This window comes from Bradyrhizobium sp. CCBAU 45394, from assembly GCF_028128655.1.
In the GTDB taxonomy this organism is placed as follows: Bacteria; Pseudomonadota; Alphaproteobacteria; order Rhizobiales; family Xanthobacteraceae; genus Bradyrhizobium; species Bradyrhizobium diazoefficiens.
In genome coordinates this window covers 261441-316228 of the sequence record NZ_LBIX01000008.1, presented here as the reverse complement: position 1 = coordinate 316228, position 54788 = coordinate 261441, and the positions used below count along the sequence as shown (strand labels likewise).

At 59.9% G+C, this 54788-nt stretch carries 61 protein-coding genes and 8 pseudogenes (2 of these 69 cut by a window edge); 42 read left to right on the top strand and 27 right to left on the bottom strand.

Going from position 1 to position 54788, the window contains the following annotated elements:
* Both WN73_RS05865 and WN73_RS05860 read left to right on the top strand, forming a co-directional pair.
* A protein-coding gene (locus WN73_RS05865; RefSeq protein WP_028176058.1) for an NAD(P)/FAD-dependent oxidoreductase crosses the window boundary here: on the top strand, positions 1–383 show its final stretch. Its footprint begins 1414 nt before the window's first position; the window shows 383 of its 1797 coding nt (coding positions 1415–1797); the start codon falls outside the window, past its left edge; the stop codon is at positions 381–383.
* 473 nt (positions 384–856) lie between these two features.
* Positions 857–1102 (top strand): hypothetical protein, encoded by a 246-nt coding sequence (locus tag WN73_RS05860; RefSeq protein WP_039184876.1) that lies wholly within the window; start codon positions 857–859, stop codon positions 1100–1102.
* A gap of 1234 nt (positions 1103–2336) precedes the next feature.
* On the opposite strand, the gene WN73_RS05850 is transcribed toward WN73_RS05860, so the two are convergent.
* From WN73_RS05850 to WN73_RS05840, 3 genes are all read right to left on the bottom strand, one after another.
* Positions 2337–2654, bottom strand: a complete 318-nt coding sequence (locus WN73_RS05850) for a PilZ domain-containing protein (RefSeq protein ID WP_011090412.1) — start codon at positions 2652–2654, stop codon at positions 2337–2339.
* 20 nt (positions 2655–2674) lie between these two features.
* Positions 2675–2884, bottom strand: coding sequence for a hypothetical protein (locus WN73_RS05845; RefSeq protein ID WP_162185855.1), 210 nt, complete (start codon positions 2882–2884; stop codon positions 2675–2677).
* A 492-nt stretch (positions 2885–3376) separates the two neighbouring features.
* Positions 3377–3577: a hypothetical protein gene (locus WN73_RS05840; RefSeq protein WP_011090410.1), complete on the bottom strand. Its 201-nt coding sequence runs from the start codon at positions 3575–3577 to the stop codon at positions 3377–3379.
* Positions 3578–3708: 131 nt separating this feature from the next.
* On the opposite strand from WN73_RS05840, the gene WN73_RS05835 reads away from it, so the two are divergent.
* Positions 3709–3903 carry a hypothetical protein gene (locus WN73_RS05835; protein WP_271552046.1) on the top strand — a complete coding sequence of 65 codons (195 nt, stop codon included), beginning with the start codon at positions 3709–3711 and terminating at the stop codon, positions 3901–3903.
* Between the two features lie 6 nt (positions 3904–3909).
* On the opposite strand, the gene WN73_RS05830 is transcribed toward WN73_RS05835, so the two are convergent.
* From WN73_RS05830 to WN73_RS05800, 7 genes are all read right to left on the bottom strand, one after another.
* The gene (locus tag WN73_RS05830) at positions 3910–4497 is read right to left on the bottom strand and encodes a hypothetical protein (RefSeq protein ID WP_162185853.1); all 588 of its coding nucleotides are present in this window, start codon (positions 4495–4497) and stop codon (positions 3910–3912) included.
* Positions 4498–4965: 468 nt separating this feature from the next.
* Positions 4966–5421 (bottom strand): ribonuclease HII, encoded by a 456-nt coding sequence (locus WN73_RS05825; RefSeq protein WP_370140771.1) that lies wholly within the window; start codon positions 5419–5421, stop codon positions 4966–4968.
* A 373-nt stretch (positions 5422–5794) separates the two neighbouring features.
* Complete coding sequence (locus WN73_RS05820) at positions 5795–6436, bottom strand: HD domain-containing protein (RefSeq protein ID WP_011090406.1); 642 nt, start codon at positions 6434–6436, stop codon at positions 5795–5797.
* A 183-nt stretch (positions 6437–6619) separates the two neighbouring features.
* On the bottom strand, positions 6620–7594 hold the full coding sequence (locus WN73_RS05815) for a GlxA family transcriptional regulator (RefSeq protein WP_011090405.1): 975 nt from the start codon (positions 7592–7594) through the stop codon (positions 6620–6622).
* Positions 7595–7814: 220 nt separating this feature from the next.
* Positions 7815–8237, bottom strand: a complete 423-nt coding sequence (locus tag WN73_RS05810) for a cupin domain-containing protein (RefSeq protein WP_028175787.1) — start codon at positions 8235–8237, stop codon at positions 7815–7817.
* Positions 8238–8591: 354 nt separating this feature from the next.
* Positions 8592–9263 (bottom strand): HD domain-containing protein, encoded by a 672-nt coding sequence (locus tag WN73_RS05805; protein ID WP_011090403.1) that lies wholly within the window; start codon positions 9261–9263, stop codon positions 8592–8594.
* Between the two features lie 75 nt (positions 9264–9338).
* Positions 9339–10328 carry an NADP-dependent oxidoreductase gene (locus WN73_RS05800; protein ID WP_074076801.1) on the bottom strand — a complete coding sequence of 330 codons (990 nt, stop codon included), beginning with the start codon at positions 10326–10328 and terminating at the stop codon, positions 9339–9341.
* Positions 10329–11330: 1002 nt separating this feature from the next.
* Between WN73_RS05800 and WN73_RS05795 the strand changes: the two genes are divergently transcribed.
* The 7 genes from WN73_RS05795 (at position 11331) to WN73_RS05765 (ending at position 19688) form a co-directional block, all read left to right on the top strand.
* Positions 11331–12632 carry a calcium-binding protein gene (locus WN73_RS05795; protein ID WP_231166530.1) on the top strand — a complete coding sequence of 434 codons (1302 nt, stop codon included), beginning with the start codon at positions 11331–11333 and terminating at the stop codon, positions 12630–12632.
* A gap of 152 nt (positions 12633–12784) precedes the next feature.
* Entirely contained in the window at positions 12785–14470 is a 1686-nt protein-coding gene (locus WN73_RS05790; protein WP_039185318.1) for a type I secretion system permease/ATPase, read from the top strand.
* Positions 14467–15828 (top strand): HlyD family type I secretion periplasmic adaptor subunit, encoded by a 1362-nt coding sequence (locus WN73_RS05785; protein WP_011090398.1) that lies wholly within the window; start codon positions 14467–14469, stop codon positions 15826–15828. Before WN73_RS05790 ends, WN73_RS05785 begins: the two co-directional genes overlap by 4 nt.
* A gap of 178 nt (positions 15829–16006) precedes the next feature.
* Entirely contained in the window at positions 16007–17089 is a 1083-nt protein-coding gene (locus WN73_RS05780; RefSeq protein WP_162185852.1) for a helix-turn-helix transcriptional regulator, read from the top strand.
* Between the two features lie 17 nt (positions 17090–17106).
* The gene (locus WN73_RS05775) at positions 17107–18117 is read left to right on the top strand and encodes a M23 family metallopeptidase (RefSeq protein ID WP_231166528.1); all 1011 of its coding nucleotides are present in this window, start codon (positions 17107–17109) and stop codon (positions 18115–18117) included.
* 612 nt (positions 18118–18729) lie between these two features.
* The gene (locus WN73_RS05770) at positions 18730–19185 is read left to right on the top strand and encodes a hypothetical protein (RefSeq protein WP_162185851.1); all 456 of its coding nucleotides are present in this window, start codon (positions 18730–18732) and stop codon (positions 19183–19185) included.
* Between the two features lie 167 nt (positions 19186–19352).
* Complete coding sequence (locus WN73_RS05765; RefSeq protein ID WP_028175781.1) at positions 19353–19688, top strand: hypothetical protein; 336 nt, start codon at positions 19353–19355, stop codon at positions 19686–19688.
* A gap of 515 nt (positions 19689–20203) precedes the next feature.
* Here WN73_RS05765 and WN73_RS05760 read toward each other — a convergent pair.
* Positions 20204–21190: an AraC family transcriptional regulator gene (locus WN73_RS05760; protein ID WP_039185315.1), complete on the bottom strand. Its 987-nt coding sequence runs from the start codon at positions 21188–21190 to the stop codon at positions 20204–20206.
* Between the two features lie 236 nt (positions 21191–21426).
* Here WN73_RS05760 and WN73_RS05755 point away from each other — a divergent pair, with 236 nt between their 5' ends.
* On the top strand, positions 21427–21606 hold the full coding sequence (locus WN73_RS05755; RefSeq protein ID WP_028175779.1) for a hypothetical protein: 180 nt from the start codon (positions 21427–21429) through the stop codon (positions 21604–21606).
* 172 nt (positions 21607–21778) lie between these two features.
* Entirely contained in the window at positions 21779–22057 is a 279-nt protein-coding gene (locus tag WN73_RS05750) for a hypothetical protein (RefSeq protein ID WP_131234240.1), read from the top strand.
* Positions 22058–22318: 261 nt separating this feature from the next.
* Here the strand turns inward: WN73_RS05750 and WN73_RS05745 are convergent, their stop codons facing one another.
* Positions 22319–22984, bottom strand: a complete 666-nt coding sequence (locus WN73_RS05745) for a methyltransferase (RefSeq protein WP_231166527.1) — start codon at positions 22982–22984, stop codon at positions 22319–22321.
* An 86-nt stretch (positions 22985–23070) separates the two neighbouring features.
* A pseudogene (locus tag WN73_RS05740) lies at positions 23071–23268 on the bottom strand (methyltransferase family protein); the annotation flags it as partial.
* Between the two features lie 378 nt (positions 23269–23646).
* Between WN73_RS05740 and WN73_RS05735 the strand changes: the two are divergent.
* Both WN73_RS05735 and WN73_RS05730 read left to right on the top strand, forming a co-directional pair.
* On the top strand, positions 23647–25389 hold the full coding sequence (locus WN73_RS05735) for an adenylate/guanylate cyclase domain-containing protein (protein WP_028175778.1): 1743 nt from the start codon (positions 23647–23649) through the stop codon (positions 25387–25389).
* 956 nt (positions 25390–26345) lie between these two features.
* Entirely contained in the window at positions 26346–26582 is a 237-nt protein-coding gene (locus tag WN73_RS05730) for a hypothetical protein (protein ID WP_049832599.1), read from the top strand.
* A gap of 284 nt (positions 26583–26866) precedes the next feature.
* Here WN73_RS05730 and WN73_RS44490 read toward each other — a convergent pair whose 3' ends face one another.
* The gene (locus tag WN73_RS44490; RefSeq protein WP_249793285.1) at positions 26867–27334 is read right to left on the bottom strand and encodes a hypothetical protein; all 468 of its coding nucleotides are present in this window, start codon (positions 27332–27334) and stop codon (positions 26867–26869) included.
* A gap of 110 nt (positions 27335–27444) precedes the next feature.
* A complete protein-coding gene (locus tag WN73_RS05715) occupies positions 27445–27789 on the bottom strand; it encodes a hypothetical protein (protein ID WP_231166526.1) in 345 nt (114 codons plus the stop codon).
* A gap of 87 nt (positions 27790–27876) precedes the next feature.
* Between WN73_RS05715 and WN73_RS05710 the strand changes: the two genes are divergently transcribed.
* The 7 genes and pseudogenes from WN73_RS05710 (at position 27877) to WN73_RS05680 (ending at position 32429) form a co-directional block, all read left to right on the top strand.
* Positions 27877–28539 (top strand): phytochelatin synthase family protein, encoded by a 663-nt coding sequence (locus WN73_RS05710; RefSeq protein ID WP_011090390.1) that lies wholly within the window; start codon positions 27877–27879, stop codon positions 28537–28539.
* Between the two features lie 796 nt (positions 28540–29335).
* Positions 29336–29557 (top strand): hypothetical protein, encoded by a 222-nt coding sequence (locus tag WN73_RS05705; RefSeq protein ID WP_028175774.1) that lies wholly within the window; start codon positions 29336–29338, stop codon positions 29555–29557.
* A gap of 302 nt (positions 29558–29859) precedes the next feature.
* Entirely contained in the window at positions 29860–30000 is a 141-nt protein-coding gene (locus tag WN73_RS05700; RefSeq protein WP_166466004.1) for a hypothetical protein, read from the top strand.
* 723 nt (positions 30001–30723) lie between these two features.
* Positions 30724–30909: a hypothetical protein gene (locus WN73_RS05695; protein ID WP_231166525.1), complete on the top strand. Its 186-nt coding sequence runs from the start codon at positions 30724–30726 to the stop codon at positions 30907–30909.
* 70 nt (positions 30910–30979) lie between these two features.
* On the top strand, positions 30980–31147 hold the full coding sequence (locus tag WN73_RS05690; protein ID WP_236845275.1) for a DUF1259 domain-containing protein: 168 nt from the start codon (positions 30980–30982) through the stop codon (positions 31145–31147).
* Positions 31120–31271, top strand: a pseudogene (locus tag WN73_RS05685) (DUF1259 domain-containing protein); the annotation flags it as partial. The gene WN73_RS05690 and the pseudogene WN73_RS05685, both read left to right, overlap by 28 nt.
* Positions 31272–31853: 582 nt before the next feature.
* On the top strand, positions 31854–32429 hold the full coding sequence (locus WN73_RS05680; protein ID WP_028175772.1) for a hypothetical protein: 576 nt from the start codon (positions 31854–31856) through the stop codon (positions 32427–32429).
* A gap of 366 nt (positions 32430–32795) precedes the next feature.
* Here the strand turns inward: WN73_RS05680 and WN73_RS05675 are convergent, their stop codons facing one another.
* Entirely contained in the window at positions 32796–32984 is a 189-nt protein-coding gene (locus WN73_RS05675) for a hypothetical protein (protein ID WP_039184865.1), read from the bottom strand.
* A gap of 104 nt (positions 32985–33088) precedes the next feature.
* Here WN73_RS05675 and WN73_RS05670 point away from each other — a divergent pair.
* The 3 genes and pseudogenes from WN73_RS05670 to WN73_RS05660 all read left to right on the top strand — a co-directional run bounded on the left by WN73_RS05670 (position 33089) and on the right by WN73_RS05660 (position 34748).
* Positions 33089–33450 (top strand): annotated as a pseudogene (locus tag WN73_RS05670) (PRC-barrel domain-containing protein).
* 77 nt (positions 33451–33527) lie between these two features.
* Positions 33528–33905, top strand: a complete 378-nt coding sequence (locus WN73_RS05665; protein ID WP_011090385.1) for a response regulator — start codon at positions 33528–33530, stop codon at positions 33903–33905.
* Between the two features lie 165 nt (positions 33906–34070).
* Positions 34071–34748 (top strand): HAD family hydrolase, encoded by a 678-nt coding sequence (locus WN73_RS05660; RefSeq protein ID WP_038967335.1) that lies wholly within the window; start codon positions 34071–34073, stop codon positions 34746–34748.
* Positions 34749–34820: 72 nt separating this feature from the next.
* Here the strand turns inward: WN73_RS05660 and WN73_RS05655 are convergent.
* Positions 34821–35479: pseudogene (locus WN73_RS05655) on the bottom strand (SDR family NAD(P)-dependent oxidoreductase).
* Positions 35480–35674: 195 nt separating this feature from the next.
* Between WN73_RS05655 and WN73_RS05650 the strand changes: the two are divergent.
* Positions 35675–35998: pseudogene (locus WN73_RS05650) on the top strand (DJ-1/PfpI family protein); the annotation flags it as partial.
* Positions 35999–36142: 144 nt separating this feature from the next.
* Here the strand turns inward: WN73_RS05650 and WN73_RS05645 are convergent.
* The 5 genes from WN73_RS05645 to WN73_RS05625 all read right to left on the bottom strand — a co-directional run bounded on the left by WN73_RS05645 (position 36143) and on the right by WN73_RS05625 (position 41139).
* Positions 36143–36748, bottom strand: a complete 606-nt coding sequence (locus WN73_RS05645) for a hypothetical protein (protein WP_011090380.1) — start codon at positions 36746–36748, stop codon at positions 36143–36145.
* Positions 36738–37040: a hypothetical protein gene (locus WN73_RS05640; RefSeq protein ID WP_053815165.1), complete on the bottom strand. Its 303-nt coding sequence runs from the start codon at positions 37038–37040 to the stop codon at positions 36738–36740. The genes WN73_RS05645 and WN73_RS05640 overlap by 11 nt, the downstream gene beginning before the upstream one ends.
* A gap of 554 nt (positions 37041–37594) precedes the next feature.
* Entirely contained in the window at positions 37595–37951 is a 357-nt protein-coding gene (locus WN73_RS05635; protein WP_011090378.1) for a PRC-barrel domain-containing protein, read from the bottom strand.
* A gap of 393 nt (positions 37952–38344) precedes the next feature.
* Positions 38345–39715, bottom strand: a complete 1371-nt coding sequence (locus tag WN73_RS05630; protein ID WP_011090377.1) for an NAD(P)/FAD-dependent oxidoreductase — start codon at positions 39713–39715, stop codon at positions 38345–38347.
* Positions 39634–41139 (bottom strand): FAD-dependent oxidoreductase, encoded by a 1506-nt coding sequence (locus WN73_RS05625; RefSeq protein ID WP_028175740.1) that lies wholly within the window; start codon positions 41137–41139, stop codon positions 39634–39636. Before WN73_RS05625 ends, WN73_RS05630 begins: the two co-directional genes overlap by 82 nt.
* Positions 41140–41346: 207 nt before the next feature.
* Here WN73_RS05625 and WN73_RS05620 point away from each other — a divergent pair, with 207 nt between their 5' ends.
* Both WN73_RS05620 and WN73_RS05615 read left to right on the top strand, forming a co-directional pair.
* Positions 41347–41862, top strand: coding sequence for a YciE/YciF ferroxidase family protein (locus WN73_RS05620; RefSeq protein ID WP_011090375.1), 516 nt, complete (start codon positions 41347–41349; stop codon positions 41860–41862).
* 80 nt (positions 41863–41942) lie between these two features.
* Positions 41943–42458 carry an inorganic diphosphatase gene (locus WN73_RS05615; RefSeq protein ID WP_011090374.1) on the top strand — a complete coding sequence of 172 codons (516 nt, stop codon included), beginning with the start codon at positions 41943–41945 and terminating at the stop codon, positions 42456–42458.
* 1160 nt (positions 42459–43618) lie between these two features.
* Here the strand turns inward: WN73_RS05615 and WN73_RS05610 are convergent.
* Complete coding sequence (locus WN73_RS05610) at positions 43619–44029, bottom strand: hypothetical protein (RefSeq protein WP_028175741.1); 411 nt, start codon at positions 44027–44029, stop codon at positions 43619–43621.
* Between the two features lie 307 nt (positions 44030–44336).
* On the opposite strand from WN73_RS05610, the gene WN73_RS05605 reads away from it, so the two are divergent.
* The 5 genes from WN73_RS05605 to WN73_RS05585 all read left to right on the top strand — a co-directional run bounded on the left by WN73_RS05605 (position 44337) and on the right by WN73_RS05585 (position 47433).
* Complete coding sequence (locus WN73_RS05605) at positions 44337–44537, top strand: hypothetical protein (RefSeq protein WP_028175742.1); 201 nt, start codon at positions 44337–44339, stop codon at positions 44535–44537.
* Positions 44538–44554: 17 nt separating this feature from the next.
* Complete coding sequence (locus tag WN73_RS05600) at positions 44555–44959, top strand: hypothetical protein (RefSeq protein WP_038967338.1); 405 nt, start codon at positions 44555–44557, stop codon at positions 44957–44959.
* A gap of 106 nt (positions 44960–45065) precedes the next feature.
* Positions 45066–45275 (top strand): hypothetical protein, encoded by a 210-nt coding sequence (locus WN73_RS05595; protein ID WP_028175743.1) that lies wholly within the window; start codon positions 45066–45068, stop codon positions 45273–45275.
* A gap of 131 nt (positions 45276–45406) precedes the next feature.
* The gene (locus WN73_RS05590; RefSeq protein ID WP_028175744.1) at positions 45407–46540 is read left to right on the top strand and encodes a glycosyltransferase family 4 protein; all 1134 of its coding nucleotides are present in this window, start codon (positions 45407–45409) and stop codon (positions 46538–46540) included.
* A 383-nt stretch (positions 46541–46923) separates the two neighbouring features.
* The gene (locus WN73_RS05585; protein ID WP_011090371.1) at positions 46924–47433 is read left to right on the top strand and encodes a PRC-barrel domain-containing protein; all 510 of its coding nucleotides are present in this window, start codon (positions 46924–46926) and stop codon (positions 47431–47433) included.
* Positions 47434–47684: 251 nt separating this feature from the next.
* Here the strand turns inward: WN73_RS05585 and WN73_RS05580 are convergent, their stop codons facing one another.
* Positions 47685–47912 carry a hypothetical protein gene (locus WN73_RS05580; RefSeq protein WP_011090370.1) on the bottom strand — a complete coding sequence of 76 codons (228 nt, stop codon included), beginning with the start codon at positions 47910–47912 and terminating at the stop codon, positions 47685–47687.
* A 229-nt stretch (positions 47913–48141) separates the two neighbouring features.
* Between WN73_RS05580 and WN73_RS05575 the strand changes: the two genes are divergently transcribed.
* From WN73_RS05575 to WN73_RS05565, 3 genes are all read left to right on the top strand, one after another.
* A complete protein-coding gene (locus WN73_RS05575; RefSeq protein WP_049832594.1) occupies positions 48142–49230 on the top strand; it encodes a DUF1236 domain-containing protein in 1089 nt (362 codons plus the stop codon).
* A gap of 186 nt (positions 49231–49416) precedes the next feature.
* A complete protein-coding gene (locus WN73_RS05570) occupies positions 49417–49584 on the top strand; it encodes a hypothetical protein (protein ID WP_166466005.1) in 168 nt (55 codons plus the stop codon).
* A 325-nt stretch (positions 49585–49909) separates the two neighbouring features.
* Positions 49910–50137: a hypothetical protein gene (locus WN73_RS05565; protein WP_028175746.1), complete on the top strand. Its 228-nt coding sequence runs from the start codon at positions 49910–49912 to the stop codon at positions 50135–50137.
* Between the two features lie 69 nt (positions 50138–50206).
* On the opposite strand, the gene WN73_RS05560 is transcribed toward WN73_RS05565, so the two are convergent.
* On the bottom strand, positions 50207–50629 hold the full coding sequence (locus tag WN73_RS05560; protein ID WP_231166523.1) for a response regulator transcription factor: 423 nt from the start codon (positions 50627–50629) through the stop codon (positions 50207–50209).
* 500 nt (positions 50630–51129) lie between these two features.
* Between WN73_RS05560 and WN73_RS05555 the strand changes: the two genes are divergently transcribed.
* The 3 genes and pseudogenes from WN73_RS05555 to WN73_RS05545 all read left to right on the top strand — a co-directional run.
* Positions 51130–51594, top strand: a complete 465-nt coding sequence (locus WN73_RS05555) for a hypothetical protein (protein ID WP_028175747.1) — start codon at positions 51130–51132, stop codon at positions 51592–51594.
* A gap of 208 nt (positions 51595–51802) precedes the next feature.
* Complete coding sequence (locus tag WN73_RS05550; RefSeq protein ID WP_028175748.1) at positions 51803–52051, top strand: hypothetical protein; 249 nt, start codon at positions 51803–51805, stop codon at positions 52049–52051.
* Positions 52052–52075: 24 nt separating this feature from the next.
* Positions 52076–52324 (top strand): annotated as a pseudogene (locus WN73_RS05545) (cell envelope biogenesis protein TolA); the annotation flags it as partial.
* Between the two features lie 70 nt (positions 52325–52394).
* Here WN73_RS05545 and WN73_RS05540 read toward each other — a convergent pair.
* The gene (locus WN73_RS05540; protein WP_271551995.1) at positions 52395–52691 is read right to left on the bottom strand and encodes a SemiSWEET family sugar transporter; all 297 of its coding nucleotides are present in this window, start codon (positions 52689–52691) and stop codon (positions 52395–52397) included.
* Between the two features lie 51 nt (positions 52692–52742).
* Here WN73_RS05540 and WN73_RS05535 point away from each other — a divergent pair, with 51 nt between their 5' ends.
* The 4 genes and pseudogenes from WN73_RS05535 (at position 52743) to WN73_RS05520 (ending at position 54728) form a co-directional block, all read left to right on the top strand.
* Positions 52743–53318, top strand: coding sequence for a phosphatase PAP2 family protein (locus tag WN73_RS05535; protein ID WP_049832597.1), 576 nt, complete (start codon positions 52743–52745; stop codon positions 53316–53318).
* Positions 53305–53911: pseudogene (locus tag WN73_RS05530) on the top strand (cupin domain-containing protein). Before WN73_RS05535 ends, WN73_RS05530 begins: the two are co-directional and overlap by 14 nt.
* Positions 53908–54267, top strand: coding sequence for a DUF3147 family protein (locus WN73_RS05525; RefSeq protein WP_028175749.1), 360 nt, complete (start codon positions 53908–53910; stop codon positions 54265–54267). The pseudogene WN73_RS05530 and the gene WN73_RS05525 overlap by 4 nt, the downstream one beginning before the upstream one ends.
* Positions 54264–54728, top strand: a complete 465-nt coding sequence (locus tag WN73_RS05520; RefSeq protein ID WP_028175750.1) for a DUF3147 family protein — start codon at positions 54264–54266, stop codon at positions 54726–54728. The genes WN73_RS05525 and WN73_RS05520 overlap by 4 nt, the downstream gene beginning before the upstream one ends.
* An 18-nt stretch (positions 54729–54746) precedes the next feature.
* On the opposite strand, the pseudogene WN73_RS05515 reads toward WN73_RS05520, so the two are convergent.
* A pseudogene (locus WN73_RS05515) lies at positions 54747–54788 on the bottom strand (DUF892 family protein); its annotated part runs 149 nt beyond the window's last position; the annotation flags it as partial.

Sequence of the window (54788 nt, the reverse complement as noted above, 5' to 3'; positions counted from 1 at the left end):
TGGTCGCAGGCCAGGTCGAGGAAATCACGCCCAATGGTGTCAGACTCTACGACGGGAAGGAGCTGCCCGCCGATGTGATCGTCTACGCCACCGGCTACAGTTCGATGAACGGCTTTGTCGCCGACCTGATCAGCCGGGACATGGCCGACAAGGTCGGCAAGGTCTGGGGACTAGGCTCGAATACCACCAAGGATCCCGGCCCATGGGAAGGCGAACAGCGCAACATGTGGAAGCCGACGCAGCAGGAAGGGTTATGGTTCCACGGCGGTAACCTGCACCAGTCGCGTCACTACTCGCAATTCCTGTCCCTACAGTTGAAAGCTCGCTATGAGGGCGTTCCGACCCCGGTCTATGGCCTGCAGCCCGTTCATCACAAGGCATAAAGCTTCGTAGCACATGGTTGGGTTCGCGGTTTGACGTGGCCCATTGCCGCATGGGCCTGACAAGCTCGTGCGGACCCCGCATCGAAGACCCACTGGTCCGCTGCGCCAGCTTTAGCGCCTGTGTCGCGTCGACCGGTTGAGCCGGCAATGCAAGGCGGAGATCAAGATAGATTTCGGCCCGGTGTCTAGTTTGAGGTCGGTCTATGGCCGACTTCTTCCATAACAACTGATGTGCGCATTGTGGCTTATCTCGCCTTGTTTGCTTTGCGGGCTCCGGTGGTCCGAAAACCCAATTGTCACATAAAGATCGGATGGGTGAAGGCGCGGCTGTTTCTGTCGATACTCGGCTCGCAGCCGGCTTCTTTCGCTTTGCGTGTTCTACTTCCGAAGGCCTTTTGCGCCCGTCTGAAGGCCGGTATCGTTGCTGCGAAAGCCGTGTCCCTTAGGTCCCGGCAGCAGTCGCGGGGGAATAGATGCAAAAGAACGGCGCGGCGATCGTCTTCAGCGCAGGCGACTTGGTCGGGCACCTGAATTGTCGTTACCTCACGTACCTCGATCTCAAGGTCGCGCAAGGCGAGCTGGCGAGGCCAAGGGTCCGCGATGACCCAACTCTCGATGCGCTGACAGAGCGCGGCAAGATCCACGAGCGGGGCTTCGTCGACCATCTTGCCGAGCAGGGCGGCTCCGTCGCTAGGCGATGGTCCGCGGCGACGCAGTGATCGTCCAAGCGGCATTACAGGATGGACATTGGAGTGGTCGCGCCGATGTGCTGCGTCGGGTCGAGATACCAAGCGGCTTGGGCGCTTGGTCTTCCGTTGTGGAAGACAAGAAACAAGCGCTCGACCTCGTCGACAGAGTTCTGTCCAAAAACCCGGCAAGCGCGAGTGCCCATAGGACCAAGGGAGCCATTCTTCTATTTGGACACCCTGAGGAGGCAATGGCTGAATACGATGCAGCGCTCGAAATCGATCCAAATAATCCAGCTGTCTACGCTGCTAAAACAATTACACTTATCGTAACCGGGCGGGCGCGCGAAGCCTTCTCGCCGCTCCAGTTGGCTCACTGCTATGTCTGTTTTGGCCACTGCGCACGAGTTGCGGAGGCACGTTGTTCTATACGAACTCAAGGCGCGGGATTGAGACGCGTAGCCTTATTGGCGCGCTCCCGAACCTAGCTTGGGGAGTGCTTGAGGGTGTGCATGAGGCTCGGGGGGTATGAAGTGTCAGGTGCTATTGAGCTGATCGTGGAGGGTTACGTTTCCCTCAGAGACCAAGCCGCTCTTGATGAGCTTCGGACACAGCGCCGCAAACTTATCGCAGATCTCAATTCATGTACCGGGATCGACTGCACGAGCACTATTCGACAGATCGAGGAAGACATCGTCGTGATTGAGGCTGGGCTGGCGCGGTTGGATGGCGCAGCGACGAGATCGCCAACCAGTTGTTCCCGTTCAGCCCGCCGCCTTAACTTCCTTCTCCGCTCCACGCATCACAATCTTGAGCGCGCCATCCGGCAACGGCCGCTGTAACGCCTTCGCTCATCCCACGGCGCGCGCATCCAGACATCACGCTGCTCGTCTGCGCCGTCAGGATCACGGCATTGTCTTTGAATGAGACCGGCTCCAATCACGAAAACATTCGGCCTGGTCGACAGGAACCATAGACAAGGTGTGGTCCGGGGATTGGCTGCGTGTCTAAGTCGGGACGTAATGCCTCATACCCAAAATGATCCCGGCTCCTCTGAGGACTCATTTAGCCATAACAGAGCTTGTCGCGGCTCTAGAAACAAGACGCGTTCTTCCCTGGCCGATGCTAAATCACCGCTAGAAAGATAGAGGACGAAGCCTCTGCGATTGTCATGCAGTAACGCTTCTCTGGCGTGGCTCTCTGAGAGGGATTGAGTATCGATGAACGGAATAATTCGAGAGGAAATAAGCTGCACTTAAAGATCTTCCTATTGTGAACAAACACGTTGTTTCTCTGCGTTCGCTTTGCCCTTTGTCCGCGCGGTGACGAAATGAATTCCGACCTGAGATCCATCGACCCAAATCAGTTCGCATCGCCGAAATGCCAGACCTGTGGTGGATAGAACGAGGAAAAATTCTTGTGCCTTTAGAGGATCGGTTGAGCCTTCAACCTCAAGTTTGGCACCGCTTTCAGACGCGTCGAGAAGATGACACCTTCGCTGCCATGTCCCATCGGCTCCCATGATCCTAACGATATGTTTGTGGTCAAACCGAACGCGATTTGTCTTTCGATTATTTCCAATCATCTGAAATTCCAATGCTTCAATCAACTTTTCAGAATAGATGCGTCCCTGCGCGCGGCTCCAAGGCGCATATCGATCATCGCAGAATGAGCAAGTAGCGCCTTTCTGACCTCTTCATCCAAATTGGTCTGCCCGACGATCAGCCGGATGCAAGTATTCGCGAGTTCAAGAAGAAAAATGGCCTGGCGGGCGTCATCTGCTGTCTTAATTTTTAGAGCTTCAACCTGCGACAACAGAGCGGCGACGTTCGCTAAAACGTCGGGCAGTCTCTGGTCTGAGGGACTTGTCCCAGATTTCAATTTGCGAGGCCGCTGAAATCTAAGGACCGAAGACATTGTCGTAAATCTCTTTTGCGGTCGGCAATTACTGCCGCAATGACGTTGCTTTGTCGAAAGCGATCAAAAAAACGATGAAAAAAATATAGCTTCACGCGAGACAACGGTCGAACAGACCAACTCCGACTAGAGTTGCCGTGATAATCACGGCTGCCCGATACGCAGTAGAAATCCGTGTTTTAGTTTCACGCCTAAGTGGTTAACGAAAGTTTATCAGGTTGCGCGCGGTCGGTATTGAAGTATCCAAGTTGCAGAAAATAAGTGATCGAATTTCGGCAAGCATCGATTTACCGGATCATCCGGCACTACGCAGGCGCGGGGCATAGCAGTTGACCACGCGGTAGGGCGCGAGGATGGCGCTTGGTCGGGGGTGATGCTGACGCACTCGACCTACATCAATCCCTTATCGGTAACGCGCAAGCGGCGGACGTAATAGCCTTGGCTCTGAACGGCCAGCCTGATCTCGGCGCTGACTTTGAAAACTCTTTTTCTGCTCTTGCGCCACTTATGTGCAGAGTAAAGCACGGGTACGGCAGAGCCTGTACTTAGAACGAGCAAGTCGCGCTTGTCATTGCGATAGACATCAAACACCTTTTGTCCCCCGCTAATCTTATTGAATGAAATATGTTTTGGTCGTCTCAATCGACGAGCTTAGTATCTCAAATGACTGTGCGGGTTGTAAATGTGCAACTGTTAGCCGCGAATCATTGCCGGATCGAAGCGTGGGCCTGATGCCGTGGCAAAGTCTACGGTGCTATCCCACCTTGAGCGCGCTGGATCAGCCCTATGGCGATCCCGGTGCGAAGCGCGAAGGTGCCGAATTGGCGCTGCGCATGCAGCGTTGCGGTGTTTCGCGGTGGCATCCGGATCCCGTTGCCGCCTGCGAAGCCACCGAGGCAGGCCGCGAAGTGAAGTGAGGGCTCTTACGTCACACCCCTTATCGTGACGCGAATGACCTTAACGAACAGATCGAAGCTCGGAATAAGAAGCAGGCCGTATCCGCAGAATGCTAAAAGCAAGAAGCACGTAAGTGCCAACCGATGCTTGACGTCATTCCGGAAAAAATTCTCTATGAGGATCGACCGGAGCAGGCCTTCAAACTTACTCTTTGCTAGATTCCAGTTCCCGACATCGGGATTGTTCCGTCCTGTCGCAACATCGACGAAGCTGTCAAATTCCGCGTCATCATATTTCCCATGCAACGTGCGGTGACCTTCGTGTCTGATAACCCCGTTTAGATCGATGTAATTGTCCACGGTGAAATGAACCAGCGCTCGCTCCACGTAATCAAACTGATCGGTGCCGACCCGGAAAATATAAGGTCGCCGCAATCGGTAAAGGATGTTTGCTGAACCCAAAAAAATTAGGCCAAAGTATATCAGCTTCAGTCGCCCGGACGCCGTGAGGCTAAGCACCGACAGTTGATGTTCGCTTGCAAGATCATTGAACGATATGTGCTGGGAAACACCGTCGTTGAATAAAACTAGATAGCCAACGACGGGTACGGCCATCGCGCATTTCGCGATCCACCCATCCAAGAACCGAACCCAACGAGACCACCCAAGGTTATAGTGAAAGGTGGACCACTCCGTTCTCCAGTAGTCTATCCCGATCATGGATCGAGGCCCGACGCAGGAAGATCGCGACCGCGATCATAAACCGCTTTCCAAAGCGGCTCGGGATGCAGCGCGGAATCGCCCTTTGCGTCGGCAAGTATCTTAGCCACGGCGAAAGCAAAATCGCTGCCGTAGGGGGGGCTCTCGACGAATAGCTCTATAACCCGTCAGGGACTCTGACGTCGGAGCTGCCATGGCCAACCCGAGCCGCCTGCTTATGTTTGCCGCGAGTTGGTTTGCTTTGGCTGGAAGCATGCCGCCTTCGTCGCGCAGTATCTGAGAGATCATTCGTTCAGCCTTGTCAGCGTCAATTCGAATTTCCGCCATTGGGGGCTCGTTTTCCATTTGTGCGAATCAGAGTGGTCACGCTGGCACAATGCGGGGTGGCAACCGTAGCCCCCGGACCGCACGCTGCATAGCCTGGATGCCGGCCCAATAGATATTGATCGCGTCGATCTCCTCGACCTCGACGAACGCCACACACCAACTCTCCGCCTTTTCCTTGATCTCCTTCGCGAGTTCTTCGCGTGCCGCGGCATCGAGCTTTTTCGAGTCGTCGATCCCGACTATCCGCGTGCCAGGTTTCAGGATCACGGCGCCAGCGGAGACCGGCCCGGCGAGAGGGCTCATTCCGGCCTCGTCCACACCTGCCACGGCAGCATGGCCACTTTCCCAGAGGGAGGTCTCGAAGCGGAGCATCTTGCGGAGCCGCTGCCCTTCGGACCTATTCTCGAAGCGGCGTTTATCGATTGAAGCCAAGATCGCCCGCGCTCCCGCGCGGGTGTCTGCCCGCAAGATCTGCTCGACACTTGGCTTCAAGCGGTCTTTTCTCCACGACATAGCGCTGACGCAACACATCGAGTGAATACTGGGACATCGCGGCCTTCGTGGAGACTGACTGTCGGGGTCGTGTCAGTGAACTTTGTGGCGATTGTCTGAAATAGCTGTCCTGTCTCTTCTGTATGCAATGGCCTTTCGGAAGGAACCGGCCGGCTCCCATTTGAGGTCCGATTCTGCGCTGCCCCCCACATCGCGTCCGCCGACCTCAGAGGGAACCAACTGGTGTCTTCATCCCTTTAGAAAGAGCGGAACCTCGATCCCCCTGCGCAACGACATCTCACCGTGCCGATTTCGGTACCTTCAGGACCAGACATGCTCGTATGGGCTGGTATCGGCTGGGAGCAACGAGGGCTCAGTGCGGCCACGCTGAGCCAAGGATGATCGAGCAGAAGTTCTGACGGACGTAGTTCATGTCCTTCAGCGCGAGGACGTCGGCCTTCACGTTTCCGAACGTCGTCAGCGGCTTCTTGATAATTCCATTGGCGAAGTGATCGATGATGTTCTCCTTGAAATTTGCCTCACGCGGATGATGGACGCAGACATGGTCGCGCTGTTCATGCGTGAAGTCGTGATAGGCGATGCCGAGCACGTCCATCTCCACACCGGCGGTCACCAGCGCGATGGTCGGGCGCATGTGCTCGGGGATTCCGGGCGTGGTGTGGAGCGCGATGGCAGTCCAGACGTCCTCGATGTCACGCTCGGGCACGCCGTAGCTTTTCATGAATTTGCGGGCGGCATTGGCGCCGTCGACCTCGAAGCGCAGATCGGGGCTCGAATATTTCTCGGTGAGGCCCAGGTCGTGGAACATGGCGCCGAGGTAAAGCAGCTCCGGGTCGTATTTCAGCCCGCGGCGCTCGCCGGTGAGCGCGCCCCACAGGAAGACACGCCGACTATGGTTGTAGAGCAGGTCGTCTTCGGTATCGCGCACGAGCTGCGTGGCTGCGCGCGCGATGGCGCTGTCAGGCACGCGAATGCCGGCGATGATTTCGGACATGGAGTAATCTCCTCGGTTGGATAACGGGCTGGTTGCTTGTCGGGATTAGGCAACAGAGCTCTGCTCCGGACAACAAGCGGGATGCTACGGATCAGGACAGCCGTACGTCGTTTCCTGACAAAGGGCCGCTCGGAGCTTCAGGGCAGTAGGAGCCCGCAGTTTCGTCCTCGGATAGCTCGCGAACTATTGCGGTTCTGCTCGTCGGAAGCTGGCGCGATATTGGACAGGGGTCACGCCGAGACGGGTGCTGAAGACAATCCTCATCCGATCCGCAGATCCGAAGCCGCAATCGAAGGCAATGGCCTTCAGCGGTCGGTCGCTTGCTTCCAGCATCATGCGCGCGGCATCAATACGGGCGCGCTCGATGAACTCGTGCGGTGTGGTCCCGGTCACCTGCCCGAAATGCCGGGCCAGATTCCGGGGGCTCATGCCGACCACAGCGGCAAGCGACTCCAACGTGTGGCGATCCCCAATATTGGCCATGACATGGTCCTGGATGCGTGCGATTGGCGATTCCGGATCCGCAGGTGCCGTGAGGTAGGGACTGAACTGCGATTGTCCGCCCTGGCGCTGGGCAACTACAACCAGCCGCTTGGCGACCTTGAGCGCCGTTTCCGCGCCGTGTCGCTGCCCGACGAGCGCCAAGCCCAAATCTATCCCCGCAGTCACACCAGCCGCGGTGATCAACCGTCCATCGCGGACATAGATCAGATCCGGTTCGACTTTGGCCTTCGGAAACCTGGCCGCCAGCGCCTGTGCATCCTGCCAATGGGTTGTGACACGCCGATCGTCGAGGAGGCCGGCATAACCGAGCACAAAAGCCCCAGTGCAGATCGATCCATAGACGCTGGAGCGCCACGGTAGCTCCTTGACCCACTGAAGCAGGCACGGTTCGGGCTCCGCTTCCGGTGGCGTCGGAGTGCCGGCCACCAGAACGATGTCGAAGCCGCCCGCCGCCTCATCGAAAGTCAGGTCGGCGACCATGCGTATGCCGTTCGACGCGCGCAGCGGATTGCGGTGAGCAGCAACCAATACCGTTTCGTAGCGATACGCGCTGCCGAGAAACGTGTTCGCCTCGCTGAACACATCCATCGGCCCCGCCACGTCCAGGGCCTGGACCCCCTCACAGACGACGATCGCGACAGCCTGTACCGGCACCTGTTACAGCCTCTCCACTCGGAGCCTTATTATGCAGGTAGTCCGGCCCCCGCAAAAGGCCTGGGGCGATCCGAGAGGCAACAGAACGAACATCCGTGCATCCGGGATAAACCAGGGGCTATGGACCTCTATTGGTCGATTTTGCTCTCCCACCGGCCAATCAAGAGGCCCATGGAGGTCCAAAAAGATCGTCACGGCAACAGGCGAATTTGTCGCGCCATTATTGTGATCCCGGCGCCTTGTCCGGCGTCGTCAATGGCTCGTCCTTGGAATCCACAACGAAGACCGCCAGTAAGCTGGCGGACTCCTTGTCACTCGCGTTCTCACTGACCCTGTGATGCGAACCGGGCATTTCGTAAAAGCTTTCGCCTGCGTGATAGATCTTCGCGGGTTCGTCGCCGACTTGACTACGGATGGCCCCCGACAGCACGTAGGCGTAGATAAAAGCTGACGCTGCGTGGTGATGAGCGAGCGATTTGGCTCCGGGAGGATAAGTCACCGTCACAGCAACCAGCCTCTTTCCTTCGACATTCGGCAGTGCGTGCGCGAAGGCGACTTTCACCTGCTCCCGGTCCTGCGCGATCGCCGGGGAGGCTCCCAGGGCGATCGCTGCTGCTATCAGCGGGACGGCGGCCGTTCGCAGTGCTCTTCTCGCTGCTTTTGCCGACATACCTCGAGGGTCTGATACAGCACCAATCCGATAGGCAAATCCACTGATCGACATCATCGCACATCCTCTTCTAACGAGTTCACGCAACTGCTTGAAACCAGGACTCAGAGCCGAACCGATGGTCATGGTGAAGCTTCCGATGAGAAGCCATTGCCTCCGCCATCACCTTCGGCCTGATGTGCTGCTGCCGCTGAGCAGCACCGACAACAGAGAGCCCGGCGATCATGAACCCCTTCGCCAAGGGTTAACCAGATTGGGGAGGCCAGCGAGTCGGCGCTGGTAACTTGCGCGCGATCGGGCTTGAGCTCCTGGAGCACCGGATAGGTCCTAGTCATGATTGTGAGTCTTGTGCTGGGAATCCGGGAAGGGAGAAGCAGTGATCAGGTCGCAGGCGTTGGGACTCTTGAACCCCGGGATGAAACGCTCGCAAACGGCGGCGTTGACGGTGCCGTACGTGGTCGCTGGCTTGTGCGCAAAACCGGCGAAATACTCCTGAATGAAGCCTTCTCTGAAATTCGTGCGCGGGTACTTGGCGACGATTTCCTCGCGCAGCTCCGCAGGAAATTGCTCGAACCCCACTCCAATGACATCGAGAAGAACACCGGAATTGAGGAGCGCTACTTCAGGACCCATATACTTCGGGATGCCGGGAGTGGTGTGCAGCGCGATTGCTTCCCAGACGGTCTGCATCTGATCTTCAGCGATGTTATGGGTGCTAAGAAACTGCCGTGCGGCATTTGCGCCATCGACCTCGAAGCGCTCGTCTGGGCTCGAGAACTTCTTGATCAGGCCGAGATCGTGAAATGCGGCGGCGACGTACAGAAGCTCACGGTCGAAGCGCAGATTCCTCTGACGACCCTGCTCAGTCGCGAACAGGTAGACGCGGATCGAGTGATTGAACAGCAGATCGGTGGAATGTTCGCGCAGGATGTCTGTCGCCTCTTTCGCGAGCAAGGAATCGGGAATGACGAGAGCCTGGGCGAGATTTCGGGCTGTCATTGTTGCGTCCTTTCTAGGATTACTGTGGGGCTTGGCTGCGCATTGCGCGGGAGCGCAACTGCGACGTTATCCTGATCAACTCGCTCCGACGTCGAGCACGATCTTTCCTTTCGGCTGAGGCCGCACGCGTTCCAGCATCAAATGAGCCTCGCGCGCATCCGCGAGCGGTAAGACTGTCCCCACGTTTGTTCGTAGTTTTCCACCATCGATGAAGCGAGCGACCTTGGTCAGACATTCGCTCCTGACGTTGACCAGAAAGAAGGCGGCTTCAACACCGTAGCGCTTTGCAAGGTCCTGACCCGGGCGAGACACTGCCGAAATCAGCTTGCCGCCGCGACGAAGGACCTGGAATGAGCGTTCTTGAGTTTCGCCGCCGACCAGATCAATAACAGCGTCCGCGTCCTGTACTTCTTTCTCAAAGCGCTGGGTCCGGCAATCAATCACGGTGTTTGCGCCGAGGTCGCGCACGGCGGAAATATCCTCCGTCGATACGGATGCGATGGTTTGCACACCTGCCTGACGAGCCAGTTGAACCGCATAGGATCCTACGTTACCGGCCGCTCCCTGAATGACCACCGTTTGACCTGCTTTGAGTTGGGCGTGATCAAACAATGCCTGCCATGCGGTGACGGCAACGACAGGAACGGAGGCGGCTTCGACGTGGGTTAGCGAGGTTGGCTTAGTCGAAACCATCCCTGCGGAAGCGACAGCGTATTCGGCGTAGGCCCCGACAAACTGCGGGTTCGTAACACCGTACACCTGATCTCCCACAGCTAACTCGGCAACGTCATGGCCCATGGCGACGATTTCACCAGAAAGATCTGAACCCAAAGTGAGAGGAAGCGGTTGCGGCAAAGCGCTCTTGCCAGCCCTGATCCAGCCATCCCATGGTCCGACTCCAGCGGCTTTGACTTTGACCAGGACCTCGCCAGCGCCTGGCTCGGGCCGTGGAACGCGCTCGAACTTCATGATCTCTGGTGGCCCGAACTCGCGAACGCGCCAGGCCATCATTGTTGAAAGAGTTCGCTCTTCAGTAGCGTCACGAATCATGCTGCTCGGAATCATCTGAAACTCCTGGTGCTTAGCTGGCTTGTCCGCATGTGGCCACGGGACGCTGCTTTGAACAACAAACCCGATCCTACGGATCAGGACAGCCGCACGTCGTTTCCTGACAAGATCGGCGCGAACGGGCGCTCTTATCGGGTGCTATCGAGGGCCCTGACAAAGCGACTTGCAGAACCCCACCTTTAGAAGGTCAGGATCTCAAGGCCATGTCAGACTTTCTGTGCCGCGGAGATCTGCTGCAACTTCCGTTGTGAGCAATCTCTGGCCGCGTCGACATAGGGATCAGGCCGAAGCGAGAGTCGTGGGCACGCTCCCACGCTGGCATGTGGTCAGATCGGCAAGTCGTGCTGCGACTCTGCGTCGGCGACCGTCTGCAGCGAGGCAAGCGAGATTCCGGGCAGCCTAGATGCCGACCAGCCCATTTGGCGCGGCAGCTCGAGGTCGACTTTCTGGGCAAATAGGTCGTGCAGGGTTTGGAAAGCGCTGCAACCGGTCTCCGGGCTGATTTAACAGGATCGCAGACCCGGGGTTTGCACCACTGTAGCTGAGCTGATTGGAGGTGGCTCGACGCCAGAATTCATTAGTTTGAATGTACGTGCGTAAGGCTCCAGCGTTCATTCCTCGCCACTGGCACGATCCGAATGATTCCCGAGCAAGTGCGAAGAAGTTGAAGCCAGAGCCATCGAGCAGCACCTCTCGTAACAGCACCACCGTCATCTCCGCTCGCACGCCGACATCACCTTGACGGACTCATCGGTTGAACGAGTGAGGGTCGTTCGCGCCTGAGACGAAGACTGTGGCCGTCATTGGGTCCACCAGCTTGCCGTATTCTTTTGTCCCCAAATGGGGATTGCTGGATCGCTCTTCTTTCATCCAAGGTTGCTTGATCGGAGCCCACATCGATCGGTGATGGGCATCAAGCCAAACCCAAAATCTGCGACGTCCATGACGGGCCGCAATCCGACCCGCGTCGCGCATTTCCATGCAAAGGGAGCGGAGACCATGGCACTCATCAACGGAACAGCAGGCGACGATGTATTGCCCGGCACGGCTGCGGACGATCAGATCAATGGCCTGCAAGGTAACGACACCATCACGGGTCTCGACGGCAACGATACCGTAAGCGGCGGCCCGGGCAACGATAACATCGATGGGGGTGCCGGCAACGATACCCTGGATGGAAATGCCGGTATCGATACGATCGCCGGTGGCGATGGCGATGACACGATCAATGGCGGCGCGGGCGACGATACGCTGAACGGAAATGCCGGCGTGGACACCATCCATGGAAACGCGGGCATCGATACAATCGATGGTGGAACCGGCGACGATCACCTCTTTGGTGACGCCGGCGACGACAGCATCCATGGCGGGGACGGCAACGATGACGTCCATGGCGGCGCAGGCGCGGACACCCTGTGGGGCGACGCCGGCGACGATACGTTGAGCGGCGACGCCGGCAATGACGTATTGAACGGCGGCGACGGTAACGACGTACTTAACGGCGGCCTCGGGGATGACACTCTGAATGGCGACGCCGGTAACGACACGCTGAACGGCGGACTTGGCAATGATCTGCTGAATGGCGGTACGGGCGACGACATCCTGAACGGTGGTGCCGGCGCCGATACGCTGAACGGTGGCGACGGTATCGACACCATGCATGGCGATGCCGGCGATGATCTCATGGATGGCGGCGGCGGCAACGATGTGATGTTCGGCGATGCCGGAGACGACCTCATGGCCGGCGGTGCGGGCAACGACACCATGAGCGGCGGTAACGGCGATGACGAACTCAGCGGCGGAGCCGGCAACGACACGCTGAACGGCGACGCCGGAGACGACACGCTGGCCGGCGGCGACGGCGCCGATGTCCTGAACGGTGGAGACGGGGCCGACTCCCTATCGGGAGGGGCCGGCAACGACACCCTGAATGGCGATGCCGGCGATGACGAGTTGAGCGGCGGCAACGGCGCCGATGTCCTCAGCGGCGGGCTCGGCGACGATGTGCTGACGGGCGGCGGAGGTACCGATACGCACAATTTCGGTGACGGTACGGCAACCAATTTCGGCAATGATGAGGTCACCGACCTCAGTGCCGCTGATGGCGATGTCGTTCATGTCGATGCTCCGGCAGGCTTTGACCCGGCCACGGTCGTCGTGGACGACGACGGCACCAACACGGTGCTGGATTTCGGCTTCGGCACAATCCAGCTCGACGGCGTCTCGGGCGGCGCGACACCGTTCGAGTCGATCGATGATATCAACAATGCCGCCGGTTATACGGCGATCGAAGTTGTCTAGCGCCGACTAGTAGCGTGGCGGCTGTTAGGCCGCCCCGCCCTCATCTCAGTCAGTGATAGTGCTGGCAAGTTATGTATTCGCGTAACCGTGGTGCGATCCCAGCATCTGGTCAGAGATTGCTGGTGGCCTTAATTCCGGGACGATTCGCATTGGTGTGGATCGTGTGTTTCAGTGTGTCCGTAAACCTGCTGCTGCTGGTCGTACCTTTCTATTCCATCGAAGTGTTCGACCGCGTGCTCAGCAGCGGAAGCGTCGAGACGCTTGTCGGCCTGACCGTCATCGCCGTCGGCGCTCTCGCCTTCAGCGCCGCCTTCGACACGTTTCGTAACCGTCTGTTGAGCCGGTTCGCGGTCGGGTTCGAGCACTGCCTCGCTCCGATCATCCTTGAAGGTAGCATCACCGGCGCGGCGCCGGGCGACGGCCGGCAGCACGATCTCGTCAAGCTTCGCGAGTTGAGAAGTTTCCTGTCGAGCGGAACGGTCACATCGCTGATAGATGCTCCATTCCTCCCGGTGTTTATTCTCATCCTGTTCTTCCTGCACCCCTGGTATGGCGTCATAGCCCTGATCGGGGTTGGGGTCCTGCTGGCGATGGGTGTTGCAAGCCACTGGATCGCGCGCGGGGAAATTGCGCAGGCTTCGCAGGCCGCGTTGAAGACGCAGGCGTTGCTCGATGGAATCGTCCGGCACTCCAGCGTGGTGCGGGCGATGGGCTGGACCCGGGGCGCCATCCGCGCGTTCATGAGCCTCAATGACGAAGCCCTGTCTCCGGTGGTGCGGGCCAGCGAACGCATCTACACGATTAGCGCCGCCGCGCGAACGGTCAGGACCATCCTGCAGATTGCCGCGATCGGCTGTGGTGCCTGGCTCGTGCTCCAGAACGAGGTGCTGTCCGGCAGTCTGATCGCGAGCTCGATCCTGATAGCGCGCACATTGCAGCCCATGGAAGGGTTAGTCTCGGCCTGGCGCGCGCTGGTATCTGCGCAGGACGCCTGGACGCAAGTCTGCAACGCCGCGATGCCGGTGCTTGCGCGTCCGCGGAAGACGTTGCTTCCGCCGCCATCCGGCATCCTCCAGGTCGAACGGGTGACATTCCGGATTGGCGGGACGCAGCGTCCCATTCTCGCGGGCATATCCTTTCAATGCCGTCCGTCCGAACTTATCGTCGTGATCGGACCGACCGGTGCTGGAAAATCCACATTGCTGCGCTTGATGGCAGGCCTCGAGCGGCCGACCAGCGGTACGATCCGGTTGGACCACGCAGCACTCCATACCTGGGATCCCGACCAGCTTGGGCAATTCGTCGGCTATCTCCCCCAGGACGTGCAGCTCCTGGATGGAACGGTGGCCGAAGCCATTGCCGGGTTTGATGAATGCGCACGGGACGAGGCCATCGTCGCGGCGGCCATGCTCGCGCAGGCGCATGAGATGATCCTGTCTCTTCCGGCCGGCTACCAGACCGAGATCGGCCGCGACGGCTGCAGGCTATCCGGGGGCCAGCGTCAGCGCCTTGGTCTTGCACGCGCTTTCTTCGGCGATCGCAAATTGATCCTGCTGGATGAGCCCAATGCTAATCTCGACCCGGACGGCGAAGAAGCGTTGTGCTCCGCCATTCAATCGGCCAAAGCGCGCGGCGCAGCGTCGGTGATCGTCACCCACCGGCCGCGGCTGTTGACCATCGCCGATGCCGTGCTGCTGTTGCGGGACGGCAACCAGATCGCCTTCGGACCGCCATATGAGGTTCTTCGTACCCAGCGGCCGGCACCGGTACCGGGTTCGCCAGGGCCCCCTCGCAATGTCGAACCTCAGAGGCTGCCAGGCAGGAGGGTCATTCCATGACGCAGACCGGTCATGCCTCCGCGATGTCCGCGCCTGTTGCCGGCCGGTCGAAGACGTGGCCGACGGAGCAACCGCGATCCGACATGCGACGGATCATCGCCTGGGGTTGTGTATTGCTCGTCCTGCAATTTTGCGGCTTCGGATTGTGGGCAACCACGGTTCCGCTCCGCGGCGCCGTCGTGGCACCGGGATTCATCAAGGTCCATTCAAAGCGCAAGGCGGTGCAACATCTGGAAGGCGGAATCATCAAATCGATCTATGTCCGGGAGAACGATCACGTCGAAGCCGGTCAACTCATTGCACGGCTCGACACCGCGCAGATCGAAGCGACCCTTGGTTCCCTCGAAACGAAGTTCTTTGCCGACCTGGCGATGGAGGCCCGGCTGGCGGCGGAGCAAGACGCCGCCAAGTCAATCCGGTTTCCGGACGAATTGCGGGAAAGTGCGACCCGTCTCTCCGCACGTATCGCCATTCAAACCCAGGAGGCTGAATTTGCCGCGCGACTGGCCGCGATTGAAAACGAGCGCAAGGTGATCGATCAGCAGATGCTCCAAAACGCGGACGCCATCCGCGGCCTGGAGAGCAACACTCAAGGACTTGAACAGCAACTCAAACTTTTGCGAGAAGAGATAGCCGACACGAGCTATCTCCTCGCAAAGGGCCTCGCCCGGAAACCACGTGTGTTGGCGTTGCAACGCGCGGAAGCCGAGGCTGCCGGACAGGTCGATCGCAATGCCGCATCAATTTCGGAGATGCAGGGCAAGATCTCGGAGTTGCAGGACAGACGCCGGCAACTAGGGTTCAACCAAAATCAGGATATCGCCAAGCAGCGGCATGCGACGAGCGAGGAAATCGGTGACCTCAGACATCGAATTGCCGCGTTGCGTGCCCAGCTTGTCCGGTCCGAATTGCGTGCCCCGGAAAGTGGAAGGATCGTCGGCCTCAACAGCAGGGACCTCAATGCCGTGCTTGGACCTCGGGAAACCCTTTTGGAAATCGTTCCGACGCAAGATCGGCTTGTCATCGAGGCGACATTGAAGCCTGCCGATCGGGAAGAGGTCTATGTCGGACAGATGACGCGTGTGCGGGTTCACGCGCTGAACGTTCGTCGCCGGCCGATGCTCGAGGGAAGGGTCGTCGGCGTTGCGGCAGACGCGCTGACCGACACCCGTTCCGGCGAGAGCTCCTATTTGGCCGAGGTTGAGCTGGACCCCAACGCGCCGACAGCCTCCTACATCTCCACATTGATGCCTGGAATGCCTGTCGAGATATTTGTCGAGACGGGGGAACGAACCTTTGCGGAATATCTTTTGCAGCCGATGACGCTACGGATCAACCGTGCGTTCAGGGAGAATTAGGCGCTGGTGAGGGGTGGGCCGGCCTGCGAGGGAGGCGACCGTGCATGAATGCAGTAAGGCACTACCGTCCGCACAGGATGATTTTCGTTCCGGTTGCGTCGAGCGCGCCTCGAAGCAAGGCAATGACGGATGTGGTCTATCAGGGCCGTGTCCGGAGCCGCGCCCGCCACAGATCGCAATGGAATATTTCGCGAAGGCCATGGCGGAATTGCTCGGTTGCCGGAGCTGCTACGTAGCCATGATATCCTCCTCCGGGCTTGAAGAAGTCAGAATCGGAGACGCCCCAACCGACCCGTCATGCACGACGGTGGTTGAGCGAATTGCGCGCACGGGCACCCCTGAGGACGTCGCCTCGCTCGAGCCGATCAATTCCCGGACCTCGTTCGTCCGCAAGTTGATCGGTGCGGAACCCCCGGTAAAGAGTCATTCAGTCATTGGCAGGTTTGCTTCCGATGAGCGAGCCACGGTCGTATTCGTGGCCGGATGGCGACCGGCCGCGCTTGCGGCAGCCGAGATTCCCGGTTTGGCGCATACCGTGCGCCCGTTATGGAAGGCCGCTCATTCACTTGCCCGGCAAACGCCGGAGCATGTCGATGCGCAACTCTGGCTCGAAGAGCTGACCTTTCCCGCCATCGTCGCGGACCAGAGTCTGCACATTTACGCAGTCAATCGTGGTGGACGAGTACTGCTTGCCAAGCGCCAGCTGCTAAGGATGGACGGAGGCAGGCTCGCGGGCTCATGCGGTTCCGTGACCGAGAGCTTGCGGGAGGCAGTCGGGAAGGTGCTGATCGAGAGCGGGACTCATGGATGGTTCAATACCACGGTACCGCTCTCGATGGATCGTCAGCAGTTCGCCTTCGCCAAGATCGGCGCTGTTCCAACGCATGACAAGCTGGGACAGGCCCTCATTGTCGTGCCGCAATTCGACGACGTGCAGGGCGCGCACTGCATTGCATCTGCCTTCGGATTGAACTGGGCCGAGGAAAGAATCGTCACCCGGATTCTTCAATTCCATTGCCCTCGCGATATTGGAGCCGAGCTTCGGCTGACCGAGGCAACGGTGCGAACCTACACCAAGAGGATCATGCTCAAATTAGGGATCAATCGACAGTCGGAATTCTTTCTTCTGTATCATCTCACCCAGTCGCCTTTTGGCGCTGGCAGGCGGGAGAACTCGGTGAGCCGGCCGGCCTTCGACTGTCAATTGGACGAAGAGGGTCCGATGAGATTGCGGAGGGCTGGCAAGCGTTCGCCTGACTGAGTACGGGGGTCTCCGCGATGTCGAGTCGCATGAGCTGCGCAGGTTTGCTCCACCGGGCGTTTGCCGCCCTCGTATTGGTTGGGGCCGGCTTCCATGCCGATGCCCAGAGCATTCAATTGGCGCTTCCTATTGCCTGCGAGCCTGGCCGTACCTGCTACATCCAGAATTACACGGATCTCGATCCGTCTCGGTCGGCGCGAGATTACAAGTGCGGCACGCTGACTTATGACGAACACAACGGCACCGACTTTCGCTTGCCCTCACTGGCAGTGCAAAAGGCCGGCGTGGAAGTGCGCGCAGCGGCAGGCGGCAGCATTCTTCGTATCCGCAATGACGCTCCAGACGGGACTTTTACAAAATTGGGGCGCGAAGCGGTGCGCGAGGCCGAATGCGGCAATGGCGTCGTCATCGAACACCCGGAGCAGTGGGAAACCCAGTACTGCCACCTGGCCGCCGGAAGTGTGTTGGTCAAACTTGGAGACAAGGTCGAACTTGGACAGCCGATCGGCCGTGTAGGTCTCTCCGGCCTCACGGAGTATCCTCACCTGCATTTCACCGTGAGGCACAATGGCGTGGTCGTCGATCCCTTTGCGTATGGCGTTCGTCCCGAGTCTTGCCAAGGCGGTCAATCCCTCTGGCTTACTGCCTTGCGCTCGAAACTCGAGTATCAGGAACGAGCCATCCTCAATGCGGGCTTTACGACGGGTCCGGTCACGATGGAGCTCATCGAGGACGGCAGTGCCGAGAGGCAAATGCCGTCTGCCAGTTCGATGGCGATCGTCGCATTCGTGCGGGCTATCGGGCTCAAGGCAGGCGATGCGCAATGGCTGGTCATCAAGGATCCTCTCGAGAACGTCATTGCGGAAACTCGGTCTGCGCCACTTCAGGCCAACAAGGCGCAATTCATGCTCTTTGCGGGGAAGAAGCGACCTCCTGGGGGGTGGGAACGCGGGTCCTACAAGGCCACTTATGTTGTCGAGCGCGATGGCCAGGTCGTGCTCAGGAAAGACCTGGAGCTCATGCTCTAGCGCTGCGCCTGTGCTCGGGGGGCCTGACTCCACGGGCCTTTTAAGGTCTGATCGGTTGCCGGAACTGGCCCGCTCCCGCTATAGGGCGCGGAGAGGGTGATTTGTTTCAGATGAGATCGCACTGGCGGCCTCCGACGACAGGGGAGACTCGAAACCAACGAAAGTGGTCGCCGATTTGCTTATGATCCGCACCGACGAGAACGGAGCATGCGAACTTGTTAACGTTGAGCTGAAGTCTCAGCGAACCACCGAGACCCACCGTCAAACTCGGGGTTTCTGGCAATTCATGGGGCCAAGCCAAGTGATTCTCTGGCGGGAATTCGTTGACGTTGTGCTGGAAGGCGCCAATCGAACCTGGAAGACCGACAGCGAGAGCAGAGGGATAGTAATTTGGCCTAACGCCGTTAAGCCCTCAAAGTCTACCGCTGAACTCATTGCTCGATACAGGTCGAAAGAGAATATCGAGACGATCTGCTACTCAGGTCCGAATTATAGCCTTGCTCTGGGGTCGTGAGCCTGGCGCGGATCAGCTATTGCGTTAACCAAACAAACAGGTAGCCTTAATCTGGGCAAAATGTCGTCTAGGCTCGATCCCTCGGTGTGGGCATCGCTGTGATCAAGGTCGTCGTACTTGGATTGATTTGTGTTGGGGGCGTCGGAGCTATTGCTGCCGCCACCTCCAAGTCTCCTCCGGTGCCGATGACATCAATCACCTATCCTGCTGTAGCCGGCAATAAGGCTGATCGGCTTTCGCTGGTCAGCATGCAGGACATCCAGCCGAGGGTGGAGCAGGTTGCCCTTGCTTACACAACACCTTCCGAGCCGCCGGTACCACCTCAACCTAAGCCAAGGGAAGTGGCCAAGACGAAGGCTCCAGAATTCATTGCTCGCCACTGGCACGATCCAAATAACACCCGAGCCAGTGCGAAGAAGTTGAAGCCTGAGCCATCGCGAAGCACCTCCCGAAGCGACTCCTCCGCCAAGGTAGCTGCGTCACAAGACTGTCGAACAGATGGCATCGGCTCTCTGATGCGAAGACTTAACTTACAACCGGCCTGCGACCATTGAGGCTCATTGGTCTGCGCCGCCGATAGTTCTAAGAGGTCGTCTATCGTTGATGGCCTAATCCGATTTTGCAGTACCGAATTGGCCGAGTGGCCCTTTGTTTTTGCGCCGTTCATTTTGATCACTGGTGCTTAAGCTGGTCTCTCCAACCTCTGTCCGGTGCACGTGTGATGAACAGCATCCAACCAGCCTTCAGCGAAGGCTCTGCGAGCGAAACTGCGCGGAGAATCGACTCTGTCGCGTGGGCCGCGTTCTTCATTTGGGTAGGCATCGCCATGCTAATGGGGGTGCCGTGGGACTGGTTTCTTGTGGGCGTCGGCGTCCTCACTCTAGCGGCGCAGTTTTTCCACTGGAGCATGGACAATAAGGTTGACCTGTTTTGGATTGCCTGCGGCGTAGCTTTTCTCGCAGGAGGCGTGTGGATGCTTCTGCAGTTTCCCTGGCCGTTGGCACCGATATTGATCATCCTGCTCGGAATAGTGTTGCTCAGCAAAGCCCTTCGCTGAGCCAGAGCGACGATAGATGATCGCATTTCTGCGAAGTGGCGCGCTACGTCGAAGATGTCCGACGACGGCTTGCGCTTCGTACCACCGCAACGAGGCAGCCGCATATCCGCCTATACCGGCGACTTCTTGAGGAGGAGAAGAATGAGGACAAGCGGGCTCTCATCCGAAAGCTCCTAGCCGAAGAAGAAGCCAGAGACGTGCCCGCAACTCCGCGTGGGACACTCACGACAATCCAAAAGCAACAATAACATTCGCGGCTAGATGGGAGTCACCTTTCCCTGTCCGCACAGAACCTCGCCGCGCGGCCCCTCCGGGCGGAGTTTGCTTCTGAGAGGTTGCTTACGTCGGCCGAGACGTACACCGACGCTTTTGACCCCATGCGGAATACCGAGATTGAGCCAGCCGTGCTGTCGGGGACGGCCCCGGCGCGCAGTTACAACTCGAATTTCGGCTCGGCAGAGATGCTGAGCGGCGGCGCGAAACGCCGCCCCATCTTGATTACATGCGTTTGGACGCTACCTCGCTCGCTGTGCTCGCGCGAAAACTTCGGAGGGAAGCTCCCCGAACATTTGCCGGAAATCACCGGCGAAATGGCCCAGATTGCCGAAACCGCATTTGAAAGCGATTTGGGAAACGGAAGTTTTCGGATTCCCTTCCAGGAGCATCTGCCTTGCACGTCGCAAGCGCACGGTTTTTGCAAATCTCATCGGCGAGTACCCGCGGTATTTCTTGAAAGCCGCGTAGAGGCTACGGATGCTGGTGTTCGTCTGTGATGCCAGCTCCTCAATGGTAATAGCGCGAGCCCAATTTGCTTCGACGTATTCTTCAGCCAAGCGGACTACGAGCGGCGCCGGTTCCGTGGCGGAACTCTCCAACAGGTCGGTGAAGTTGTGCCGGTGAGCCGAGAGAAACGAGACGATTAGCGCTTGCTCAAGCTCTTGGAGCATCGACTTGGGCAGCTGCGCTGCCGTTGAATTTAGCTGATTGGCTAGGAACATGATCAGCTCACGCAACAGCTGAGCAGTCGGCGGCTTCGGAGGCGCCGTCGGGTCGAACACCAGCGATCCCCGAGGTTTTGCGCCGAGCAGTGTTGTTAAAGCGTTCTCCAGCGCCCCGGTTTTTATGCGAAGGATCAGCTGCTCGAACCCAGGTTCAAACACAATGGTTGTTGGCTGTCCCGGCGGCGTAATGCCGGGCTGCTGCTCATTCACGGGGATCGTCGCCGTGCTGCCTAAAATGACCCCTGCCTTCCCCTTAAGACCGATTTGTAATCTTGCGAAATCGCCTTCAGGAAACTCGACGACTGTCTTCGCACCATATCCACAAAAGCCAAGCCCGATCTTGGACAATAGTAGGTAATTCGCCACTCCTTCGAAGTCGGCTGGTTTAGCGACCGCAAATCCAGTTGCCCCATACACCGTAAACAGCGCATTCCTCATCGTCTCCGGATCGCGGGTGCGAACGACCGGAGATCGACTGAGCGGGTATTCAAGAAGATCCATGATCCAAATCGACCGGGACCTCGTCACATCATTGTGCCGAGTAGGAAATCGCTACATCGGGAGATGGATGCTGAAACTGATCCAGATCAATACCCAGTCTGGCTCAAAATCTGCAAGGAACACTCAATTTGTGATGACCCAGATTGAGCAATGTCTGCAGGATTTGGCCGTTGAAAATCATTCTTGCTCGCGCACCGCGTACCGTATGAATGAGTGCGTGAGAAGGCGAGGCTCGAATGACGGACTTGGAAAGCTTCATCGTCAGCCAGAACCTAGTTCATTACAAGAAGCTCCTGCGAGAGGAGACGCACCCGGAAAAGCGCAGCATATTGCTCTGGTTGCTCGAGAACGAAATTGGGAAACTACCCCCCTCTGCGAAGCGCGTCGAGATGACTAAGATGTCCGGCTTTCAATGACCTAACTATATTGGTTCGTCGGTGTGGCAGCCCCCCAAACGCTCACCACGTCACACCGAACGAATTGGGCCGTCGAATGTTGGGTTCGACGGCCTTTTTTTAAAGAGCGAGGCGGGCGAGCGAAGTTCAGCAGCAATTCTTGTTTGTAGGTAGTCTCTCTGTGGAGTAGCTGATGGCGCCGACGAAGAGCGAGTGGTCGCACACTTATCCTCGTGCCGTATTGCGAGGTATTCTGGCGAATGCCGCAGAGACGCTGCCCGAAGCAAGGCGAACCCCTTCATTGATGGCATGCCTCGCCGAGAAGATTTTGATCCTGGCCGCTGACGGTCAAAAGAACCCGATCGATCTCCGTCGGGTCGCGATCAAGAGGGTGCAGGACTCTTGTCCTGACTGCCGCGCATGCGACGGGTTGCAATTGACTCAAAACAGGGGTGACTCCTCTGCAAGCTGATAGTCTCGTTCCACCTGTGGCCCGAAGGCGAAGATCGCAACGGCTATCCGCGCGTCGGTTCGCGGCCAAGATCTGTAATTCCCTTTTCCGAAGTAGCGTCTGGCCTCGCGGATGTCCGCTTACTGAGGCATGGGGACTAGACTTGCTCAGGTGAATTCTTCGCGTTGTGACCCGGAACGCACCGGAGGCCGGGCGGGCCGCCTTGTGCTCAATATGGCCGGGCCTCGATGACGTTGATTCTACCCGATGGCACAACGCGCGTCAGCTCGAAGCCAGATTTGGCAAGCAGGTCAGAGAACTCGTCGCGGGTCCGCTCCCGCCCACCGGCAAAGCCAACATGTGGAGGTCCATGAATTTTGTCGCCGGTACTTCGTTCGCAGGCGCGATAATTCGCTCGATGAGAACCAACTTCGCCGTCTCCCGCATCGCACGCCGGCACGCCTTCAAAATGGCGATCGCTTCGTCGTCGTCCCAATCGTGGATTACTACCCGCATGACGTAGGCATCTCCGCCTTCAGGTACCGATTCGAAGAAACTTCCGCTCACCATTCGGCAACGGTCGACGACGCCGTGCGCTTCCAGAACCGCCTCGGCTCCGGCAATGACCCCTGGCTGATCAAACAACGCGCCCTGCATCCTGGGATGAGCGGTCAGAATGGCTGCCAGCATTAAACCGCGTCCGCCACCCACATCCACAACATGATGGAAAGCGGAGAAATCATACGCGCCGATAACGGCTTCAGCGCCGCCGCGCGAAAACTCCGTCATAGCGCGATCGAAGACCGCGCTCTCCTCCGGACGTTCGGCGCGATAATTCCAAATGTCCTTACCGTTGAGACTTTGAAAGGCATTCTCGCCGGTTCGAATGCTGTGCAGCAGATGGCCCCATGTGCTCCAAACGTAGGGACTTCCGACGACTCCGCCCACGCGCCGATCGGTGTCGCGGAGTCAGTGCGCAAACAATCTCCCATTGGTGTCAGCGCAAACCTTCGGTCTTCATCTTCCTCAAGAACGCCCACTGCGGCGAGCGCCCGCAGCAGTCGGTAGAGAGCGCCTGGATGGCTTTGCGTTAAGGGCGCCAACTCCTCTGCCGAACGAGAGCCGCCTTTCAGATGGTCTGCGATACGAAGAGTTGACGCGACATGAATTGCCTGTGTGACCTGGAAGCCGTTGATCAGTCCGAGGAGAGTGAGCCAAGGGTTGGATGTCACGGAAGAACCTCCGTAGGAGAGGAAGCTAAGACGCTAGTTACTGTGCTCGGCGGATGTCCGTTGAACAAGTCTCTCTTATGGCCCTTTTGCGAAGTGGCCGCCGACGCCGGGTCCGTCCGATTAGCGGTGCAGACCGGAAGTGCGCGGGCCGTAGCCAAAACGGCGCTTTTGACCCGTAAGAGACATAGTGCATTGAATTGGCCGGGGCGCTTTGCCTTGCACCCGGCAATGGAAAAGCGAGTGCAGCCCGTGCCACGGCGGCCCCGAATTTTGGGCAAGATAGGGTCTCTCCGGCGATTACCGCTCACATGTCCGCAACAAAGTGCTACGCTCCGCCTTGTCCCAGCGGCGGGGTTAGTCTGGTCGTTCGGAGGGGCTGTGACCGAGCAGCGGGTTCAGAGGCGACTAGCGGCGATCTTGGCCGCCGACGTGGTTGGTTACTCTGCGTTGATGCAACGCGCTGAGGAGGCCACCTACGCCGAGTTCGAGCGGCTCAAGCGAGAATTGATCGAGCCTAGCCTCTCCCGCCACGACGGGCGACTGATCAAGACAACGGGTGATGGCGCGCTCGCCGAATTCGCGAGTCCCTTAGCCGCCGTGAGATGCGCGACTGAGATGCAGGATCATCTCGCCGAGGGGAGCGGTCCATTCAAGCTACGCATCGGGCTCAACCTTGGTGACGTGATCGTTGGGCAGGACGGCGACCTCTATGGCGACGGGATCAACATCGCTGTCCGGCTGGAGGGGATCGCCGATCCGGGCGGCATCCTGATGTCCGAAAAGGTCTATAGCGAAGTCGAAGGCAAGCTGGACGTTGGCTTCGAGGATCGCGGCGAGCAGCAGCTCAAGAACATCGCCAAGCCGGTCCGCGCTTACGCTGTCCGTGCTGGAGCGTCTAGCGCGCTGACCGAGAGACTAAGCGCGGCCCCGCCACTTCCAGCCAAGCCATCCATCGCCATGCTGCCGTTCGAGAACATGAGCGGCGATCCCGAACAGGAATACTTCGCGGACGGAATGGTTGAGGAGATCACCACCGCGCTTTCGCGGTTCAAATGGTTGTTCGTGATCGCCCGCAATTCCAGCTTTACCTACAAGGGCAAGGCGGTGAACGTGAAGCAGGTCGGGCACGAGCTGGGCGTGCGCTATATCCTTGAGGGGTCTGTGCGCAAGGCTGCCGGGAAAGTTCGCATCGCCGGACAGTTGATCGACGCGATTACAGGGGCGCACATCTGGGCGGACAGATTCGAGCGTGATCTGACGGACATTTTCGCTCTCCAAGACGACGTTGCGCTCGCCGTTGTCTCGGCCGTTCAGCCAAAGATGCTTCAAACAGAGATTGCAACGGCTGCGCGGCGGCGACCAGAGAACCTCACTGCCTATGATTTTTTTCTCCGATCCATGCAACAGTATTACCTGACGACCCGCGAAAGTTTGGCCGAGGCGATTAAGCTTGCTCATCGCGCTTTGGAGCTAGACCCGAGGTTCAGCTCTGCAGCGGCTCTGGCAGGTGACTGTCACGCGAGCAACGTCGCTTTAGGCTATGCCAACAATCCCGAGTTCGACGCCAAGGAAGCAATTCGGCTTGCTCGTTTGGCATTGAGCCTCGATGATGGTGATCCGGACACGTTGTCAAGGGTTGCCGTAGTCTCGGCGTGTGTGGTCGGCGATAGTGAAGCCGAAATCGAAATGGCTGACCGGGCGGTCGCGCTCAACCCGAATTCATGGCGCACTTGGAACAATAGAGGCTGGGTCTATACAATGGCGGGGCTGCCCGAAGAGGCTATTCGAAGCTTTGAACGTGCCATTCGCATGAGCCCATTAGACCCGCTGCTGCATATGACGTTTCTGGGCATTGGGCATGCTCTTGTGGGCCTTCGCCGGTTTGACGAGGCGATCATTGTATTGAAGAAAGCCCTTCGTCAGAATCCTTCCTTTATGCCAGCTTGCCGCGGACTGGCGTCTGCCTTCGCCCATCTCGGACGCGACGCTGAGGCGCACGCCGCAGCGGCGCGTGTGCTTGAGATCGATCCAGCCTTTACAATATCGGGGCATATCGCCCGGGTCCCCAAAAGCTCAAAGATGTTTATTGAGGGTCTCCGCAAAGCGGGGTTACCCGAATGAACTGTGCTCGCGCGCGACGACGAGGTGATCAATAGAACCCCCTGTTGCTGCGGTGCATGAGTCAGCAATTGGCCCTTCGCGGACCTGAACAGCGGAGCCGGTGATGTCCGCTCACAGTGGCAAAACAGACCATCCATAGACCCGCCGACTTCCGAGTTTGACCCAAAGGCGACTATGCCTACATGAAACAGATACTCATGATCGCCACCGCGATGAGCGCTACGCCACCGACGACGGCGACGGCAAAACAGATGCGTGCTAAGATCGAGTAAGGGTCGAAGTGAGGTTGTTCGATCACGGCACCCTCGCTTGCTGGGCAGGCGGGAATCCAACCGGCTTTCATCACCAAGCGCCGACCAACCAGCTTGGTAATGTCAATAAATAAGCTCGCCTTAGCCCGGAACCGCGTTCCGCTGATGAATACACTTGCGTTCGCAATCCGTTCGCTGGATCCAAGTTCTTGACGCTATGGGTTGAAGCAGGCCAGCGCCCTGCGAAAGGCGGTGTCCTCATTCCTCATCCGCGAGTGTATGACGCGCAGCAACCCCGCCTCGCTGATCGCGCGGTAGGGCCGCCTGCCTCACGGATTGGGGCTGGAAGGGGCGAGCCAGCCCGATGGGCGAGTTCCAATTTACGCCGGTGAAGTGGAAAAGATGACTGCCCAAAAGGGGCACTCCTTTGGAGCCCAGCGGGGCCGGTCTTAGTGGACTGTGCGCCGCAGCTACGAACCGACGGCCATCGTTCCTTGGCAGAAGTACCGTCCCCGCAATGGGCTCAAGTCAGAAAGTGAACAGCCGACCCCTGGCTGTCTCAACCGCAAAGACACAATGCCGGGCCAGGCTAGACCCGCTTTCTTTGTCTCGGTCTGCGACAAGAGGCATGGTGACTTTTTCGCATTTTAGGAACGAGGCAAGAACGTTGCGTGTTGGTTGAGAAATGGGCGCGCGAGCCTCGCAATGATCAGTGTGTCAAGGAAAAACCTGGAGTTGATAGCGCTGCAGGAGATCCGGAGCTTTTCGGGCGGCGAACTGGTTATCGCGGTCGAAGTTGAATGCGATGAAGATAACCCGAGCACTATGAATTGGCGTTTGAACGTTACTGCGGCCGACGGCGCCGACATTGACCGCATCGATTATGCTGCTCGGACGACAACCGAAAGATTAAAACGTCGATACGCTCTCCAGCGACACTGAATATCAACAGCGAGAGCGTCTGGAGCCAAGGTTTGCACCCAGTACGTAGGAGCAAACGACGCCCAACTTAAGTCAGGATGACATTCGTATTCGTGCCAACGAGCTTGGGCGTGCTGGCGAGCCAAACGGGGACGTGGATGCCTTCTGGTATGAAGCCGAGAAGGAGCTTCTGACGGGACGGTCGCAGCCAGATGAGCTGCCGCCCGGCATGACCGACAATTTACAGGTCTAAGAGCGATCAAGACGCGTGGCGATTACGCCACGCGTCTTCGAGCAACGAGCCGTCAACGTTTAGCGGGCGGGCCGCTCTTGTTTCCCGGCGGACCTTTGATATTCGATGAGTCCTGTTGCTGAGTCGACATGTTCTGACCGACAGTACCTTTTGGAGAGGGGCCGCTTTTGCCACCCGGTGCTCCGGCAATCCCTGTTCCGGAATTTTGAGCGCTAGGTGCTGTTGTCGTGGAATCGGCGCGACCTGAGCTACTGCCCGGGATTTGCGCTGCGGAACCTGGTCTGTCCTGCTCACCGACGTAACCCGACGCGCCGGAGTTCTGAGTTTTGATGCCCTTATCGGCTTCGTTTTGCATGTTTGGCGAGGTCTGTTGAGCCACCACTGGCGTCAAGCCAGCAGCAAGAACGATTGCTGCAAGTGCGATTCGACGCATGCTTTCCTCCTCAGGTTGTTTGCTCAACAACGTGAGAAGGACCCACTGTTTCCTAAGTTCCTGTAATTCTTTGAAGATCGATCGCACCCAAGTTTCACGAGGGCGTCGTTCTGTCCCGGTAGTCTTCGAGTTTCCTGATCGCATTCGCGGCCAGCACGCCGCGACGCGCGAGGTACAGATCAATCACCTTCTGCGCCTTATCGACGCTCCAGCATAGCGCCTCGGCGATCTCCGGCGCCGGCTTCGGCGAGCAGCGTCGCGGCCGTGCCGCGGTTCTCGTGGAAATTAAGGTCCGCCGTTTTGACGTATTCGGCGTTTTTGCCGTTGGCCGCGGTTTCAGCATTGATCGCGTCGACCTTGTCGCAGTCCTTACGCCAGTGCTCGTTGAAATAGCGCTTGGTGTAAGCCCTTCCTGTCGGCGTCAGCATCATCAGCGCGCCGGCCTTCGTTTCTTTAGCTTGTCGAGGTGCGCCTTCAGCTCGGGCGTTGCGGGGATCCGGGACTGGCTGACTGCCGCCATCGAGAGCAGCTGTTGCCCCCATGGGACGCTCACACAATATCTCTCGCCAGTTGGCTTGAAAACATAATCTTGCCGGCCAATGTCGTCATTGCCGCTAAGGTTCTGATCCATGAAGCGATGGCGCTACGCCAGTATCAGCAGCACGGTTATCGCCGTGGGTCTGGTTTGTGCCGGTGCCCTGGTGGTCGGTCAATCGCACGTGCCATCAGACGCCATAGCGTCATCGGTAACACGTGCTCCGGAGCTTATGGAGCGTGCGTGGCACCTGCCCGTGGCAGCCACATTCCAAAGACACGTTGACTGGCAGTCAAATGGCTCTCGCTGCGGACCTGCAGCTGTTGCGAATGCCTACCGGTCGCTTGGCGAGGCGGCACGGACGGAGGGCAAGGTGTTGGCCGGTACATGGAGCTGCTGGACAGGCGTGTGCATCATGGGTCTCACGCTCGACGAGCTGGCCAAAGTCGCCCAGACCAACACGAGCCGGAAAGTCACGGTCTTACGCGATCTCAGCGAGAACCAGTTTCTGGAGCATCTCCGTCGCGCCAACGATCCGGGCCGACGCTACATCGTGAATTTCGATCGCGCTCGAATTTTTGGTGCTGGTAGCGGACATCACTCCCCAATTGGGGGCTATTTCGAAGCCGAGGACCTCGTTTTCGTGCTCGATGTCAATTTCAACTTCCAGCCATGGCTGGTCGAGCGGAAGCGGCTGTTCGACGCTGTAAATACGCTCGACGGCGATAAGAAGCGGGGGCTGCTGTTGATAGAGTAATATCCCACTGCATGTCGCCTATTGGGCCCATCTGCGACCTCGGGGAATGTTCGCTCTTCAGCCACTGTTGGGGGTTGACCGGACATCAGTCGGCCAGCCGCTCATAATGAGTGCATGCTCTAGGATTGCGGGATGCGCCGCCGCGTGGGACGTGGGTCCGGTAAATGCCAGCGGGCCGTTTACCGCGATTTACGCACGCGGTCGCGTCCCACACAGCCCTCACTTGGAAACGCGCGAGTGGCGCACTCTAGCAAACTAAATTCGAAAATCGTCCGGGTGAAATGCGCCGAAAAGGTGCGGTCTCACGTCCCCGCACTTCAAGGGCCCTTTCGGAGAGCCCGCGAAAGCGCTGACACAAATTTCGAGAGTAGCCGGGATGGCGCACCGCTCCGGCGATCCGGCGCGGCCGATGGGGCGTCGCCATCCAAGTCGGTCAGCCGCTCCACCATGCCTTGCAGTCGCAATGGTAGCGGGGTGAGATCGTCCGTGAGGGTGCCGCGAAGTCGCTCACCAATCTCGTTGCAGATCGCCCGGCGATGATCCGGATGATCTAAATTTGGCGGATGGACCACGGGCGCGGTCGAAGGGGTATCTGCCATGGCTGCCACCGTTGGCCTTGACGTGCACCGCCTCCTTGCCATGCACGGATATCCTGCCGCCGCCGTAGTAACGTGCGAGATGCCACCTTGATCCCAGCTTCGCGCTGATACCGCTGCTCCGAGCTTCCGAAGTTTTCAATCGCCAACGGGGTTCGCGTGCTATCCTGCTCTCCCGCGTGGGCTTGGGGAGGCAAGAAGTGTCTACCTACCTGCGATTACAAACCGCCAATTTAAAGCCGGAAATGGTCAGCCGCATCACGGCAGCTTACGAGCAGGCACTCCATACGCTTTGTGTCCAAGACCGCGACGATCCGCTCACGGAAATGGTCGCGAGCAAGATAATCAAGATCGCGCAAACGGAGGTCTTCGCCCCGGCAGAAATTGCGGCTTTGGCGATCAAGGAACTCGAGATGCGTTAGGCATCTTGTGGCTAACGCGCTTGGACCTGAAACATTCCCGACTTCGGCGGGTTGGCTATTGGGCTTCGGGGCTTCGCAATATGCGAGGCACGCTATGACCCCTCTACCACCGGGCGAAGCAATTCTCACTGTCGGCATCATGGGCCTCACTGTCCTAATCGAGGTTGCGCTTTTCGCCTTGATCGGAATGTTCTGAGAGATCCGCGTATGGCGGTTGGCCGGGTGGACGCCTCAATTCCGGCCAAACTTTTTGACCGTCCACGCAACCATGGACCTCGTTCGCGTCAATTGCGGGGCGCGTTATGAACGACGACGAGGAGCTTCAAGATCAGATCATGCGCTACCGCATGATGGAGCGCGACGTCACTAATCCGCTTGCACTGGGCCTGTTGCTCGACATCGTTGCAGAATTGGAGGCGGCTCTGCGAGCGGATCACGAGTAGTCGGTCGCCGCAGCCAGAAATGCGGTGGCCAATCGCTCGCAAGCGGGTCCAGTTACCGTGAAAGGGCGAAGGGCATCTAGCCATTAGCACTGTCATATGTGGAATGGCCACGGCCCCGACGTACCCTCTCATCACCGTCGCCGTTTCTTTTCGCTGTGGAACTCTTTCGGAGCGCCCGCAGCGGAACCAATTTTGAGCGAACACAATTGCCTTGTCGTCAGCGATGGAGGATCGCCATGAGGATAAAATATCTCTCTGCGATTGTGATAGCTGTTCTTGCCGCTGGTGCTGGGCTGGCAATCAATTCCATCGGCTCGCTGCCCACCGAAGGGCGGTCCACGCCTAAGATGCAAGTGGCAGACCGACTAGCTGCCTCGGTCGATCCATTCTTGCTTCGGTCCGGAGGCTAGCAGGGGGCGTTGCAGCCAAGGGTACTTGCATCCAGTGGTAAGTTATTTCGCGCTGTAGTTGGATATTTATTCGCGGAGCAGCGCTCTTAAGTTGTTTGACGAAGTTATGCGGAAACAGAAGGCTGCTATAATCTTTTTTAGGTAATCAGCCCTGTTCCTTTTGCACCGACCTGCAAGCCAGCCAATCGTCCTTTGAGTTTTTGAATTGGCTCGGCCTGTAAATGGTCACATCGGACAGCCATCGCCGGGGCAACGATTATCCGAATCCGTGGTGGAAGTTATCTCTAGCGATACTCAAACGATGGGGGTATCCATGCCCGCCATATTCGACTTGCTCTACCGCGAATATTGCCGCGCCCGCCTCGCCGAAATGCGGAAACAGCTTCTGATCGCGCGTGAAACTCCTCAAGTCCTGCAAGCGGATTATGATCCTGCTGATCAGGGTAGCGTTGGCAGGACAGACACGCGGCACGAAATCAGTCACGGCGCACCAAATTGAAGCGGCAGCGCGACATTAGCCCTCCTCGACGCCGCAATAACTAAGGAGGCGGCGATGGCTCGGGAGGCAAATGTTATACTGGGATGATCGCTTGCGGCGCGAAAGACCGGCTGGTGGTCCGCCACCGTACACCGCCGTGCACAACCATCCCCTGCGCGCGAGCCCTGCGACGTTCTACATGCACGTCGCCGGACATGGCGACCCCGTCAAGCGCTACGTTCCCACGGCATCGATGTGACCGCGCTTCATAGCCGCATGCTGGACAAGCAGCCACGGCTTTCTTCCTGCACTTCTGGGCGAATATGATGCGGTCAAGCTCGCAGAAGGCTTGCGCGGCACTCGATAAGACGGCCAGCAACGAAGAGTTGAGGCAGAGGTCGCAAGACCGAGGCCGAGTTCCGAGCTTCAGAACAACTACGGCGGCGCGGCGAAGCGGCTCAACGCGATCAGCGCGCATCTCGCAATCCCTTGCTTAACGCTGCGACCCTGCGATGTCTGCCCGCTCCAGTGGTCCTGCCGCAATGAAGGCCACGTATGTACGTTTCTCACCACTTCAACGTGCGACTTCCTGAACCGCAACTGCACCGTATTATTCCAGAGATTCCTGCACATAGGACGCATTACCACTGCGGCATGGGAAGACCGTACCCGCGCGGCGACCGTTCACTATCGCTGCCGTTTGCTGGTCTCCCATCACCAATCCGCGTCGAGAACGCAAGCCGCGAACGCCTCCCAAAATAGCCCGCCGCAGCGGGTCATGTTGCCGTAGGCTTCGCCGGCCGCGATCTCGTCAGCCACGTGGGCGAAGTCGGTGAGGAGGAGGATAGCAATTCAAGTTTGCCGGGGCTGCACACGCGCGTGTAACGACGTGCGGTCTTCACGAAGCATCCGCGATCCTCGTTGTTGAGCATGATGATGCCCTTCCTGAACGACGAGCAGGGGTCATGGCGTCGACGGCTTCGAGGAAGATGGATCCGGACGAAGCAGGCAATCCACTGTTCGCGGAGGGCGATCGCAGGCGCCGGTACCTGCTGCAGCCCTATTTGATCTGTCTGCTGATGAGCAAAGGCATTCCGATGCTCTGGCAAGGCGAGGAGTTTGCGGAGAACTATTTTTTGCCCGATTTCGGAATGGGCCGGGTATCGCTGCTGCGGCCCATGCGTTGGGACTTTTTCTACGATGAGTCAGGCCGGCCGATCGTGAGCCTGGTGCGCAGGTTGCTGCGCATTCGGCGGCAGAGAGACCACATTCGTCAAGGCACATACTTCTTCTTCAATGATTGGGATCGGTATCAGCAGTTCGGCATCCTGCTGTTCGCGCGTCACGACGGCGCCCAGTACACCTTGATCGCCACTAATTTCGGCGACACCGACCGGACCGTTCCGTTCTGGTTTCCTAAGGCCGGCAACTACGTCGAAGAGCTGCATGGGGTCGCTCTAGATCTGAAGAATGTTCCTGCGCTGCAGCAGGTCTGGCTGGACATTCCCTCGCACTACGGACGAGTTTGGACGCTGACGTAAGCTCCATCCACGCACGTTTTTCGTCGTCGAGTAAGACTGGCACAACGCCGCTCCGGAGGGACCTGGCGAGGCCGCGGCGGCAGTTGTCGGAGCTTCTCGTTACATGCCGGACGCGATGCCAACTTCGACGATTCGGGGGCGTTTCTCTAACCTGTGAGGCGGCCTCGGCCGATGGCTAAGTTCTGCAGGATCCTGGATACGACGATTATCGTTCCTCCGAACTTGAGGCTCCAGGGTGCCGCCGCGGCATTCCGCTGCCTCGCAGGAACCTTGGACCTGGGCCGCGCTTGCAGGCAAAGCGTTGCGGCCGAGGTCATCCGATCGATCGTTCAGCCGGGAACGGAACCTGGGATTCCCGAATCGCGTTTACGCGGCCGCCGCTCGCCCCGCGTCAGTGATCCGGTATTCGATATCGCCGGATGGAAGCGGTTCGGTTTCCACGAGACCGAGCTCCACCAGCCGGGCCACGATCTCATGGTCGAACATCGGCGGGCTGACCCAGGATTCGCCGAGCAGCTTCCTCAGAAATTCGCGCTCCAGCTCGGTCAGTTCCATGCTCGAACTCCGCTCATCCAAAACTAGGGCCACCGAGGCTTTCAGCCAGGAACGGCGCCATCGTCCTCCCGTTGACTCCAGAAGACAACATTCGGGAGGTCAATATGGCCATGGAAGATCGTGAGACCTTCAGCCTGATCGGAAGCGACAACGTCGAGGGTACGAATGTCTACGGGGCCGACGGCGAAAAGGTCGGCTACATCGAGCGCGTCATGATCGACAAGGTCAGCGGCAAGGTATCGCACGCGGTGCTGAGCTTCGACGGCCTGCTCCGCATCGGCGACGTTCACTATCCGCTGCCTTGGCAGGCGCTGAAGTACGACACCAATCTCTGCGGCTACGTCACCGGCATTACCCAGGACCATCTCCGCAGCGCCCCCAAATACGCCGACGAGAGCAGTTGGAATTGGAGCGATCCCGCGCCGCGCGCTCCGTGAATGCCTACTACGGTGTTCCGGTGGCTTGAGCGGCGGGCCACTCGCGGCCGAACGCACCCGCCGTGACGGGACAGGATCGGCCCCGGTCGCAAAGGAGACTTGAAAAGTGAGCAATGCCCTTCGTGTTCTCGTGGTCGAGGATGAAGCTCTGATCTGCAGCTTCATCGAGGACGCCTTGTCGGACGGCGGCTTCGAGGCCTGCTCGGTCCATTCGGGAGAGGCGGCGATGTCCACCTTTCGGGACGGCCGGGAGCAGTGTCGGGCGCTGCTGACGGACGTCAACCTGGGTGACGGCATCAGCGGATGGGAGCTGGCGCGGCAAATCAGGGAAATCACGCCTGGGTTTCCTGTGGTCTACATGACGAGCGCCAGCGCGCCAGACTGGAAATCGCAGGGCGTCGATGGCAGCCTCCTGATTGAGAAGCCCTTTGCGCCGGCGCAATTGGCTGCCGCCGTCTCGCAGCTACTGGATACCCGGGCCTAGCCGGGTCGAACCGGGATCGTTGTGAAACTCCGATCCTTCGATCAAGCCCGCAATGGTCGCCGGCGGATCCGCGTAGTGGCGATGCCTTGGCCGTGCATGCTCAACCGGCGCATAGCGAAGAACACGCTCTAGCGGATTGGTGCGCATCGCTTGGTCGTGATGGACATGGAGGACAGCGAATTGCCTAAAGCAGCCATTTTCGATCTCGACGGCACGCTTCTGGACTCGGTAGATCTCCACGCGCTCGCCTGGCAGGAAGCGATGGTGGAATTTGGTCACGACGTCACCTTCGAGCAGGTGCGCAGCCAGATCGGGAAGGGCGGGGATAAGCTCATCCCGGTTTTTCTGTCCGATGAACAGCAGCGAGAACACGGCAAGCATTTGGAGGAGTGGCGCGGCAACCGCTTCAAGTCGACTTATCTACCGCTCATCCGTCCCTTCTCGGCGGTCTCACAACTCCTGCAGCGCGTCCGCGAGGCCGGTCTCCGCATCGCTGTAGCATCCTCGGCGAAGGAGGACGAACTCAAGAAGTACCTCGACATCGCTGCCATCTCCGATCTGGTAGACGTCGCTACGTCCTCCGAAGACGTCGATGAATCCAAACCGGCCCCGGACATCTTCGAAGTCGTGCTGAAGAAGCTTGGCATCAAGGGGTCTGAAGCGGTCGCGATCGGCGACACGCCCTACGATGCTATCGCGGCCCGCAAGGCGGGCGTCTCGGCCATCGGCGTCCTCTGCGGCGGATTCACCGAAAACTCGCTGCGGGAAGCTGGGTGCGTCGAAGTGTACCCCGGTCCAGGCACCCTTTACGCTCGGTTCGGCGATACAGCGCTCACAAAATAGGACCGCGACCGGCGCTCTACGGCTATTCCTGCGGCGGTTGCCCATTGGAGGCGGATACGCCCCCGTCCACCGCTAGGCGCCGGTCATGAAGCTCGCGTCTTCGCTTGCCAGGAACGCAATCACGGCGGCAACTTCCTCTGGTTCGCAGACGCGGCCCAACGGAATCCGCTCGGCGAACTTCGCGAGCAGTTCCTTGTCGTCCATCATGTCTTCCGTAATGCCCGTACGCGTCAGGCTAGGACAGACCGCGTTCACGCGGATGCCCTTCTTGCCGAGGTCCAGGGCAAGGGCGCGCGTCAGATTGACGACGGCGCCCTTCGCCGCGTTGTAGGGGCTCATGCCCCAATCGCCATCGGTCCCGGAGACTGACACCCTGTTCACGATCGAGCCCCTGGTCTTTTCAAGGTGGGCAGTGCCGCGCGGCAGCCATAGAACACGCCGTCGACGTCAGTCGACATTACCGTCCGCCATTTCTTGTCGGTGATGGAAGCGGGGGCGCCCCCTTCATGGACGCCCGCGTTGTTTACGACAACGTCCAGCCGTCCGAAGCGGTCGACAACCGCCGCGACCATTTCGTCGATGGCGCTCGAGTCCGACACGTCGGTGGCTTGGACCATCACCTGGTCGGCGGGCAGACTCTTGGCGACTTCTTCCAGTAAGGCTCTATTGCGGTCGACGAGGGCTGCCTTCGTGGCCTCTGTAACGAAGCGGCGAGCTGTCGCTTCTCCGATGCCGGAAGCTGCTCCTGTGACGATGACGACTTTGCCATTGAACCTGCCAGCGATGCGAGGCGCTCCTGCTGCTTCTAACCCCTGATAACCGTCGTCTCGGCGGTCGAATCCTAACTCTCGACCGAGCTATCTCTTCAGGAACGATGTTGAGACGATCGATTGTTGGACAAAACCCCGAAACGAAGGATTGGACCCATGGATCTGACCGGCAAAAGGATCGCCATTCTCGCCACGAACGGCTTCGAGCGGGCCGAGTTGGAAGTATCGCAGGATCGCTTGAAGAAGGCTGGCGCAACGGTCGATGTCGTCTCGCTCGCCGCCGGCGAGATCAAAGGCTGGGACAAGAAGGATTGGGGGCGGCCGGTGAAGGTCGACAAGGCGCTCGAGGAGGCATCGGCCCCCGACTACGACGCGATTGTGTTGCCCGGCGGGCAGATCAATCCGGATCTTCTGCGAGTCGAGCCCAAGGCGCTTTTCATCAAGGATATCTTCGATGCCAAGAAGGTCGTCGCGGGCATCTTCTCGAAGGAAAGGTTCGACCGACGCTCGAGTTGGTCGTCGCGGACACGCCAGCTCATCTCAGGCGGAGGAAGAAGCCAGATATAGGCATAGCGCTGATCGATATCGGGACATGAAAGACGTGACGAGTTTGTCGGCGTCAGATTAGGCCATTCCAGGATGGGCTCTGACGTCGCCCGCGAAACGGTTAGTCGTCGTGGTCAATGTCTCTCGGAGAGGTCGGAAGATCCAGCGTGCCGCCTTCACCATGCTCGTGATCGCGGTTCGCACCTCCGTCTTGTCCGCGTCCTTGATGATGGACCCGCGCATCTCGCGCAGTGTCGTTGCGGGGCTCGGGAAGGTGACAGCGACATAAGGGACTCCATGGTTGTTCGATGATGAGGATGGGTGTTTGACGATGAGGTCACCTTGAACATGAAACTTGGGTTGAGCCGTCCAGCGTGAGGTCGCTGGCTGGCCTATCGCCCTGCCGGAGATTTTTGAGAACAGGCGATAAGCTTCGACGACTATTCGGTAGAGCGCCGCGGATTTGGAGCGCGTCCTAGCCAATATCGAAGTCCCGATCGCGTCGCGCCAGGTTTCGTTCCTTCGGTACCTCTCGCGCGTAACTTTTTCGGCCACGCGATCCAACGCGCGGTTTGGATAGTGATAGCTGAGGACGCCATAGATCAGCGCCGTGAGGAGTACAAACGCTCCAAGGAAAAGACGGCTTCGAGACCCGTCTTCCCTTTCGATGACTTTACGCAGCACGTCGTTTTCTGGTCTTGGCCGCCTTTTTGGCGGACCTCGAACGCTCCGATGCCGGCCGCTTGGCCGACGCCGCGCCGCCCAATCTGCCACCTTTGCGGGACGGCGAATGGTCTTCCTCAGTGCCTCGACCCGAGCCGCTCTTCTTCCCGCCGTGGGTCTCCTTGTTTACGGTCGCCCAGGCGCGCCGCTCGGCTTCCTTCTCCGGGACGCCACCGTGTTCATAGCCTTCCTCGATATGCTCGGCCTGTCGCTTCTGCTTGTCGGTGTAACTTGACTTGTCGCCACGAGGCATGACGCTCCTCCCGTCGTTTGGAAATATTCGGTTCAAGATCGGAAAAGCCTGTAGGTTCCATCGGGGTGCGGATACAACGGCCGCCATCGGGGTGCTGGCCGCGATAATGCGGAATGGCTGTCAACATGATTGAGTCGCTATGGTATACGGGGGCATGCGTATTAGCCGCACAGATTTCGCGGATTTTGCCAATTTCGTTGCGTTTCGCCGCGCTCGCGAAGCATCGCAGCTTTCGCCGACCCAATGAACAGCGAACCCGGCAAGGCCGGGCGCGACCGGCATGCCTGCGCATATTGCGATGGAATCAATCCGCTCCAGGATCCCGTGCGCAGATGGACAGAAAGCTCGCTGAGGCCGTCCGATGGCTCGAGCACTCTAGAAGCGGGACCCGGAGGGCTTAGGCGCCGGGCCCCACAACCGTAAGAGCACGTGAGTGCTAACGCCACTCGGTACAACTCCAAGTCTGGCCTTGCTTCGCCTTGACCCATTTCAACTTCGCGTGCGGCACCAGCCGGAAGCGCGCTCGCGACAAAGGGCCTCGACCGCCGGCAAGGCTAGAAGCCGGAATAGTAGTCGTTCACCGCTCTCGCTCGCGTTGGGTCGTCCCAATTCCAGTCGTTATCGTTGCCGTAGTGCGGCGCTCCTTGCAGCCTGTCGGCGCTGAGATTGGTCCGATACCCGCCAAGGTTCGTGTCGTACTTCAGTGACTGCCATGGCAGCGGGTAGTGGTCGTCGCCGATGCCTAAGAACCCGCCGAAGCCGAGAACCGCATACGACACCTGCCCGCTCACCTTGTCGATCATCACGCGCTCGATCGACCCAATCTTCTGGTCACCCGCGCCGTATACCGCCGTGCCTTCGACCTTGTCGCTGCCGATCAGCGTTCCCGTTTCACGTCTTTCCGTTTCCATCGTCGTCCTCCTCCTGAAAAGATTGATGCAAGACAAGTGAGATCGGCAGGTGCTCGTTCCTGCGATTTCTCAGCGCGTGTGGCCGCCGACCTGTTCGCCGCACCGGCGGGAGCACCGCGCTGGCGCGCCGGAATTCACGATATTCGAAGCTGAAACCATCGCGTCCCTGCGCGCGGTCCTCTCCGGCGCGCCGTAAGTCGTCAATCCTACGGTCCCGGCAGAAATTGCAGCACAACGACGCACGCCCCCGCGAGGAGGCACGAAATGGCTTCCAGGGTCCAATTCGGTCTCGTGTGCGGCAGAGTTTGGAAGAGGGGCAACCGCCCGGCCGGGCGCGCGCCTTTCTGCGTGATGTGGTCCGGGAGGCCCCACTGCCGTCGCTGCTCGTCGCCTTCATGCTTGGCTATCTGATGGCGCGTCGTTAGCTGGGAGATCGCGGTCGAGCGCAAGAACGTCGAGCAGGGGCGAAGAGCCTCCTGAAAGCAGCGTGCCCAGCAGTTCCGCCGCGAGGAAGCTAAAGGTAATCCCGTTGCCGCCATAGCCGAAGGCGGCAAGGATATTCCTGTAGCCGGGCACAGCGCCAATCAGCGGCAACCCGTCACGGGTGGTATCGAACGCGCCGGACCAGGTGAAGGCCACCTCGGTGGATGCGCGGGGCCAAAGCGCCTTCAGGCGCTCCTTGAGCGCTCTTACCTTTGCCGGCGTCGCGGCAGCGCGAGCTTCGGGATCGATGATGGCATCATCATCTTCGCCACCAAAGATGACGCGGCCATCCGGCGTAGTGCGCGCATAGTGATAGTTGCGGGTCGCTTCCCAGATCAGCGCTTGCTCGGGCCACAGAGCGTTCGGCCGACGTCGGGTCGCGATTGCCCAGCTGGAGGCTGGCTGGTTCGATGTGGAGCCCACAATATTCGGCATCACATAGCCGGTCGCGAGCACGACATGGCGCGCTTCGATCGAAAGCCCGTTTTCAAGGCCGACGGTCACAGTTGACGCCGCGCTGTCGTAGGCAACCGCGTTGGCCTTCAGGAGGCGGGCGCCGCGTTGGAGAGAGACATCAAGTAGGCCACGTGTGAGTCGCACCGGATCGGCGTCGGCTGCGTCCCTTGACAAAAGGGCGCCTGCCCGCGCGATGCCGAAGCGGTTGAGCAGCTCGACACGATCGAGAAACAGTGTCGGCAGATCAGCGCGGCTCCTCAGGGCATATTCATTCCGAACAAGCTTCGGACTGTCATCGACGGCCAAATAAAGCGAAAGACGTGGCCGCATCTGGCAGGCAATTCCGTGATCGGTGACCAGGGCAAGTAAGCCCCGCGCGGCATGGTGGCTAGCCCGATAGCAGCGGACCGCTTTCTCGAAGTTATAGAGCTGCGCGAGTTCAAAGAGAGGACGGTCGGTCTCCCAGAGCAGCATCGCGGTGCTCGCAACTGTGCTGCCGAGGCTGGGAAGCTCGCGATCGATGATGACCACCTGACGACCTTGCCGTGTCAGGCGTTCGGCCACCAGAGCACCCGTTATGCCGGCGCCGATTACCAGAGCATCGCAACGAAAGCTGTCGGCGATAGGCTTTATCGGTGGGGGAGGTAGGGCCGCCCAAGGGGTGCGGGAGCTGCGCAGATCATCCTGCTCGATGTCTTCGTCCTTAAAGATGGAACTCTCCCGAGAGCATAGAAGCAGTTTCGTTAGACCTTTACGGGTCGCAAGGCGGACACGGCTGGTGCATTGATCGGTTGTCCGTTTGGCGCAAAGATCGAGCCGTGGCATGGACAGTCCCAGCAGGTCTCGAAGCTGTTCCAGTGCAGATGACAACCGATATGCGTGCAGCTTGCCGAATGAAGGTGCAGTTCGCCGGCCTTGTCCCTGTAGGCGGCAATCTTTTCGAAGCCCCGCCGTAGGATGGCGCCCTCACCCGGCTCAATCTTCTCAAGGGAGGCAATTTCACCCGGTGCCACATACTCGGCAAGGTTTTGTAGGATGGTCAGGTTCTCGCGCAAGAAATTCCTGGCGGCCGCAAGTGGTGTGCGGCCAGGCGCATATACAGCACTCCAGGGGTTGTGCTCGCCGAGAATAAGGGACGTGTTCAGCATCGCGCCCATCACGCCATGGGTCAGCCCTTGGCCGGAATCCCCCATCGCGAGGTAGATGCGTTCGCTGCCAGGCTCGCGGCCGATGAAGCCGGCATAGTCAATGGTATCGAGAACCTGGCCGGACCAGCGGTGTGTGACCCTGCCAAGGCCCGGGATCAATTCGCGCGCCCAGCTCTCCAATTTGGCAAAGCGCTTCTCGGCGTCATTTGCTTCACCGCTCTTGTGGTCTTCGCCGCCGATAAGGACGACGTCATGATCGTCGGAACCTAGTTGCAGCCGCACATAGTGATAGGGATCCTCGGTATCCCAATAGAGCGCGTCGGGGAGTTCGCCCCGTGCAATCGCGAAAGCGAGCACGTAGGTGCGGTAGGGAGCGACTTTGGAATGCAGTTGATAGCGGTCGGTAATTGAGGCGTTGGTCGCGATCACGGCGTTACCGGCCGTAATCTGCCCTTGTGCGGTTCGGAGCGTAACGTCGCCATCTCCTTGCGCAACCTCTTCGACCGGACTGTTAGCGAAGAAGCGGACGCCGTGGGTCTGGCAAACTGCGGCCACGCCGGCAAGATATTTGAGGGGGTGGAAGGTCGCCTGGCGCGGATAGCGAAGCACATGACGGTTCTCACATCCCTTGAGAGGAACGCCGACCAGCCGATGGACGGGGGCACCGACTTCGCGCACCGCTTCCAGCTCCTCATCGAGCACATCGGCCGGCATGCCGTGGCCCTGAAAGAGATACCCATCGAGACGCCGAAAGTCGCAGGCGATGGTTTCGCTCGCCTGGATTTCCTCGATACGATCGACGGCCGCCGCCTGACTTTCGTAGAACAGCTTTGCGATTTCCGGGCCACGCAGCTTCCTGAATTCACTCATCAGATCATCGCAAAGCGGCGCAAGATGCGCCGAGGTGCGCGCCGTCATACCGCTCGCGATGCCCTTACGGTCGATGACAATCACCGACTGATCACGCTTGGAGAGCTCGTAGGCGGTCGACAGACCGGCAATCCCCGAGCCGACAACGGCTACATCGCAATGCACATCACCTTTGAGCGCACTCGCCTCCGGCAATATCTCGGTATCCATCCATAGCGAGGTGCTGACCATGCAAAACTCCGCAAAAAAGCAAAACACCGGCTTGATGCTAGAGTTCCTTCTTGCCACGCGGCCGGCCGCCGCAACTCCGTTCCCCCGCAGCGCGAATCGTCAATCCCGAAGACGCGAGGGGGTCCTTGGGCGGCCGCTGGACGGAGCCGCGGAGGAACAAGGTTCGCAAGCGCGCGTTCCCATGCCTTAAGAATGAGGAGGGAAGCTATGGGATTCTTCACAAAAGACCTCAAAACAATGGATGACTTGCTCCTACACGGCTTGCAGGACATTTATTACTCCGAGCAGCAGATCATAAAGGCGCTCCCGAAAATGATCGAGAAGGCGACCAACCGCGATCTGGTGGCGGGCCTCAAGAACCATTTGGAAGAAACTAACAAGCAGATCGAGCGTCTCGAAAAGGCTTTTGAGAAGCTGGGCAAGGGGCCGAGCGGCACGCAATGTCCCGCTATCGACGGTCTGATCAAAGAAGCGAACGAGACGGCTGGCGAGATCGAAGATAAGACGGTGCTTGACGCGGCGATTGTCGCGAACGCGCAGGCCGTCGAGCATTACGAGATATGCCGTTACGGTACGCTGATTGCCTGGGCGGAAGAACTTGGCCACGACGATATCGTGCGATTTTTGACCACAAATCTGAACGAAGAGAAGGCGGCGAACACCAAGCTCAATACCGTCGCACTGCGCAAGGGCGTCAACAAGAAAGCGTCCACCGCCGCGTGATGTCAGCAGGGGGCCTGACCGACGCGATTTCGTCGGGCCCGTCCCCGTTGTCGGTGCGAAATGCGTGATCGACTGTTGCGATGACCGATCTGACGAAATTGCCGAGTTGGGCCGACGACGATAATATCTTCGCCGTGGTCGAAACGCCGCGGGGCAGCTCGTGCAAACTTGATTTCGATCCCAAGCTTGGCGTTTTTGCCCTGGCGAAGCCGCTGATGGCAGGTCTGACCTATCCCTACGACTGGGGCTTCATTCCCTCGACGAAAGCCGAGGACGGCGATCCGCTGGATGTGCTGATCCTGCATGACGCGCAGACATACCCCGGTGTCGTGCTGCGCTGTCGTCCAGTTGGCATTCTTGAGGTCGAACAGAAAAGCAAGGGCAAGAAGGAACGAAACGACCGCGTGTTTGCGGTGCCTGACCGATCACCGCTCGAAACGGATATCAAGGACGTCCGCAAACTGCCTTCCCGCGCGCGCGACGACCTTGAACAATTCTTTCGGGCGACGAATGCGCTTGAGAACAAGGAGCTGGAATTTCTCGGATGGCATGGTCCACGCCGGGCGGCTAAGGCAATCCGGCGTCTGGCCCGCTAGAGGCGTAGGCTTGCTGAACGCAGTCTGATACTGGCTGCAGTCAGGGCTCGTCCGAATCCTTTGTGTGCTTCCGCCTCTTTGGAAGCGCTGAGCGCCCCAGCGCGCCTCTTATATTCCTCAGCCAGCGCCTCGATCTTCGCGGCCGCATCTCGATCATTAATGGATGCGGCCACCCCAGCGTTCGCGCGCTGGGGATTTTGCTTCTGCGTGGGGCGAACCACGCCGACGGGCCTATCACGTCGTACTCGTCGAGTCGGTCCCTTATCGGGTCTCCGTCCAATGGCGGCCTTGGCGGCCGCTTCTTGAAATGCCCGCGGATCGGCAGCGGGATCAAGAGACGCTTGCACATCTGATGGAGGGCGTACTCTGAAAGTGGCTTGCTCCAGAGCAGATCGCGGTGCGGCCCGCTCAATTCCTCGATGTCGGTTTCCAGCCATAGGACTGGCGCGGAATTTGGCCAGTGACGTCGATGTCCTTCTCGTCAGAGAGGCGCCAGGCCGCCACTCCAAAGCAGACGGTCAAAATTACCGCGGTAACTAGCAGAAGCGTCGACAGAAACTGGCTCACTCCTACACCCCGGAACGTGGCGCGTGGTTGAGCCACCATGAACTGTCGATTCGGAAAATACAGAAGCGTTGACCTAATGGCAGAATGTCCCCAAGCTTCTGCGAGGGAGAGCGCATGTTGCTCGTGAGTTGCACCGTTAGCCGACGATAACGATGGATATTGTTTCGGTGCGCGCGAAAAGTGCGTCGAACATCATGTTGGCCCATCGCGTCGGTTAGTCCGATGCAGCGGTTTGTCTGGAGTTGGAGGCAAAGCTTCGACACGCGCCTGCGCACCGATGTTCCGAAGATCGCGCGGAGGCTGATCCCATGCCGGAAGAACCGGAGCAATCAGTGGGAGAGGCGATGGCCTCGATGCCTGCAGCACCGCCGTCCGACGCCAAGAAAGAGCCGCCGGCGCGCAAACGCGCAGAAGTTCGCCCGCAGGCGAAGCGGTGGACGAAAATCCGTGAGGAGGCCAGCCGAACCACGGCTGGCGTTCGGCCGGCACGACTTCTTCACCGGCGGATGGTGGTGACCTGCAATATCCTGCTCCACGAAGGCCGCGCCCGTTCGGAGCGCGGCCTGACGGGGGCCTCAAGGGACGGCGCCGTATCACCAGTGGTGATGATGCCAGTGGTGCCGCACGACCGGATAGGCGCCGCGGTAATAGGCGTAGGCGGGCCGGACGACGCGGCGGTACCGGTAGCCATAGGACACCGGCGCGGTGTAGTAGGTCGTGGCGTAGCCGCCGCCCCAGCGGTAGGGCGCATCGTACCCATAGTCATAGGCGTAGGGTCCGCCATAGTATCCGGCGCCGTAGTAGCCCGGACCGTAGTCGTAGTAGCCCGGCCCCCAGGCATACGCCGAGGAGGCAAGCCCGCCGATCACCGCGCCGGCGATCAGGCCGCCGGCTATACCCGGTCCCCAGCCACCTCGCCAATGAGCCTCGGCGGGCGACGTCGCCGCGATCGAGCCGAGACCGAGAGCGCCGACCGTCGCCGCCACCATTGCAATCTTCTTCATCGGATTCCTCCTCTCCACGTTTCTGGCCCGGCCAGACAACGGGAAAAATAGGCAATGGTTGCTGGTTGCCCCGGTGCCGAGGGGCAATGGTGCTCGGCGCCGGGACGTCGTCACTTGAGAGTTTCGAGCTTGGAACACAAACATTTCGACCGAAGACCGGTTCAATCCGCGTGCGGTGCGGCGACTTTTCGGAGCTTGCCGAGCTGGACTTCGAGTGTAGACTTGGCCAGATATTGGGGCGCTTAACACTGTTGATTTCGGCGCCCCCGCGATTGCGCTACGATTATTTCTCCTTTTGGGGCCTCCCATGTTCTATCCGGCAACGACCGCGCTTCTGCGCGCCGTTCTCGACGAAGTCTGCGCAGACGTCTCGCGCTATGAGACCGGCGCACGCAGCTTCGTGGCATCCAGGATTCTGGAAGCCGCCACGAACGGCGACACTTCGCGCGAGAGACTAAAGCAGGTCGGCTGCGAGGCTCTCCACGACGCACCGACGATGTGGCGGTAGCGGAAGGGAGCCGGGGCGTGAACTTCCAGGTCACCGTGCTCAAGATCCTCGTGAGCTATCCCGATGGATTCGCAGTCATGGCGGACCTCAAGCGCGACATGGCGATCCTTGCGACGAGCGGACGTGACTGGGTAGAGCGCACCAAGCGCCTGGCCGCGCGCGTGCCGGATCTGGATATCTTCTCGCAAGGACTGGTCGAGCGACTGAACGGTGGCTGGCGCATAACCGAGAAGGGCCGGGTAGTGCTGGAATTCATGGAAGCGCGGCCTCGCGAACTGGAGCCCACAAGCGAAGGCCTCGGAGCCGAACCTTCATCTCTAGCCCCCGCGCCCCGACCTCACGCCTCCACAACGTCCGGCCGAAGCAACCGACTGCAACGCCGCCGAGCCGCCCGCGAGCGGGCGCGAGGGAGGGCCTCCTGACTCCTCCTCGCGGATCTCCGCCGGTATTTCGAGGCTTCGGGAAAAACTAGAAACTTTCCGAACCCTCTTGAGTTGCCTGCGATTGGTGCGGTCGCCGGAGGTGAAGATGGTCGACGAAGTCGCCTTGATGAGGGCCGCGGAGACCGCCTGGACGGTGTACCGGGCGAGGCACCCCGACGTCGATGCACAGGACAGCCGTCGCTGCCTGCTCGAGCGCCACCTGCAAAGGAGAGGGGATGAGCGAGAGAGCGATGCCGAAGAACTCGCCAGCTTCGGGATAGCCTACCTGCACCGGCTTCCCGAAGACGAATGTTGACGGGGATGAAAATGCTCGCCGCACGCGTGGCTCGCGGAAGCACAAGGCCGAGTTGGACAATGCTCGCGATTTCATCCCTCATTTCCGCGACTATCGTGACGGTCCTGCGGTTCGTGCTCGGGGCCTAGCCGATGCGGATTGCCCAGCTTGCTCCGTTGGCCGAGAGCGTTCCTCCAAAGCTGTATGGTGGCACGGAGCGGGTGATCGCCTGGCTGATGGACGAACTGGTCGAGCTCGGACACGACGTCACCCTGTTCGCGAGCGGAGATTCGAAGACGAAGGGAAAGCTCCACCCGGTGTGGCCGCGCGCACTGCGCCTGGGCCGGAGGGGCGCGGACCCGAGCGCCGCCTGCGCGTTGCTGATAGAAGCCATTGCCGAGCGCGCGAGCGACTTCGACGTGATCCACTCCCACGTCGACTGGTTGCCACTTCCTGTGCTCAGCCGGACCGGGGTGCCTTTCCTCACGACGATGCACGGCCGCCTCGACCTTCCCGGTCTATCGAAGGTGATCGGGGCCTTTCCGAACGCGGGCTTCGTCTCGATTTCCGACAACCAGCGTCGGCCGCTTCCGGATGCGAACTGGATCGCAACGATCCAGCACGGCATGCCCAAGGACCTGCTTCGGCCCTCTTACGACCATGGTTCGTACCTGGCTTTTCTCGGGCGGCTGACGGCAGACAAGGGACCGGAAGCCGCCATACGTATCGCGCGGGCCGCGCGGATGCCGCTGCGGGTCGCCGCCAAGATTCCTCGCGCGGAGACGGCCTACTTCAAGAAGAAGCTCGAACCGAACATCGATGGTGAAGAGATCCGGCTCGTCGGCGAGGTGGACGAAATCAGGAAGCAGCCCTTCCTCGCCGGGGCCGCCGCGTTGCTGTTTCCGATCAATTGGCCGGAGCCCTTCGGGCTCGTCATGATCGAAGCGATGGCGTGTGGGACGCCTGTGATCGCTTACCGGTGGGGCTCGGTGCCCGAAGTGGTGGAAGACGGCGTGACCGGCTTTATCGTCGACAACGAGGAGCAGGCGATCGCGGCGGTGAACGAACTGGGCCGGCTGGACAGAAGAGCAGTCCGCGCCCGGTTCGAGGAGCGCTTCGCCGCGAGCCGGATGGCGAGGGAGTACGAGATCCGATATCGCGAGTTGGTCGATCGCGGAGTCCGCGCAGCCGAGAGTGTTCAGATACCTGGAGGAGACGAAGGATTCGCGAAAGGGGCAGCACAGTCTTCCCGACCTGTCGGAACGGCTTCGGACTCTGGTCGTTGAGTTGGCGATCGAGGACACATGAAAACCATTATTTCCGCAACGGCAGCTTTCGTTCTGCTCGCAACGACGGCGGCTCTTGCGGATGAGGCGCCTCCTCCGCAGCCGCAGGTCCAGCCGGCAAGCGATTCCACGAAGGAAGCGGAAGTCTGTTCGAAGCAGGTTTGGCCGCATTTCTCGGAAGCCTGCCTCCGCTCCGACGGTAAGCGCATTCCCGTCCGGCTTGTTACCACCGAACGTCGGTAGCGCACCGGCGTCCGCAGCGCGGATCGAATCCTTCGCGAGAGCACCGTTCTGAACAAGAGTCAATTCAGGAACAAGTGGCAGCCCCGGGCGTTGGCGCCGGCATCTGTACGGATGTTGGCTCACGTTGGAGGAGATAATCGATGAAAAGCTTTCTTGCCGTCGCTCTGCTTGGCACTGCTGTGATCGGCGGCGCTGCGTACGCGCAAACCACTCAGCCGGCCGATCGCGCCGCGCCGGCGGCCACCCACTCGGCCGATGCGAAGATCGCGCTCAAGGGAAATTGGCGCGCCTCGAAGCTCATGGGCCTGAACGTCTACAACGAGGCCAACGAGAAGCTCGGCGACATCAACGAGCTGCTCGTCGACAAGAGCGGTAAGATCAACGCGGTGGTGATCGGCATCGGCGGTTTTTTGGGGATGGGTGAGCACGACATCGCCGTCTCGATGGACAAGCTGAAGTTCGTCGAAGAGCCGGTCCGGACCAGTTCGAGCAGCACCTCGACCACGTCGCGCGACACCACCACCGGCGCCGCAGCGACAACCACCACGAACCGCAGCACGAACGATTGGGTCCCTGACCACGCCGTCATGAGTGGCAACAAGGAGCAATTGAAGGCGCTCCCGCAGTTCAAATACTCAGATTACAACTAAATGGGACGAGAGTTCAGAGATGAGGGCCCCATCACGGGGCCCTTTTTTGTCCGCCGTGAGCCACCGACGGTTGTCGGGAAAAAAAGACCCGCCCGGATCATCGGGCGGGTCGTCGTTCAGTGCATGTGAATTAAGAAATAGCCGAGGCCACCAATAACGAGGACGGCAGGAACGGCCCACAAAATGAGTACGGGCATTTCCTCCAATTGCTGTCCGAACGCTTCCGAGTGGCCGCCTGAAGCCCGCGATATTTACTGTTCGGTGCACACCTTGGTGGTCTTCACCGCGGATTCGGCCTCGACCTTGGTCTTGTAGACGCCGTTGCCCACCACCGTCGTGGTCGTAGTGGTCGGCTTGGTGTCGACGACAGTGCACTTCTTTGTGGTCGCGTCGCGCACGATGTAGAACTCGGCGGCGCTGGCGGCCTGCGTGCCGAGGGCGAAAGCGGCAAGCGCGCCGCACACAATCAGCTTCTTCATGGTGTGTCCTCCTCAAATGATTCGTAAGTAGTCACTGCCAACGGCGTGGTTTGACTGAAGTTCCGTTTGTTCGCGGCTGCAGCGCCCCAGCGCCATTTCGGCACAACCGCGATCTTGGGCCTACCGGAAGAAATTCACCTCCCGCCGCCACGAGAGCTGCCGGGTTTTCCCGAAAAGGAACCGCGTGCCGCATCGGAGGTTGATCGACATCCGCATTTAGGAGGTTCAGATGGACAAGCGTTTATTCTTGGCTACGACGGCTGCTGTCGCGATCGCGACTTCGGCTCTTGCGCAATCTTCTCCGAGCACGTCGAACTCCAATCCGTCAACTACGCAGCGTCAGCCGGATTCCACCTCGACGACGCCGTCCTCTTCAACACCTTCGGGATCCGCGCAGACCAATCCTTCGACCAATTCGGCCCAGACGCAGTCTCCGTCATCGACCGGCCAGAGCGCTGCAGGCCAAACGACCAATTCCGGTACGGGCACCAACACCACGCAGGCGCCCACCTCGAACAACTCGACCAATCAGGCGCAGACCAGCCAGCCCTCCAACCAGACCAATGCGCCTTCGGACCAGACGCAGACCAACCCGCCTACGGACAACCGGGCGCAGAGCGCGAACCCGCCAGCTTCGGGCGCCAGTCAGGCGCAGTCTCCGACGGGTAGTAACTCGACGAACACGGCCGAGCAGCCGAGCACCCAGCAGAATACGGCCGATCGTTCGTCGAACACGAACGTGAATGCCTCGGTGAACATCAATGATCAGCAGCGGACACGGATCAGCACGTCGATTTCGCACCTCAACGTGCAGCCCCTCAACAACGTGAATTTCTCGTTGTCCGTGGGCACTGCCGTGCCGCGGGATGTCCGTCTGCAGCCGCTGCCGGCGGAGGTCGTCGAGATCGTGCCCCAGTACCGGGGCTACAACTTCGTCCTGGTGAAGGACGAAGTCGTGATCGTGGAGCCCTCCAGCTACAAGATCGTCGCGGTCCTGCCGTACTCGGGCCGGTCCACGGCGGCCGCTCCGGCGCGCACCGAGCAGCGGAAGACCACGTTCAGCGATCGTGATCGCGAGGTGATCCGCAAGCACGTCAAGGCGCGTCCCGTCGAGCGCGAGCGGCAAACGACCGGCAGCACAGTGCGAACTGAGATCCGCCGGGGCGAGCGCCTACCGGACGGCGTGGAAATCGATGCCTTCCCCGACGAGGTCTATCGCGAGGCGCCGAGCCTGCGGGAGTACCGATACATTCACCGGGATAGCCGAACCTACATCGTCGAACCGCAGGAACGTCGCATCATCGAAGAGATCGACTGATTTCGCCAAGGAAGGAGAACATTCATGAAGATCATTGCACTGGGAATGCTCGCCGCCTCCCTTTTGGGATCGGCTGCGAGCGCCGCCCCGCTCAGCGGCTTCAGCTTCGGCAACCCGTAGCCGGTTACCAAGAAAGGGCCGCTCTCCGAGCGGCCCTTTCGATACGGTCGACATTGCGGTGATCGGATGTCCGCTCTTGCGAAGCTGCTGGGACAGAAAGAGCAATTGCTGGCGCGGCTTGAAGCCGGACCCGGCGCGAACGAGCGCGCCGAAATCCAGGCGCTCCTCGCCAAGATCGATACGGCGCTGAAGCTTCTCGGGTCCAAGGACTCTCGGAGCAGAGCCGACGGATAGCTAAGGACCGGGCCGTTACACGCTACCTCAACACTAGCCTCCTCTCGACACCCGACAACCGAAAGCCCCAGCTCGGGGGCCGGGGTGTGAGCTGAGGCCAATTCGAGCTATCGTTCCTTCCGCGTCCCAGAGACGTTTCGAGTCCAGTCGCCCAGGAAACGCGCGAAGGTCCCCGTTCTCCTCTGCGACGCCTTTCTTCGCCGCCGGCCGCCTGCAAACTCCCTGAACGTAGCAAGCGCAGACTACGGAAGTTAAGATTTGCTGCTAAGATGCAATGCTCCCTCAGCAGATCAGTGCTACGCTGCGCCCTGTAGAGGGATAACAATTGGTCATCTACCGGATACTTCAAAACTCGCCTCTGGGGCCCGAAGAGATCACACGGCTTTCGAGAGCTTACGAAGAGGCGCTGCGTTCGATTGGCGTACAGGATCGGAACGACCCTCTCACCGAGTTGATCGCCAAGAAGATCATCGAGATCGGTCAGACGGGCCTCAAGGACCCCTCCGAAATCTGCGTTCGGGCCGTAGAGGAACTGGGCCTGCCCAAAGGGTGATTACGCGGCAAAGGGCATGGTGCGCCCAAGCTGCGGATCCTAGGTGGTCCAGGCTGCGGCGATCGCAGGTTAAGCTAGGCCGCGAGTAGACCGGCTAACTCGGCGGCGCTCCCTTTTCCTCGCCAAGCTCTTTGACCATCCGGACGATCTCGTGCGGATGGAAGGGCTTCCACACGATGCGGCTCCCGGGAACGGGACGTGAAGTGGCGGGAGAGAAGCCCTGGCGTAGATGACCGGCAGTTCCGGATCCTGCTCGCGGAAGCGCTCCGCTAATTGCCATCCATCGACCTGTCCGGGTAGCCTGACGTCGGTGACCAGCACACCCGCGGCGTGGCGCTTGCACCAGGCCAGCGCTTCCTCCCCAGTGCTCGCGTGGATCACGTGATAGCCTGCCTCGCGCAGCGCTTCGACGATGAATTCGCGGATCAAAGGGTCGTCCTCGACAAGAAGTACGCTCGCTGGCGGCTCATATCCGATAGCATTTGTTCTCATGTCGAACGGCCAAAATGCGTAGCCGTTCCTGGGTAGCCCGCCGACGAGTATGACTGGAAGCCGGTTCTGGTGGTCTTATGATGGCTGCGGAAGTCCCCTTGAAGGCGGGCTCGTGGAGGCGTCAGGGTTTCGGAGTTGGTTGCGACGCGGGGCGGGACGGGCTGCGGTGCAGGGCGGTCGCGGGCTGCTGGGGAGGCGCGGCAGACGGCTGATCGTTTCCGCCGTAAGGGACACATGTACCGAGGTTGCTCAGCGGCCGCCCGGAGGTCACGTGCCTTCGGATACTCACGTCGCCGGTCGATGTTTGCTGCGGCCCATCGATCCCCTGCCTCGAACGCGTCAGCGTGGTGCTTTCGCATCTGCTTCTCGGCAGAGAGGCATTGATGGCGAAGGATCAGGCCTCTTGGAACGTAATTGGCCTCGCGGCTTTTCCTGGTATGAAGGGATGCAGCCGGCTCGCTGCCTATGTCTCGGTGGGGGTCTGCGAAGGAGGAGGTTTGATGAAAGCGACAGCTCTGGCGATGGCCATTTTCGCTGTCTCGGCCGCTTCGGTTTCGGCGCAGCCCGTAAGGTGGACGACCTACCGCATTCCACAGACCGGCACGTCGGTCGACTTCCCTTATTCGATCTTCACCGAAGAAGCGGGCCGGCCGGACGGTTACGGGCAACGCTTTCGAACTGCCGACGGCCGCGCCGACCTCACGATACAGGCTGCTCCCAACGTCGGGAGCGATTCGCCCGCTGTTTTCCTCGCGAAAAAAGGACTGCCGGCGCGCATTCAGTACAAGAGAGTGACGCCGCGGTTTTTTGCGGTTTCCAGCTACAAGGGCGACAAGGTCTGGTATGACCGCTGCAACTTCTCCGGCGGGTTGGTCCATTGCGTGCTGATCAATTATCCGGCCAGCGAAGAGCGCGCCTGGGATGGGATCGTTACGCGCATCAGCCTCTCGCTGAATGGCGGGTGATCCATCCGTCTTCGCGTCGGGCGACGGTTTCTGGAATCTTGGGCTCGGCGTTCGGCCAAGCCGGCCAAGAAGCCGGAGAAAGTATCGGCTGGCCAGAAGGAAATGCTGATGTCGATCACCGGGAAGAAGCCGGCGAAGGAAATGGCCGCCAAGAAGCCCTCGGCCAAGCCGCAGCGGAAGTCGGACTGACCCCCTTGTAGGAGGCCGCATGGATATGAAAGAAGTTTCGGCAATGACGGAACCCTCCGGGTTGACGGACGCTCAGGGCGGCATCGAGCGGGCATCGGAAGCTGGGCCGAGTGGCCGGGCGGAGCCGCGAGTATTTCAAAGGCACTCACCCCAATCGGACATGGCGGTGCGCTGGGCCGACCAGTTGCGCGAGGTGACCGTGAAAGCCCCCCTGCAGTCGCTCTTCGTCGCGTTCCTGCTGGGTCTCTGGGTCGCGCGCCGGCGCTAGGAAATCCGCGGGCCGGCACGCTCCATGGCCAGGAAGCTCAAGACATTTCGGACCTCGCTGGGCTTCTACGATCTTGCGATCGCGGCGCCCTCGATGAAGGCGCCGCTGGAGGCGTGGGGCGCCGACAGCAATCTCTTCCATCAGGGCGTCGCCAAAGAGACGGACGATCCGGATGTGGTCGCCGCGACGATGTCGAAGCCGGGCGTGGTCCTCAAGCGGCCGGCGGGGTCGTCCGGACGTTTTGCCGAGCACTCCGATCTACCAATCAATCTGGAGTCCGGCGAGAACCGAATTCAGCGTGAAAAGCGTCGGCCTAAGCCGGCGAAGCGAACCGCTCCCAAGATCAGCGAGCGGGAAGAACGTTGGACAGCACGATGACCCAATCTTCCCGCATCAGGCCGTACACGGCCCAGAGGCCGAGCCCCAGCGTCAGTGCCGTCAGCATGCCGAGCGAAAGATCGTCCGTGGAATTGCGCGGCCAGGCTTTCCGAACCTGCGGAATGTAGGAGAGCGATGCAAGGAAAGCGGCGATGTTGCCGAGGTAGGTGGAGAGAGAGAGAGAGAGAGAGAGAGAGAGAGCCGGACATGGTCCGTCAACGGGGGCGACTAGCGGCCGTTCCTCGGCGCGAACGCTTGGCACCCAGAGAGCTGCCCCGCGTTTTAGGATTCCCTGTTGAATTTCAGAGGATCGATGTCCCTTCTCACCGTGAAACCGACCAAGATCGACGAGAGGATCGCGCGGACGGTGGCGCGCAAGACTAACCGTCGTGCGGAAACGGTCGCCCGCGGGTTGACCTGGGGCGCCGACGAGAAAATCCTTCTGGCCTTGGCGGCAGCGGGTTGGATCCTGTCACGTACGCAAGGAGAGCCTTTGCGCCGCGCCGGCAATCATGCGCTGCTTGTGGCCGCTGCGGCCTCCGTGCTTCCGCACTTGTTGAAGTCGGTCTTCGACCAAACGCGTCCGGACCGGAAGACGGTGTTGGGGCATGTTCACGGGATCTCGTTTTCCGGCAAACGCGAAGACGCCTTTCCGTCGGGACACGCCCTGCACATGGGCGCGCTGGCATCGGCGGCGGGGCCACTTCCGGCAGGGCCCCGCCGGGCGATCCGCGCGCTGGCGGTGGGCCTCTGTCTGACGCGCATCGTCGTGCTGGCGCACTGGGCGAGCGACGTCGTCGCCGGCTTCGCCCTTGGTGCGGCGCTCGAACGAATGCTTCGCCTATGGACGGGCTATCCCGTCAAGGAGACAGATGATGCCGCTACTTGAGGACCTTAAGGAATACGCCGAACGCGCCACCGGTCTTCGTCGCCCGGGCAAGCGTCGGGCTTCCGAACTGCCTCGTCCGCGGAAGCCACACGTGGTCCGCTTTAGGGATGACGGCCTTGTGCCCAATCACCCGCGCTGGCCCCTGATGCTGTACCGAAGCGCCGTCAGACTCGACGAGCAGCACGATCCTGCGGCGGTGCTCGAAGACCTGTTCGAAGGCAACGGATGGGGGGATAGCTGGCGCGACGGCATCTACGACTATGTTCACTACCATTCGAGAATCCACGAGGTCCTCGGGATAGCGCGCGGCAAGGGGCGCGTCCGCTTCGGCGGCAACAAGGGGCGGACCTTCACGCTGAAGGCCGGCGACGTCGTAGTCCTGCCCGCTGGGACCGGCCATCAATGCCTGGCGGCGGACAAGGACTCTCTCGTCGTCGGCGCCTATCCGTCGGCAGGCACCTACGACGAGTGCACGACTGTCGAGGACCGTCCGCGCGCGCTGAAGACCATTCCGAATGGTACCGGTGCCGCGCAAGGACCCGGCCTATGGCGGCGCGGGGCCGCTCAAGAAGCTTTGGAAGAGGCCGAAATGACCGAGTACCTCATCCGTTTCCTGATCGGAGGCGCAGTCGTTTTGGCGTTCTCGATGTTGGGCGACGTGCTGAAGCCGAAGAGCTTCGCCGGCCTCTTCGGGGCGGCACCTTCGGTTGCGCTCGCGACACTGGGCATCGCGATTTATGAACATGGCGCCGTCTACGCCGGGGCCCAAAGCCTTTCCATGATGGCCGGCGCGGTCGCGCTGGTGGTCTACAGCATCCTGGTCTGCCAGCTCCTCATGCGCGCCCGGATGCGGGCGTTGCCGGCGACGATCGTCTCTATCGTCGTCTGGTTAGGCGCAGCCTTCGGTCTATGGGCGCTCGCGGGAGGGTACGCGCGAGGCTTCCGATGAAGGTCTCGCCCTCGTCGCTGCGGGAAGGGCGGTGGTACGAATACTTGGTGCGTTTCGGCCTAGGCGGCGCCGCCACCGCGTTCACGGGATTGATCAGCAGTCGTTACGGAGCGTCGATCGGAGGTCTCTTTCTCGCGCTCCCGGCGATCTTCTGCGCCAGCGCGACCTTAATAGAGAAGCACGAACTCCGTCGCAAACGGGAGGCTGGTCTCGAAGGGAGGCGGCGAGGGCGGGAGGCCGCCGCGCTAGATGCCGCCGGTGCCGCACTTGGCGCTCTCGGTATGCTCGCCTTCGCCGCAGTGTTCTGGTTCCTCGTCGAGCGGAGCGTCGCAGGCGCATTCATCGGCGCTTCGCTGGCTTGGCTGACCGTGGCCGTCGCCGCCTGGTTCGTGCGCCGGCAGGTCCGCCTTGCCCGATTGGCACAACGAGACAGCGGCACCGCGTTGTCGCGGTGCCGCTGAAACCGCCTTGAAACTCGATCAGGCCGCGCTCGAAGCCTTGGCGTTGACGCCCTTGCGCGG

Coding starts and splice junctions, on each gene's coding strand:
- WN73_RS05625 (WP_028175740.1), bottom strand. CDS start 41,139: ATGGTCAGCACCTCGCTATGGATGGATACCGAGATATTGCCGGAGGCG.
- WN73_RS05860 (WP_039184876.1), top strand. CDS start 857: ATGCAAAAGAACGGCGCGGCGATCGTCTTCAGCGCAGGCGACTTGGTC.
- WN73_RS05615 (WP_011090374.1), top strand. CDS start 41,943: ATGACCGATCTGACGAAATTGCCGAGTTGGGCCGACGACGATAATATC.
- WN73_RS05710 (WP_011090390.1), top strand. CDS start 27,877: ATGAAGCGATGGCGCTACGCCAGTATCAGCAGCACGGTTATCGCCGTG.
- WN73_RS05775 (WP_231166528.1), top strand. CDS start 17,107: ATGTCGAGTCGCATGAGCTGCGCAGGTTTGCTCCACCGGGCGTTTGCC.
- WN73_RS05570 (WP_166466005.1), top strand. CDS start 49,417: ATGTCCGCTCTTGCGAAGCTGCTGGGACAGAAAGAGCAATTGCTGGCG.
- WN73_RS05555 (WP_028175747.1), top strand. CDS start 51,130: ATGAAAGCGACAGCTCTGGCGATGGCCATTTTCGCTGTCTCGGCCGCT.
- WN73_RS05635 (WP_011090378.1), bottom strand. CDS start 37,951: ATGGAAACGGAAAGACGTGAAACGGGAACGCTGATCGGCAGCGACAAG.
- WN73_RS05525 (WP_028175749.1), top strand. CDS start 53,908: ATGACCGAGTACCTCATCCGTTTCCTGATCGGAGGCGCAGTCGTTTTG.
- WN73_RS05580 (WP_011090370.1), bottom strand. CDS start 47,912: ATGAAGAAGCTGATTGTGTGCGGCGCGCTTGCCGCTTTCGCCCTCGGC.
- WN73_RS05550 (WP_028175748.1), top strand. CDS start 51,803: ATGGATATGAAAGAAGTTTCGGCAATGACGGAACCCTCCGGGTTGACG.
- WN73_RS05660 (WP_038967335.1), top strand. CDS start 34,071: ATGGAGGACAGCGAATTGCCTAAAGCAGCCATTTTCGATCTCGACGGC.
- WN73_RS05750 (WP_131234240.1), top strand. CDS start 21,779: ATGGCGCCGACGAAGAGCGAGTGGTCGCACACTTATCCTCGTGCCGTA.
- WN73_RS05610 (WP_028175741.1), bottom strand. CDS start 44,029: ATGAAGAAGATTGCAATGGTGGCGGCGACGGTCGGCGCTCTCGGTCTC.
- WN73_RS05605 (WP_028175742.1), top strand. CDS start 44,337: ATGTTCTATCCGGCAACGACCGCGCTTCTGCGCGCCGTTCTCGACGAA.
- WN73_RS05520 (WP_028175750.1), top strand. CDS start 54,264: ATGAAGGTCTCGCCCTCGTCGCTGCGGGAAGGGCGGTGGTACGAATAC.
- WN73_RS05690 (WP_236845275.1), top strand. CDS start 30,980: ATGTTATACTGGGATGATCGCTTGCGGCGCGAAAGACCGGCTGGTGGT.
- WN73_RS05680 (WP_028175772.1), top strand. CDS start 31,854: ATGGCGTCGACGGCTTCGAGGAAGATGGATCCGGACGAAGCAGGCAAT.
- WN73_RS05575 (WP_049832594.1), top strand. CDS start 48,142: ATGGACAAGCGTTTATTCTTGGCTACGACGGCTGCTGTCGCGATCGCG.
- WN73_RS05850 (WP_011090412.1), bottom strand. CDS start 2,654: ATGATTGGAAATAATCGAAAGACAAATCGCGTTCGGTTTGACCACAAA.
- WN73_RS05590 (WP_028175744.1), top strand. CDS start 45,407: ATGCGGATTGCCCAGCTTGCTCCGTTGGCCGAGAGCGTTCCTCCAAAG.
- WN73_RS05535 (WP_049832597.1), top strand. CDS start 52,743: ATGTCCCTTCTCACCGTGAAACCGACCAAGATCGACGAGAGGATCGCG.
- WN73_RS05800 (WP_074076801.1), bottom strand. CDS start 10,328: ATGATTCCGAGCAGCATGATTCGTGACGCTACTGAAGAGCGAACTCTT.
- WN73_RS05760 (WP_039185315.1), bottom strand. CDS start 21,190: ATGGATCTTCTTGAATACCCGCTCAGTCGATCTCCGGTCGTTCGCACC.
- WN73_RS05730 (WP_049832599.1), top strand. CDS start 26,346: ATGATCAGTGTGTCAAGGAAAAACCTGGAGTTGATAGCGCTGCAGGAG.
- WN73_RS05560 (WP_231166523.1), bottom strand. CDS start 50,629: ATGAGAACAAATGCTATCGGATATGAGCCGCCAGCGAGCGTACTTCTT.
- WN73_RS05700 (WP_166466004.1), top strand. CDS start 29,860: ATGAACGACGACGAGGAGCTTCAAGATCAGATCATGCGCTACCGCATG.
- WN73_RS05795 (WP_231166530.1), top strand. CDS start 11,331: ATGGCACTCATCAACGGAACAGCAGGCGACGATGTATTGCCCGGCACG.
- WN73_RS05785 (WP_011090398.1), top strand. CDS start 14,467: ATGACGCAGACCGGTCATGCCTCCGCGATGTCCGCGCCTGTTGCCGGC.
- WN73_RS05595 (WP_028175743.1), top strand. CDS start 45,066: ATGGTCGACGAAGTCGCCTTGATGAGGGCCGCGGAGACCGCCTGGACG.
- WN73_RS05630 (WP_011090377.1), bottom strand. CDS start 39,715: ATGCCACGGCTCGATCTTTGCGCCAAACGGACAACCGATCAATGCACC.
- WN73_RS05640 (WP_053815165.1), bottom strand. CDS start 37,040: ATGCCTCGTGGCGACAAGTCAAGTTACACCGACAAGCAGAAGCGACAG.
- WN73_RS05675 (WP_039184865.1), bottom strand. CDS start 32,984: ATGGAACTGACCGAGCTGGAGCGCGAATTTCTGAGGAAGCTGCTCGGC.
- WN73_RS05755 (WP_028175779.1), top strand. CDS start 21,427: ATGACGGACTTGGAAAGCTTCATCGTCAGCCAGAACCTAGTTCATTAC.
- WN73_RS05585 (WP_011090371.1), top strand. CDS start 46,924: ATGAAAAGCTTTCTTGCCGTCGCTCTGCTTGGCACTGCTGTGATCGGC.
- WN73_RS05805 (WP_011090403.1), bottom strand. CDS start 9,263: ATGACAGCCCGAAATCTCGCCCAGGCTCTCGTCATTCCCGATTCCTTG.
- WN73_RS05695 (WP_231166525.1), top strand. CDS start 30,724: ATGCCCGCCATATTCGACTTGCTCTACCGCGAATATTGCCGCGCCCGC.
- WN73_RS05620 (WP_011090375.1), top strand. CDS start 41,347: ATGGGATTCTTCACAAAAGACCTCAAAACAATGGATGACTTGCTCCTA.
- WN73_RS05765 (WP_028175781.1), top strand. CDS start 19,353: ATGAACAGCATCCAACCAGCCTTCAGCGAAGGCTCTGCGAGCGAAACT.
- WN73_RS05820 (WP_011090406.1), bottom strand. CDS start 6,436: ATGTCCGAAATCATCGCCGGCATTCGCGTGCCTGACAGCGCCATCGCG.
- WN73_RS05830 (WP_162185853.1), bottom strand. CDS start 4,497: ATGGCCGTACCCGTCGTTGGCTATCTAGTTTTATTCAACGACGGTGTT.
- WN73_RS05715 (WP_231166526.1), bottom strand. CDS start 27,789: ATGGGGGCAACAGCTGCTCTCGATGGCGGCAGTCAGCCAGTCCCGGAT.
- WN73_RS05780 (WP_162185852.1), top strand. CDS start 16,007: ATGGAATATTTCGCGAAGGCCATGGCGGAATTGCTCGGTTGCCGGAGC.